Raw genomic sequence first — 54,708 nt, 5'->3', positions numbered from 1 at the left:
AAAACGGCGATGATCTGGTGCTCGGTAAATCGGGCTTTGCGCATAGCGATCTCCTCAACGGGACATAATCAGTATGTCGGAAGATCTCTAAAAGTGAATGGTTCGGTTTAGCGGGATACTTACAGTATCAGTCACCACTATGTATTGATAGTCTCTATCTGAAGTTTCAAGATCAATAGCACTGGCCATAAACGATGTGGATAAAAACAGATCGACTATGAGTATTTTTTTGCTGCATGCATGTAACTCCTTTGGGTATTAGCTCGGTTTCACTTTATACCTGTAATTAACACTTAGCTAATCAGAGAAATCTGTCTCTATTGTTACTTCCATACCACCCGATTACGGCCGGCGTTTTTGGCTTCGTACAGCGCGTCGTCGGCCCGCTTCATATCGCTCTCGAAGCTGTCTTTCAGATTCTGAACATTACGGTGTTTGATAAACGTTGCGCCGATGCTGACGGTAAAATGGAAGGAATAGCCGTCAACCGTGAACAGGGTGTTTTCCACTTCGGTGCGAATCCCGTTCATGATGGCATCGACATTATCGAGATTGGCGTTGTGGACGATCAAACCGAACTCTTCGCCGCCCAGGCGGGCGACGAAGTCGTCGGTACGCAGTTTGCCGGTAATGATCTCCGCCAGACGACAAATCGCCACGTCGCCGACGTGATGGCCGTACTGGTCATTGACCTTTTTGAAGAAGTCGATATCGATGATCGCCAGTGCGGTGTTTTTCTCATGGTTGCGGTAGCACTTTTCCGTTTCCAGAATATAGGCGCGCCGGTTATGGATGCCGGTCAAGGCGTCGGTATTGGCCATTTCCAGCAGTTTTTCTTCCAGCTCTTCTCGGGCTCGCTGGGTTTCCAGCGCGTAGAACAGCGAGCCTAACGTGTCGACGAACGGGTTGAGAAAGCGCAACTGCCGCTCGTTGTAGCCGTCGAAGCGGTTACCGAGTCCGATCATCCCCACCACCTCGTTACGGAAATAGATGGGCAACCCCATGAATTGTCGTAGGATTGGGTGGCCTGACGGCACGCCGCGCGAGGCGGAATGGGAACGCGGCGAGTTGGTGATGACCGGTTTGCCGGTGATCACCACATGCCCGAACAGGTTGTCCAGGCTGGTGAACTGCAGTTTGTTTTGCAGAAAAGTATCGTAAGAGTTCTTGCTGTCGCCGTTCCAGCTGACGTTGGAAATGGCGACGATGTGCAGCACTTTCTTCCCATCGTGTTCTCTGACCTGGCCGATAAAACCGAACTCCGATTCAGAGATGGAAAGCAGGTCGTCAAAGATGGACATGCAGGCTTCCTGGATGTCGGTTTTTTCCAGAAAGATCTTTTGGGCCCGGTTAATCAGCTCCAGCAGGCGTTTATCCGCTTCTTCCTGTAATTCCTTGTTTTTCTTCTCGGTAATATCCCGATGGGTGCCGGCGACCCGAATGGGTTTGCCTTTTTCGTTGTATTCCACCACCTTGCCGTAGGTTTCAATCCACACCCAGTGGCCTTTATTGTGGCGCATCCGGTATTGCTCGTTGATCAAGGTTGCCTGACCGGTGATGCAGGATTCCGCCGCCTGCACCATTCTTTCCCGATCCAGCGGGTGCATCAGCTGTTGCCAGTAATCCATTGAGGAGTCGAATTGGTCCTGCGTGACGCCCATCATTTCGCACCACTGTTTATTGACGCGAATGTTATGCCGCCCCAGATCCCAGTCCCAGGTGCCGAGACTGGACGACTCCAGTACCAGCCGCATTTGGTTGTTGGTATCCACCAGCAGTTTTTGCAGGTATTTCTGGTGGGAGTTATCGATCAGCAGCGCCTGCACGTGGCTGAGTCTGCCGTTGTGATGGTAATTGGCGATGGAAAGCTGGCGAATCCACAGCGTTTTTCCCCTGGGCGACAAAAAGCGGTATTCGCATTCCAGATTCGCCACGCCTTTTTTATGGTTATCCAGTGCAAACAGCAGGTTCTCGTAGTCGTCCGGATGGATATAGTTTTCTATCGCCGCAGTGTTATGTCTGATGTCTTCTTCGGTAATGCCCAGAACATGATGCGCATTGGGGGACATGTAGGAAATGTGCAGCATGTTGTCTTGCTGCCAGTTGATCAGCACCACGGAGGAGTTATTCAGCAGCCGGATTTCCTGTTCCCGATGCAACTGGTCACTGTGCAATTTGAACAGGGCTTCGGTAGTGCTGGCGACGAAGGCGGCGGTTTCTCGCGTCGTGTCATCCAGTGCCCGCGGTTGATAGTCGATGGCGGCCAGGGTGCCGACCACGATCTTGTCGAGCACCAAAGGTATGCCAAAGTAACTACGGATATGCGGAGCGCCGGTAACCAGCGGGTGCTCGCAAAACTGACTGTCTGTCAGCGTATCGGGAATCGATAAGGTCGTCTCGGTGGCAATCACCGAATTGCAAAATGCCAGTTCCCGGGTAGTACATTCAATATCGATACCTTCGCTGAAAATCAGCCATTGCTTGTCCAGATCGATAATCGAGATAAACGCCGCCGGAAAATTCAGTATCCGTGCAAATAATCTGACCTGGTTTTGAAAGGATTGCTGTAAGTGTAAGTCGAGCAAATGATATTCATTGATTTTTGCGACGCGCTGCTCATCGGTATTATGTTTTTTCATTGTCATTTTTCCCTTAAAAAACAAATAAAATCAGTGTATTGCACTCCTGGTAACAAAACAGAAAAATGCGTCTGCTAGGCTCGGTTATAAAAAGTGGAAACATCCTGTAGGGGAGTTGGGTCCTGACGTGAGAGCGCTGTTTTTTCAGCGACATATCTGAGTATAGAACAGGTTTTTTTATCGCTGGGCGGCAAGGGGAGTGAACAGCGGTAAAAATAAAAGACACATTAAATCGCGGCGTTAAAAAGGGATGGCGGGCGTGGCGTTCTGGCTCGTTAAGCACATGCCGCTTTGGGCATTATTGCTATTTTTTCACGTGATACGGGCCGGTATCTGGCAGTAGTCAGACTATGACGAACGAGCGAATCTGACTCGACTGTCACACAACTGTCATATTGCGTACATTTTACTGTCACCGAATTGACCTATTTTCTCCACCAGCAAACTACACTCTGATTAAACAATAGCTCCGGGTCTACACGTCTAAGTATCCCACAGGAGGGATTATGAAACTCATGCGTACCACTGTTGCCAGTATCGTTGCTGCAAGTTTTTCTCTGACGGCGGTTTCTGCTTTTGCCGCGGCAAACCTCACTGGCGCAGGTGCGACGTTCCCCGCTCCGGTTTATGCAAAGTGGGCTGATTCTTACGAAAAAGAAACCGGCAACAAAGTTAACTATCAGGGCATCGGTTCTTCGGGCGGCGTGAAACAGATTACCGCCAAGACCGTAGATTTTGGTGCGTCTGATGCGCCGCTGGCGGATGACAAACTGGCTCAGGACGGTTTGTTCCAGTTCCCGACCGTGATCGGCGGTATCGTGCTGGCTGTCAACGTGCCGGGCGTGAAAGCCGGCGAGCTGACGCTGGACGGCAAAACGCTGGGTGACATCTACCTGGGCAAAATCAAGAAATGGAACGACGAAGCCATCGCCAAACTGAACCCGGGCGTGAAACTGCCGGATCAGGACATCGCTGTGGTGCGTCGTGCCGACGGTTCCGGCACCTCCTACGTGTTCACCAGCTACCTGGCTAAAGTGAACAGCGAGTGGAAAGAGAAGATTGGCGCGGGCAACACCGTAAACTGGCCGACCGGTCTGGGCGGTAAAGGCAACGACGGCATCGCGGCGTTCGTGCAGCGTCTGCCGGGGTCGATCGGTTACGTTGAATACGCGTACGCCAAGCAGAATAACCTGGTTTACACCAAGCTGATTTCTGCCGACGGCAAAGCAGTCAGCCCGACGGAAGGGTCTTTCAGCAATGCCGCCAAAGGCGTTGACTGGAGCAAGTCCTTCGCACAGGACCTGACCAACCAGAAAGGCGCCGATGTATGGCCGATCACCTCTACCACCTTCATTCTTATTCACAAAGAACAGAGCAAGCCTGAGCAGGGCAAAGAAGTGCTGAAGTTCTTTGACTGGGCTTACACCAAAGGCGGCGATCAGGCCAAAGCGCTGGATTATTCTACCCTGCCGAAAGAAGTGATTGCTCAGGTACGCGCAGCATGGAAAACCCAGATCAAAGACAGCAGCGGTAAAGCGCTGTACTGATTGCGGTTAGCAGGATCGGTTGTGTGAGTACCGAGAGGTGGATAAACCGGAAACGGGGTATCCACCTCTGACATTCATTGGGGTTTCCTCCAATGACCTGATTAAAGACGCAGTTATCTGAAAAACGCAGTTATCTGAAAGAAGAGAGACGTATGGCTGAACACAAGCCAACCATTACACCTCCGGGAAAACAGGGCGACATTCTCTTCGGGGCGCTGGTCAGACTGGCGGCCCTATTGACGTTGCTGTTGCTGGGCGGAATTATCGTTTCCCTGATTTTCGCCTCCTGGCCGAGTATCAAAACGTTTGGTTTCTCCTTCCTGTGGACCAAAGAGTGGGATGCGCCCGCCGGGCAATTCGGCGCGCTGGTACCGATTTACGGCACCATCGTGACCTCGCTGATCGCGCTGATCATCGCCATTCCGATTAGTTTCGGTATCGCGCTGTTCCTGACGGAACTGGCGCCGAGCTGGCTGAAACGTCCGCTGGGCGTGGCGATTGAGCTGCTGGCCGCGATCCCGAGTATCGTCTATGGCATGTGGGGGCTGTTTGTGTTCGCCCCGTTGTTCGCCAGGTATTTCCAACAACCGGTGGGCAACGTGCTTTCCAGCATCCCATTGGTCGGCACCCTGTTCTCCGGGCCGGCGTTCGGCATCGGTATTCTGGCGGCCGGCGTGATTCTGGCTATCATGATCATCCCCTACATCGCCGCGGTAATGCGCGATGTGTTCGAACAGACGCCGGTGATGATGAAAGAATCGGCCTACGGCATCGGCTGCACCACCTGGGAAGTTATCTGGCACATCGTGCTGCCGTTCACCAAAAACGGGGTGATTGGCGGCGTTATGCTGGGGCTGGGACGTGCGCTGGGCGAGACGATGGCGGTGACGTTTATCATCGGCAACACCTACCAGCTCGACAGCGTCTCGCTCTATATGCCGGGCAACAGCATCACCTCCGCGCTGGCTAACGAATTCGCCGAAGCCGACACCGGGCTGCATACCGCCGCGCTGATGGAGCTGGGCCTGATCCTGTTTGTGATTACCTTTATCGTGCTGGCCTGTTCGAAGCTGATGATCATGCGTCTGGCTAAAAACGAAGGAGCGCGCTGATGGCGAGCATTGGCATTGAAAACCGTTCTGACTCGCTGGAAACCCGTCGCAAGATGCAGGCCTGGCGCCGTCAGAAAAACCGCATCGCGCTGTGTATGTCGATGCTGACGATGGCGTTCGGTCTGTTCTGGCTGGTATGGATTCTGATGTCCACCGTGACCAAGGGCATCGACGGCATGTCGCTGTCGCTGTTTACCGAAATGACGCCGCCGCCCAATACCGCTGGCGGCGGTCTGGCTAACGCCATCGTCGGCAGCGGCCTGCTGATCCTGTGGGCGACGCTGTTTGGCACGCCGCTGGGGATCCTGGCCGGCGTCTATCTGGCGGAATACGGCCGTAAGTCGCTGATCGCCGAAGTGATTCGCTTTATTAACGACATTCTGCTGTCGGCGCCGTCGATTGTGGTGGGGCTGTTCGTTTACACGCTGGTGGTGGCTAAAATGGAGCACTTTTCCGGCTGGGCGGGGGTGATTGCGCTGGCGCTGTTGCAGGTGCCGATCGTAATTCGCACCACCGAGAACATGCTGAAACTGGTGCCGGACAGCCTGCGTGAAGCGGCCTACGCGCTGGGGACGCCGAAATGGAAGATGATTTCGGCCATCACCCTGAAGGCGTCGGTTTCCGGCATCATCACCGGGGTGTTGCTGGCGGTGGCGCGTATCGCCGGGGAGACGGCGCCGCTGCTGTTTACCTCGCTGTCGAACCAGTTCTGGAGCACGGACCTGATGCATCCGATCGCCAACCTGCCGGTCACCATCTTCAAGTTCGCCATGAGTCCGTTCAAAGAGTGGCAGGGGCTGGCGTGGGCAGGGGTACTGCTGATCACTCTCTGCGTGCTGCTGCTGAATATTGTGGCGCGCGTGCTGTTTGCCAAGAAGACGCATTAGTCAGCAACATTAAAAAAATTACCAGCAACATTAATGAATATCCGGGCGTCGCGCAGGCGGCGTTCGCCAGATTCGCCAGAAGAGAGAAGTCTTGATGAGTATGGTCACAGAGACATCCGCCAGCAAAATCCAGGTGCGCAACCTGAACTTCTATTACGGAAAATTTCATGCGCTGAAAAACATCACGCTGGATATCGCCCAAAACCAGGTGACGGCGTTTATCGGTCCGTCAGGGTGCGGCAAGTCTACCTTGCTGCGCACCCTGAATAAAATGTATCAGCTCTATCCGGAGCAACGCGCCGAAGGCGATATCCTGCTGGATGGCAACAATATCCTGACCGATAACCAGGATATCGCGCTGCTGCGCGCCAAAGTGGGCATGGTGTTCCAGAAGCCGACGCCGTTTCCGATGTCGATTTACGACAACATCGCTTTCGGCGTGCGCCTGTTCGAGAAACTGTCGCGTGCGGAGATGGACGAGCGCGTACAGTGGGCGCTGACCAAGGCGGCGCTGTGGCAGGAAACCAAGGACAAGCTGCACCAGAGCGGTTACAGCCTATCCGGTGGTCAGCAGCAGCGTTTGTGCATTGCCCGCGGTATCGCCATTCGTCCGGACGTGCTGCTGCTGGACGAACCCTGCTCGGCGCTGGACCCGATTTCCACCGGCCGTATCGAAGAGCTGATTTCCGAACTGAAGAAAGACTATACCGTGGTGATCGTGACGCATAACATGCAACAGGCGGCGCGTTGTTCCGACCATACGGCGTTTATGTATCTGGGCGAGCTGATTGAGTTCAGCGATACCGATACCCTGTTTACCGCGCCACGGCAGAAACAGACCGAAGATTACATCACCGGTCGTTACGGTTGATTACGGGAGTATCATGGAAAATCTCAATCTGAACAAACATATTTCCGGTCAGTTTAATGCCGAGCTGGAAAGCATCCGCACCCAGGTGATGACTATGGGCGGGCTGGTGGAACAGCAACTGACCGACGCCATCACCGCCATGCATAACCAGGACGCGGAACTGGCGCAGCGCGTGATCGAAGGCGACGCTAAAGTAAACATGATGGAAGTGAGCATTGACGAGGCGTGCGTGCGCATCATCGCCAAACGCCAGCCTACCGCCAGCGACCTGCGTCTGGTGATGGCGATCATCAAGACCATTTCCGAGCTGGAGCGTATCGGCGATGTGGCGGACAAAATCTGCCGCACCGCGCTGGAGAAATTCTCCCATCAGCATCAGCCGTTGCTGGTTAGCCTGGAGTCGCTGGGCAACCACACCGTACAGATGCTGCACGATGTACTGGACGCGTTCGCCCGTATGGATCTGGATGAAGCCAAGCGCATCTACATGGAAGACAAGAAGGTGGATAAAGAGTACGAAGGCATTGTGCGTCAGCTGATGACCCACATGATGGAAGACTCCCGCACCATTCCCAGCGTGCTGACCGCGCTGTTCTGCGCCCGTTCCATCGAACGTATCGGTGACCGTTGCCAGAACATCTGCGAGTTTATTTTCTACTTCGTCAAAGGCCAGGACTTCCGTCATCTGGGCGGCGACGCGCTGGAAAAAATGCTGGCGCAGAAAGACGCCGAAAAACCGGAATAAGTCTGGCCTGCTGCCGACGATGCTCTCAACGCCCCGCCTGTGCGGGGCGTTTTCATTGGTAACGTCGCATCTGTATCTCTGTATCGCCGCCCTGTCACCCGTGGTTGCCACCAGCCGGATATAACATAAGTTCATATTATGGGAGTTTATGTTATTTCCGGTGCGACAGAGCCGCTGTTAGCCTGCATTCATTGAGTTAACAATCGTTTATGAACAGCGGCTTATAGGCGGATAATAAGATGAAAAAATCTCTTTTGGCATTTTCTCTCCTGGCAGGACTGGTTTCTCTCTCTGGCAACGCGCAGGCCGACAAGCTGGATGACATCCAGAAAGCGGGCGTGGTGAAAGTGGCGGTGTTCGACAGCAATCCGCCGTTTGGTTATGTCGATCCGCAAAGCAAAAAGTTGGTGGGCTACGATGTGGATGTAGCTGAAGCCATCGGCAAGGCGCTGGGCGTCAAAGTAGAACTGCGCGCCACCAACCCGGCCAACCGCATTCCGCTGCTGAGCTCGAAAAAAGTGGATCTGATTTCAGCCAACTTCACCATTACCGACGAGCGCGCCAAACAGGTCAATTTCAGCGTGCCCTATTTCGCCACCGGCCAGAAGTTCATCGCCCGCAAAGGCGTGCTGAAAACGCCGGACGATATCAAAAATCTGCGTATCGGCGCCGACAAGGGCACCGTGCAGGAAATCACCCTGCGGGAACACTACCCGACCGCCAAAGTGATTTCCTACGACGATACCCCGCTGGCGTTCACCGCGCTGCGTAACGGCAACGTGCAGGCCATCACGCAGGACGACGCCAAGCTGGTCGGGCTGCTGGGCAACCTGCCGGCGGCGCAGAAAGCCGACTTTGAAATTTCTCCGTTCAGCATCACCAAAGAGTATCAGGGCATCGGTATTCCGAAGGGTGAAGATCGCCTGACGCAGAAAGTGAATGACATCCTGCTGAATCTGGAAAAACAGGGTGAGGCGGTGAAGATTTATAACCGCTGGTTTGGGCCGGAAACGCCGTCTGCCCAGCCGCGCGGCGACTTCAAAATCGCGCCGCTGGATCAGCAACCCAAGGCTTGAGTACGTTGCTATAGCATTCTCCATCCGATAGTTGTTACCGTAGTTTCTTACTTGATGGTTGTGATTTGCCCCCGGACCCATCCCGGGGGCCTTCTTGTTTATGATGATTGATGAATCTACCCGACAATGGCTGACCGACTGGCTGCTGGCGCCGCAGTATCTGCAATGGCTGTGGCAAGGCTTTCAGGTCACGCTCGGTATAGCCGCCGCCGCCGTGGTGTTGGCGACCGCGCTGGGGCTGGTGCTGGCGGCCGGCCGCGATAGCCGTACGCCGCTGCTGCGCTGGCTGGCGATCGCCTATTGCTCCCTGTTTCGCAACACCCCGCTGCTGGTGCAGTTGTTCTTCTGGTACTTCGGCGCGGCGCAGTTGCTGCCTGCCGGGCTGATGCAGTGGCTCAACAACCCGCACGTGATTCCGCTACTCGGGCTAAACGGGCCGTCGTTTGAGTTTCTGGCCGGGTTGTTTGGCCTGACGCTCTATTCCGCCGCCTTTATCGCTGAAGAGATTCGCGCCGGCATCGCCGGCGTGGCGCACGGTCAGAAATACGCCGCCTGCGCGCTGGGGCTGACCGGCTGGCAGGCGATGCGCTATGTCGTATTGCCGCAGGCGCTGCGCATCGCGCTGCCGCCGTTGCTCGGCCAGTATATGAATGTGATTAAAAACTCATCGCTGACGATGGCGATCGGTGTGGCGGAGCTGTCTTATGCTTCCCGCCAGGTGGAAACCGAAACCCTGCGTACGTTTCAGGCGTTCGGGGTGGCGACGGTCTTTTATATCGCGGTGATCGCCCTGCTGGAAGGCTGGGGACAGTGGCGTCAGCACCGGCAACCGCTAAAGGGGCACTGAGATGGATTTTGCGATCATCCGCGACAATTTTAGCTACCTGATGTGGGGCACCTTTCCGGATGGTCCGCTGGGCGGCGCGGCGCTGACGCTGGCGCTCAGTTTGATGGCCGGGATCGCATCGGCGGTGTTGGGCACGGGGCTGGGGGTGGCGTTGGCGATGTGTCGCGGCTGGGCTGGCGGGCTGCTGGCGATGGTACTGGGCTTTTTCCGCGCGATTCCGGTAATCATGCTGATTTTCTGGACCTACTTCCTGCTGCCGATCCTGTTTGGCGTCGATATCCCCGAAATCACCACCGTGGTGTGTGCGCTGGCGTTAATCGCTTCCGCCTACCTGGCGCACGGCGTGAAAGCCGGCATCGTAGCGATAGGGCGCGGCCAGTGGCAGGCGGGGATGTCGCTGGGGCTGGGACGTTGGCAGACGCTGTGGCACATCGTGTTGCCGCAGGCGCTGCGCATGATGGTGCCGTCGTTCATCAACCAGTGGATCTCCCTGATTAAAGACACCTCGCTGGCTTACATTGTCGGCGTTGGCGAGCTGACTTTTCTGGCGACTCAGGTCAACAACCGCAGTATGGTCTACCCGACCGAAGTGTTCCTGTTTATCGCGCTGGTCTATTTTATCTTTTGCCTGTTGCTGGACCTGCTGGCGCAGGGCGTCAGCAGGCGTTTTCGCGCCGGGCCGAAACCCGCCCGGCGCCGGCTATTCGGCGGACGCAAACCGGCAAGCACGCCGGAATCGCTGTTGCACGAATCCGCCTGAGCCGTCAGGCGGCGGTCAGCGTCCAGCCGCGTGCCTGCCACAGCGCCGGTAACTGCGCCATGTCGTGGAACATCGTCACCAATGGGTGATGGATCGGCGCGTTATGTTCGTCGGCGCAGTAGTAGAACACCGGTATGCCGGCGGCAATGCCGGCCTGCGTGCCGGAGACCGAATCTTCCACCAGAATGCAGTTTTCCACCGTCACCCCCATCTGCTGCGCGGCGTGATGCAGCAACGCCGGGTCCGGTTTCCATTTGCCGATGTCGTAGCCGCTGTACAGGTGCTCGCCAAAGAACGGCAGCAGGCCGGTCAGCCCCAGCGAATGCTGCATTTTGCTGACCGGGCCGTTGGACACCACCGCGGTGGGCGTTTGCAGCGCCGCCAGTACGTCCCGCACTCCCGAAATCGGCTGCAGCGAGAGATCGAACAGTCGCGCGACTTCCTGGCGGAAATGGCGTTCCATCTGCTCGGTTGAAACCGTCAGGCCGAAACGCTCGCTGATGCGATCGATAATGTCGTAGAGCTTCATGCCTTTGAAGGTTTTGATCACTTCATCCAGCGGCAACTGCACGCCGTAAGGAATAAAGATATTGATGTAGGCCTGGCAGCAAATGACTTCGCTGTCCACCAGCGTGCCGTCGCAGTCGAAAAATACGCATTCAATCCGGGACATGGGCATTCCTTGTTGAAGGACGAAAATCCCCACTTTACCTGACTGACAGGATAATGCGATGTTTGTGGAAATACGGGACTTGCTGACGCTTATCTCTGTAGCGGACAAACGTTTTCCCGTCGGGAAGTGAGGCGAAACCGCTGCGAACAGGCTGGAGATATAGAAAATTGTTATCGTCGGGAAAAAAAAGCCCGCCGGCGCGTTAACTGCTCCGCATTTTGGTATAGGATACCGGGCGATTATCTTTCCTTTCTTCTCTTTGGGTCATTTATCATGGATAAATCTCAGTCTGGTTCCGCTGCTGAGCAGGGGCTGCTGGATCGCGTGTTCAAACTGAAGCAGCACGGCACCACCGCTCGTACCGAGACCATTGCCGGGTTCACCACCTTCCTGACGATGGTGTATATCGTTTTCGTCAACCCGCAGATTCTGGGTGCCGCCGGGATGGACACCAAAGCGGTGTTTGTCACCACCTGTCTGATCGCCGCCTTTGGTAGTATTTTCATGGGCCTGCTGGCTAACCTGCCGGTGGCGCTGGCGCCGGCGATGGGCCTGAACGCCTTTTTCGCCTTTGTCGTGGTCGGCACGATGGGTCTGCCGTGGCAGGTCGCGATGGGCGCTATCTTCTGGGGCTCGGTGGGTTTCCTGCTGTTGACGATATTTCAGGTTCGCTACTGGATGATCGCCAATATTCCGCTCAGTTTGCGGTTGGGCATCGCCAGCGGCATCGGCCTGTTTATTGCCATGATCGGGCTGAAAAACGCCGGGATTATCGTACCGAATCCGGAAACGCTGGTGTCGGTCGGCAAGCTGACCTCGCATAGCGTGCTGCTGGGCGCGCTGGGCTTTTTCATTATCGTGGTGCTGGCGTCCCGCAACATCCATGCGGCGGTGCTGATTTCCATCGCGGTGACCACGCTGCTGGGCGCCCTGCTGGGTGATGTGAAATTCTCCGGCGTGTTCTCCATGCCGCCGAGCGTCAGCAATGTGGTCGGTCAGGTGGATCTGGCCGGGTCGCTGAATCTGGGCCTGTCCGGGGTGATTTTCTCTTTCATGCTGGTGAACCTGTTTGACTCCTCCGGCACCCTGATTGGCGTGACCGACAAGGCCGGTCTGGTGGATGCCCGCGGCAAATTCCCGCAGATGAAGCAGGCGCTGTATGTGGACAGCATCAGCTCGGTGGCCGGCTCGTTCATCGGCACGTCGTCCGTGACCGCCTATATCGAAAGCTCTTCCGGCGTATCCATCGGCGGTCGTACCGGTTTGACGGCGGTGGTCGTGGGGATTCTGTTCCTGCTGGTGATGTTCCTGTCTCCGCTGGCGGGCATGGTGCCGGCGTATGCGGCGGCGGGCGCGCTGATTTATGTCGGTGTGCTGATGACCTCCAGCCTGGCGCGCGTTAACTGGGATGACCTGACCGAATCCGTACCGGCGTTCGTGACCGCCGTGATGATGCCGTTCACCTTCTCTATTACCGAAGGCATCGCGTTGGGCTTCATTTCCTATGCGGTAATGAAAGCCGCGACCGGCCGCTGGCGCGACATCAGCCCGTGCGTCATCGCCGTGGCGGTGCTGTTCCTGTTGAAAATCGTGTTTATCGACGCCCATTAATCACTGGCGAGCCGGGATTGCCCCGGCTCGCTTGTTGGCGTCCTTTTCCGTTCTCCTGCCGGCTACATCGCGTACTGCGGCGGGGCGTTTTCCGTCGCGTGGCTGCTCAGTTTGATATAGCGCCGCGACTGACGCTGCTGCTGGACGATTTCGCCGGATTTCCGCATGCCGTAGGCCGAGGTGTAGTTCCACATCACCAACCGGTCGAGGCGAGGCGTATGGGCGCAGGCCCAGGCCAGATAGTCATCAATATCACTGATCACTTCCACATCCGGAATATGCCGCGACCGCAGGCGACCTGAGGCCGGATGCAATTTCAGCGATTCCGGACCGCCGGTATTGAAACCGGGAATTTTCAGTACCGACTGACGAATAGTGCATAACTGGGTGGCGGCTTCCAGCGGATCAAGCTGGGCGTCGATCCAGGCTTTTTCCGCGTGGGTCTGCGTTTGCAGATGCGACGGCGTTTCACGACTCCAGACGCGGACAATTTCCACGTCCATGCCCACTTTCCCTTCCTCGCTGAGCAGGATTGCGATGGTGTTTCCTGCGTAGCCGAGGCTGAAATCAGGCAGATGCGGATCAACAAAACAAGGTCTGCCATTCGGCGAAACCATTAGTGGCGGAAGAACCGGATAACCGAAGAAATAAAACATCATCTCTGCCAGCAGCGCGCGGCTTTTCAGATAGCGCTCGCGGCGCTTCACTGAAAAGCTGTGCGTGGATGAAATCAGGTCATCCGATAACCGCTGCAGATCGGGTAACGCTTCCGTGCTTGCCCACCTGACGAAATGACAGGTCATATTCACTCCATGATGCCAACGAAAAAAACCTGATAATTTTTAGTAGAATGACTGCTCTGTGAAGTTCATTTCCGACGCAAATGGTCAGACAAATATCTGTGCCAAAGAGAAACTGGCGGATAAATCGGCGATAATTATCTATGTCCGAGCAGAATACGTCAAAAAGCACATTTTATTAAAACTGATTTTATTTTATTTGAAACCAAAATCGGGCTTACATCACATCATGTCAATAGGGCGCGGCGACACGGCCTGCGCCGCTTGCCCGTGAACGCATCCTGGCATCACGGGCAAAAAGGCATCAGCGCAAATGGATATCCGCGTGATGCCAGGCGGAACGTTGCTGTTTTTCAAGAACCCGTTCGGCCAGCGCCTGCGTCGTTACCAGCGTCAGCGCCGACGTTGGGCACACGCGCACACAGGACGGGCTGTCGGCGACGCCGATGCAAAGATCGCATTTATGGACTTCACTGCCTGATAGCGATGGGGCAGGCGTCTCGTCATCGGCTGATCGCGACACCACATTGATGGCGCCGAACGGGCAGGCGATGACGCAACTTTTGCAGCCAATACACCGCGACGAGATGACCTGAATGCTGTCTTGATGCTGCACCAGCGCATCGTGCGGGCAGACGCTGGCGCACGGTGCGTTTTCACACTGATGGCACAGCACGGGCGTGCTCACGTTAGCATTTTTAATTACTTTAAGGCGCGGAAAAAAATGCGATTTATGCAATTTTTGTTGGTTCCCGCCCGCGTGGGCGACGGCACAGGCGATTTCACAGGTGCGGCAACCAATGCATTTGGCGGCGTCCGCAATCACAAACTGATTCATGGCCGATTCTCCTGCTGAACTACCGTGTCGACCGGTAGCGACATGTTCTGACTCTCCAGCCCCATCACCCGCAGCATGCCTTGTGCGGCCTTGCGGCCATCGGCGATGGCGGTGACCACCAGATCGGCGCCGCGCACCACATCCCCACCGGCGAATACCTGAGGATGGTTGGTCTGGCAGGGGTGTCGGTTACCGGATTGCGTGGTCGTAATGTGGCCCCAGCGATCCTGCTCGATATGGGCGTCCTGCAGCCACGGCATGCTGTGCGTCTGGAAACCGAACGCGGTGATCACTGCGTCCGCCGGCTGAACGAACTCGGAGCCGGGCACCGGTTTCGGCCGGCGGCGGCCGCTGGCGTCCGGTTCACCCATTTCGGTACGTATCAGGCTGATCCCGCACACTTCCCCGTCATCATTCAGACAGATCTTGAGCGGCTGAACGTTGAACAGAAATTCCACGCCTTCTTCACGGGAGTTTTTCACTTCCTTACGCGAGCCTGGCATGTTGGCTTCATCACGACGATAGGCGCAGGTGACCGACGCCGCGCCCTGACGAATCGAGGTACGCAGGCAGTCCATGGCGGTATCGCCGCCGCCCAGCACCAGCACCCGCTTACCCTGCATCGACACGTAAGGTTCGTCGGGCAGTTCAGGTAATCCCATTACCCGCTTGGTATTGGCGATCAGGAACGGCAGCGCGTCGTACACGCCGGGAGCGTCTTCATTTTCCAGCCCGGCTTTCATCGAACGGTAGGTACCGACGCCGAGGAATACGGTGTCAAACTCCGCCAGCAACTGCGTCATGCTGATATCGGTTCCCACTTCGGTATTAAGCCGAAACTCGATCCCCATGGCGCTGAATATTTCCCGACGCCGGGTCAGCACTGACTTGTCCAGCTTGAAGGCCGGAATGCCGAATGTCAGCAGTCCGCCGATTTCAGGATGCCTGTCAAACACCACCGCCTGTACGCCGTGCCGCGCCAGCACATCGGCGCAGGCCAGCCCGGCCGGTCCGGTGCCGATGATGGCCGCCCGCTTGCCGGTGGGTTTGACCCGGCTCAGGTCGGGCTGCCAGCCCATGCTCATCGCGGTATCGGTGATATAGCGCTCAATGTTGCCCACGGTTACGGCGCCGTGACCTCTACCCAGCGTGCAGGCGCCTTCGCATAACCGATCCTGTGGGCAGACCCGGCCGCAAATTTCCGGCAGGCTGCTGGTGCGGTGCGACAGTTCGACGGCGTCGAGAATGCGCCCTTTCTGCACCAGTTGCAGCAGCTCGGGAATATTATTGTGCAGCGGGCAGGTCCATTCGCAGACGGCGTGCTGGCCGCAGTGCAGGCAACGGCTGGCCTGATCGAGGGTTTGTTCGGCGTTGAAGCCGTGATAAATCTCGTTAAACGTGCTTACCCGTTCTTCCAGCGGTTTTTTTACCGCATCCCGGCGCGGCCAGTTTTTACGCTTGTCCAGCGGGCTACACGCTATCTCGGTAAAGGTAGGAACCGCGCGCGGCGTGCCGGGAATGGCGGTTTGCGCCATCCGCAGTTGCTTCGTGCGGCGCTGTTCTTCTAGTGAGCGTTCACTTACCAGATGAAGCGCCTGAGTGGGGCAGGCTTCCACACAGGCCTGTCCTTGCGGACGCCCAATGCAAAGGTCGCATTTATGGGCGGTAGCGCCCTGTGACTGGCTTTCGACAGTAATGGCGCCGAATGGGCACGCCAGCACGCAGGTTTTACAGCCGATGCACTTTTCGGCGACCAGTTGAATGCCGTCCTGCTTTCTGATCAGCGCCTGCGTGGGGCACACTTTCGCGCAAGGAGAATCTTCACAATGGCGGCAGGTCACCGCGGTATGTTGTTCTCCCTGATGAAACACCCTGATCCGGGGGTGAAAATCGTCCCTGTTTTCCGGATAACGCCCGTGATTATGGGAAATCACGCAGGCAATCTCGCAGGCATTACAGCCGATACAATCCTTCGCATTTGCGATAACAAACTGATTCATATCCTCTCCCGACATGTACAGCATGGGTGTGCGTATGACCCGCCGGTCGTTTTCAGGCATGCCTTCATTAAATTAAGTAAGTGTGTGCTCACTTAATCAATGCGGGATGTCTGTTGCGATTACAGGCTGCGTTACGCCGGAGCTGCCGGCCGGGCAGGCGAAAGGTGACGAAACCAGCCTGAGCGGGTCACTTAGAAAGTGATTCTGGAAGGGGCCTGGTACCTGTCTCGTCAGGAGAAAAAATAACGATCCCCTCAGTTATTGGGGTTTATCCTAGCGACTCGGGTCGGCATGAATCTTGATATAGAACAGATAATGTGGGGTAAAAATAACCAAAATTTTTCATGCAGTTATCAAAAAAGACAAAAATGCAGCCAGATATAGCAATACATGGTGAAAATTTTATTAATCGAAAAAGGATCGTGAGAATCTTTATGTTTTTTCAGGATATTTAATTTAGTTTTGGATGTGAAATATGTGGTTACTTATCTTAACGTTAAGCATAATGGTTCCCGCCGTTGGCTGGATGCTGGCGTTATCAGGCATCTACCTCATTCATGGGAAACGCTGACCGGTATAACAATAAATTGAATAAGGGATTGGTCTATGAATAAAAAGGTCGTTTTTTGTTCTATGGTCATTACCGCCACCCTGCTGGGCGGATGTGCCACAGAATCTTCACGTACCGTGGAAACTCCTAAAGTTGTGTCCTACAGCACGCCTTATCAAGGCGTCCGCAGCCCTATTTCGGTTGGGAAATTTGAAAACCGCTCCAACTATATGAACGGCATTTTCTCCGATGGCGTAGACCGTCTGGGGAATCAGGCTAAAACCATTCTTGTCAGCCATTTACAACAAACCGGCCGCTTTAATGTGTTGGATCGCACCAACATGGACGAGCTGAAAACGGAAGCTGGTATTAAAGGCCAGGCGCAGACATTAAAAGGCGCCAATTACGTTGTGACAGGGGATGTAACTGAGTTTGGTCGCAAGGAAGTCGGCGATCAGCAACTGTGGGGCATTCTGGGTAGAGGCAAATCACAGATCGCCTATGCCAAGACCACACTGAATATCGTGAATGTTCAGACATCCGAGGTGGTGTATTCCGTTCAGGGTGCCGGTGAATATGCGCTATCAAATCGTGAGATTGTCGGGTTCGGTGGCACCGCCAGTTATGATTCGACGCTGAATGGCAAAGTACTGGATTTGGCGATTCGTGAAGCGGTTAACAACCTGGTTGCAGGCATTGAAAGCGGCGCATGGCGTCCATCGAATTAAAGGAATGGGAAAATAATAATGTTATTCAATAAAAAGACAGCGCTGTTGTTGGCCGCAACTTTACTGGCAGGGTGTGCTTCAGCACCTAAGACCATCTATAGCTGGGATAATTATCAGACTACACTTTATCAATATTATCAGCAGGATAAAAACAGCCCTGAAGAGCAGATTGCTTCTTTGCAGAAGTCAGTAGAAGTTGCTAAATCACAAAACAAACCGGTGCCCCCAGGATTGCATGCTCAATTAGGTCTGCTGTATGCCAAAACAGGCCGCGGTGTGGATGCTCGTCAGCAGTTCGAGACGGAAAAATCATTATTCCCCGAATCCGCCCCTTTCATGGACTTTCTGTTGAGCAAGAACAAAGGAAAATAAGCAATGAACCGTTTTTTAGCATTAATCAGTCTGATGGGTGTGCTGGTTCTTACTGGCTGTGCCAAGCCGCAACCTTATGATTATACTGCTTTCAAGCAAAGCAAACCGAGAACTATTCTGGTATTGCCGCCGCTGAACCACTCTCCGGATGTGAAAGCTGGGACCAGCTTTCTTAGCCAGGTGACGTACCCGTTAGCAGAATCAGGGTACTACGTGTTGCCTGTTGCCGTGACTGACGAAACCTTTAAACAGAATGGTCTGACAACTGCTCAGGATATTCATGCAGTTAGCGTAGCGAAGCTGCACCAGATTTTCGGAGCAGATGCGGCTCTGTATCTTGATATTACTGACTATGGATCAAAATACATGGTCATAAATAGTGAAACCCGTGTTACAGCTAGTGCGCGCTTGGTGGATTTGCGCAATGGTAAGGAGCTATGGAAAGGCAGTGCGACCGCCTCCACCAGTGAACAGCAGTCGAATTCTAACAACGGCATTGTCGGTCTGCTGGTTCAGGCTGCCGTTGCACAGATTGCCAATACCATTACCGATAAAGGCCATGATATTGCGGGTATCACCAGTGTACGTCTGTTGACGGCCGGTGGTCCTTCTTCCCTGCTATATGGCCCACGTTCACCGATGTACGGGAAAGAAGCTAAGTAATTATATTATTTTCCCGAACTGATAACTGAGAAAACCGTCCATGGCAGCATGGGCGGTTTTTTTACTTTTTATGCATAACGTTTCCTCTCTTAATTGTACCCCTAAATGGCCGGCAACCCTGTTGCCATATCAGAAAACCTTACTATGCTTTGTTGATGATAATTAAAGAATATGAGAGAAAAGTGGGATGGACGGCGAGCCAGCAGTGGACGAAAAAGCGCTGTTATATCCATGCACTATTTCATAGCAAGATAAGTAGTTTTTATGAATAAGATTTATTTCCGCATTGATAATTTTTAATAACATTGCAAGAAATCGTAATTCTTTTGTTGTTTTGATGTCAGTGTGATTCTCGTCACGAAAAAGATCTTATTTTTCGTGTGTTTATATACGGTTGAGGATGGATGAATGTTTGCAGTTGAACACCATTTTATTGATGATGGGTTTAAACATAGCTTGCTACTCTTCTCGCGGATTGAACATCAGCTAAAAAGAAGCGTCTTAATATTCAGCTAAGAAATCTTCGTTATGCTCGTCTGCCAATGGTCGGATGAACAACATTATTGATGGTCATATTACTGTCATTAATTGCTTTTCTACTTATCCTTCGCAAGGACTAAGGAGCGGTTTTCCCTGACGTACTTATCCCCAGATCCGATTCCGATGGCGGGACGGCGATGTTACCAGAGTGTATATACCCCAAATAATTCGAGTTGCAGCAAGGCGGCAACCGGATGAATCTTCAGGAGCTTACATGAGTAAGTGACTGGTGCGAGTGGCAACGCTGCCGGGAGCAGAGTTGAGCGCGGTTTACCGCGGTTCCGCTGGGCGAGGCCCATGATGGGCTGCGTAATGAAGCCAACGCACCTGCGACTTGAAGGATGACGGGTATGAAGATTTATCTCGCCACACCAATAATCATCGATTTAACCTGAGAGTGAATTTTTACATGGCTGATTTTCTACCTTTCTCACGCCCCGCGTTAGGTGAGGAAGAACTTGCCGCGGTCGGGCAGGTTCTTCGTTCCGGATGGATTACCACTGGCCCCAAAAATCATGAACTGGAGCAACAGTTTGCCGTGCTGACGGGCGCGAAACACGCCATTGCGGTCAGCTCTGCGACCGGTGGTATGCACGTCACCCTGATGGCGCTGGGAATTGGCGCAGGCGATGAAGTGATCACGCCGTCGCTCACCTGGGTTTCCACCCTGAATATGATTGTGCTGCTGGGCGCCGAGCCCGTGATGGTGGATGTGGACCGCGATAATCTGATGGTGACGCCGGAAGCGATTGAAGCGGCCATTACTCCCCGCACCAAAGCCATTATTCCGGTTCACTACGCCGGCGCGCCGGCAGATATCGACGCTATTCGTGACATCGGCCGCCGTCACGGCATTCCGGTGATTGAGGATGCCGCTCACGCCGCTGGCACCTACTACCGCGGTCGCCACGTCGGCGGCGAGGGCACGGCGATTTTCTCCTTCCACGCCATCAAAAACATGACCTGCGCTGAAGGCGGTCTGGTGGTGACGGACGACGACGAGCTGGCCAACCGCATTCGCAGTCTGAAATTCCACGGTCTGGCGGTAGACGCGTTCGACCGCATGGTGCAGGGGCGCGCGCCGCAGGCGGAAGTGGTTTCGCCGGGCTTCAAGTACAACCTGCCGGACATTAGCGCCGCCATTGCGCTGGTGCAACTGGAAAAACTGGCCGCCAACAATGCGCGCCGCGAAGCGCTGGCGCAGCGTTATCTGCAAAAACTGGCCGCTTTGCCGTTCCAGCCGCTGACGCTGCCGTCATGGCCGCACCAGCACGCCTGGCACCTGTTTATCATCCGGGTGGATGAAGCGCGTTGCGGCATCGATCGCGACGGTCTGATGCAGGCGTTAAAAGAACGCAACATCGGCACCGGTCTGCATTTCCGCGCCGCCCATACCCAGAAATACTATCGTGAACGTTTCACCAACCTGCACCTGCCGAATACCGACTGGAACTCGGCCCGAATCTGCTCTCTGCCGTTGTTCCCGGATATGCGCGACGAGGATGTGGACAGAGTGGTGGATGCGTTAACTGAGCTGGCGGGGAAACGCTGATGTCGGACATGGAAGCAATCAATAAAGTCTCGGTGGTGATTCCGGTTTTCAACGAGCAGGAGAGCCTGCCGGAGCTGATTCGTCGTACCACCGCCGCCTGTGATCAAATGAACCGTGATTATGAAATTCTGCTGGTGGACGACGGCAGCAGCGACAACTCGGCCGCGTTGCTGACCGAGGCGGCGCAGGCGCCGGGCAGCCATGTGGTAGCGGTGATTCTTAACCGCAACTACGGGCAGCATTCGGCGATCATGGCCGGGTTCAGCCATGTGTCCGGCGATCTGATCATCACGCTGGATGCCGACCTGCAAAACCCGCCGGAAGAAATTCCCCGGCTGGTGGACACGGCGGATCAAGGGTATGACGTGGTGGGCACCATCCGCGAAAATCGTCAGGACAGTGTGTTTCGTAAAACCGCTTCGCGCATGATCAACCACCTGATTCAGCGCACCACCGGCAAGGCTATGAACGATTACGGCTGTATGCTGCGCGCCTATCGCCGCCATATCATCGACGCCATGCTGCACTGCCACGAGCGCAGCACTTTTATCCCGATCCTCGCCAATACGTTTGCCCGCCGCACCACCGAAATTATGGTGCGCCACTCCGAGCGCGAATTTGGCGATTCCAAATACAGCTTCATGAAGCTTATTAACCTGATGTACGACCTGGTGACCTGCCTGACCACTACGCCGCTGCGTTTGCTGAGCGTGGTGGGCAGCGTGATTGCGCTCTCCGGTTTCACGCTGGCGCTGTTGCTGATCCTGCTGCGTCTGTTTTTCGGCGCGGCCTGGGCGGCGGACGGGGTGTTTACGCTGTTCGCCGTGTTGTTCTCTTTTATCGGCGCCCAGTTCGTCGGTATGGGGTTATTGGGGGAATATATCGGACGAATCTACAACGATGTCCGCGCCCGTCCCCGTTATTTTATTCAACGTATTGTTGGCAATGATCCACGATTTTCTGAACAGGACAATGAAGAATGAAAGCTGTTGTTTTTGCCTATCATGATTTCGGTTGCGTGGGACTCCGCGCGTTGGTGGCAGCGGGCTATACCGTGGAAGCGGTGTTTACCCACGCGGATAACCCGGCGGAAAATCAGTTCTTTGGATCGGTAGCCCGCACCGCGGCGGAGCTGGGCATCCCGGTATTCGCGCCGGAAGACGTTAACCACCCGCTGTGGGTGGAACGCATCGCCGCCATGTCGCCGGACGTCATTTTCTCCTTCTACTACCGTCACCTGCTGAGCGACGCCATTCTGCAGAGCGCGGCGCACGGCGCCTACAACCTGCATGGTTCGCTGCTGCCGCGCTATCGCGGCCGGGCGCCGCTGAACTGGGCGCTGGTCAACGGCGAAACCGAAACCGGCGTGACCCTGCACCGCATGGTGGCGCGCGCCGATGCCGGCAACATCGTGGCGCAGCAGCGTGTGGCGATCGACGAGAGCGATACCGCGCTGAGCCTGCACCGCAAGCTGCGTGATGTCGCCGAGCTGTTGCTGAAAGACAACCTGCCCGCTATCGCTGCCGGTAAAGCGAATGATATTCCGCAGGATGAGAGCCAGGCCACTTACGTGGGTCGTCGTACCCCGGAAGACGGGCGTATCGAATGGCAGAAGCCGGCGCGTACCCTGTATAACCTGGTGCGTGCGGTGACCGAGCCGTGGCCGGGCGCGTTCAGCTTTGTCGGCACGACGAAGTTCATTATCTGGCAGGCGAAGGTGCGTACTGATTTCGCCGCCGCCAGACCGGGCACCGTGCTGAGCACCTCGCCGCTGGTGGTTGCCTGCGGCAGCGACGCGCTGGAGATCGTCACCGGCCAGGGCGACAACGGTATTTATCTGCAAGGCGCACAACTGGCCCAGAGCCTGGGTCTGGTGACCGGCGCCATCCTCAACAACTCGCCGGTGGTGAACGTCAAACGCCGTACCCGCGTGCTGATCCTCGGGGTGAACGGTTTTATCGGTAACCACCTGACTGAGCGCCTGCTGCAGGAAGACAACTACGAAGTGTTCGGTCTGGACATCAGTTCCGATGCTATCGAACGTTTCCTCGGCAACCCGCGTTTCCACTTCGTGGAAGGGGACATCAGTATTCATTCCGAGTGGATCGAGTACCACATCAAGAAATGCGACGTGGTGCTGCCGCTGGTGGCGATCGCCACCCCGATCGAGTACACCCGTAACCCGCTGCGCGTATTCGAGCTGGATTTCGAAGAAAACCTGAAAACCATCCGCGACTGCGTGAAGTACAAAAAACGCATCATTTTCCCGTCCACCTCCGAGGTGTACGGCATGTGTACCGACCCGGTGTTCGACGAAGACAACTCCAACCTGATCGTTGGGCCGATCAACAAACAGCGCTGGATTTACTCGGTATCCAAACAGCTGCTGGACCGCGTGATCTGGGCTTACGGCGAAAAAGAAGGGCTGCGTTTCACCCTGTTCCGTCCGTTCAACTGGATGGGGCCGCGTCTGGATAACCTGAACGCCGCGCGTATCGGCAGCTCCCGCGCCATCACCCAGCTGATTCTGAACCTGGTGGAAGGCTCGCCGATCAAGCTGGTTGACGGCGGTCGTCAGAAACGTTGCTTTACCGACATCAAAGACGGTATCGAAGCGCTGTTCCGCATCATCGAGAATAAAGACGGCGTGTGCGACGGCCAGATCATCAACATCGGCAACCCGGACAACGAAGCCAGCATTCGTCAACTGGCGGAACAGCTGCTGGAGAGCTTTGAGAAGCATCCGCTGCGTAATCAGTTCCCGCCGTTCGCCGGTTTCCGCGAAGTGGAAAGCAGCAGCTACTACGGCAAAGGCTATCAGGATGTGGAGCACCGTAAGCCCAGCATCCGCAACGCCAAACGCCTGTTGCACTGGCAGCCGACCATCGAGATGGAAAAAACCGTGGCGGAAACGCTGGACTTCTTCCTCCAGACCGTTGAAACCGGCCGATTCAGTCAGGACAGCGAATGAGAAAAGTAGGGTTACGGATCGACGTTGATACCTGGCGCGGCACGCGGGTGGGGGTGCCCCGCCTGCTGGAGTTGCTGGACGTCTATGGCGTCCGGGCCAGCTTTTTCTTCAGCGTCGGGCCCGACAACATGGGGCGCCATTTGTGGCGCCTGATTCGACCGGTGTTTTTGTGGAAGATGCTGCGCTCGCGCGCAGCATCGCTGTATGGCTGGGACATCCTGCTGGCGGGCACCGCCTGGCCGGGCCGGGTGATCGGCCGCGGCTTGCCGGAGCCGATCCGCGCGGCGTCCCGGCAGCACGAAGTCGGGCTGCACGCCTGGGATCACTTCGCCTGGCAAACCTGGGCCGGGGTGTGGGATCAGGCCAAAATGGAACAACAGATCCGGCTGGCCTACGAGGCGTTGCAGTCGATTACCGGCGAGCCGGTAGCGTGTTCGGCGGTAGCGGGCTGGCGCGCGGATCAAACCGCGGTGGAAGCCAAACAGCAGTTTGGCTTTCGCTACAACAGCGACTGCCGCGGCACCGCGCCGTTCCGCCCGCTGCTCAACGACGGCAGCACCGGTACGGTACAGATCCCGGTCACGTTGCCCACCTGGGATGAAGCGGTCGGCCGGGAAACCAGCGCCGCTGATTTCAATCGCTATATTTTGGATAAAATCCGTCAGGATCAGGGTACGCCGGTCTATACCATTCATGCCGAAGTGGAAGGCATTGTGATGAGCGATCAGTTCGGCGAACTACTGGCGCTGGCGGAGCAGGAAGGCATTCGCTTTTGTCCGCTGAGCGAATTGCTGCCGGACGATCCGGATACATTGCCGGTCGGGCGCGTGGTGCGGGGTTCCCTCGCCGGACGCGATGGCTGGTTGGGATGTCAGCAGACCGTGGAGGCGGCCTGATGAAATACGCACGTCAGACAACGCTGTGGCTGGTGTTGTTGCTACTCTACTATTTTATTCCTCTCAATGGCCGCCTGTTATGGCAACCGGACGAAACCCGCTACGCGGAAATCAGCCGGGAAATGCTGGCGGGCGGCAACTGGATTACCCCGCATTTTCTGGGGATTCGCTATTTTGAAAAGCCGATCGCCGGTTACTGGGTGAATAACATCGGCCAGTGGCTGCTGGGCGACAACAACGCCGGCGTGCGCGCCGGCTCGGTGTTCTCCATTTTGCTGACGGCGGCGCTGATTTACTGGCTGACGCAGCGGTTGTGGCAACAACGGCGTACTTCGCTGCTGGCGGCGGCCATCTATCTGAGTTGCCTGCTGGTGTACGGTATCGGCACCTATGCGGTGCTCGATCCTATCGTCACCCTGTGGCTGGCGGCGGCGATGTGCAGCTTCTGGGGAGCGGCGCAGGCCACCACCCGCAGCAGTAAAATCGGTGGTTATTTGCTGCTGGGCGTGGTGTGCGGCATGGGCTTCATGACCAAGGGCTTTCTGGCGCTGGCGGTGCCGGTGATTGCGGTGCTGCCGTGGGTCACGCTGGAGCGGCGCTGGAAAGAGGTGCTGCTGTACGGCCCGCTGGCGATTGTCAGCGCGGTGGCGGTGTCGTTGCCGTGGGCGCTGGCGGTGGCGCGTCAGGAGCCGGATTTCTGGCACTATTTCTTCTGGGTCGAACATATTCAACGCTTCGCCGATTCCGCGAATGCTCAGCACAAAGCGCCGTTCTGGTACTACCTGCCGGTGCTGATCGCTGGGGTGCTGCCCTGGCTGGCGCTGCTGCCGTCGTCGCTGATGCAGGGCTGGCGCGAACGCCGCCAGGATAGCAGCCTGTTTTATCTGCTGGGCTGGGTGGTGATGCCGTTCCTGTTTTTCAGCATCGCCAAAGGTAAGTTGCCGACCTACATCCTGCCCTGTTTCGCGCCGCTGGCGATCCTGATGGCCAGACGCGCCACTACCTTGCTGAGCCCGCGTTTGCTGACCCTCAACGGCTGGATCAACCTGGCGTTTGGTCTGCTGTGCGCGCTGATCGTGGTGTTGGTGCTGGCGCCGTGGGGGCTGTCGCATCGTCCGCTCTATCAGCCGCAGGAAACCGTCAAAGTGGCGCTGGGCGTCGTGGCGTTCCTGTTCTGGGGGCTGGTCGGATGGTGGACGTTGCGTCATTCGGCGGCTCGCTGGCACTGGGCGGCGGTCTGTCCGCTGGGCATCGCCCTGTTGATTGGCATGGCGATTCCGCAACGGGTGATGGAGAGCAAGCATCCGCAGTGGTTCCTGCGCACGACCGAGGTTGAATCCCACCTGTCGCAGAGCCGTTACATTCTGGCGAACAGCGTTGGTGTAGCCTCTGCGGTTGCCTGGGAACAAAAACGCGGCGATATTCTGATGTACGATAATCAGGGTGAGCTGGAGTACGGCTTGTCGTACCCGGACAGCGTCAATCGCATAGTACCTGCCAGCGAGTTTGCCGACTGGCTGGCGGCGCATCGCCGTGAAGGCAATGTCTCGCTGGTGCTGATATTCTCTTCGGCGACTGATCCGATCACCGGCGTGCCGCCGGCGGATTACACTGACCGGCGAGGGCGAGTCGCCTTATTGTGGTATCGTCAGCAATGACCAATTATCTGCTGATTCTGCTGGTCAGTTTGTTGACCTGCGCCGGTCAGCTTAGTCAGAAACAGGCCGCCAGCTGGCAGAGCGGCGGCCGTTCACATCGCGCCCATGTTCTGTTGTGGATGGGAATAAGCCTGTTGTTGCTGGGGCTGGCGATGGTGCTATGGCTGGCGGTGTTGCAGCGGGTGGCGGTGAGCGTGGCGTATCCGATGCTGAGCCTGAATTTTATTCTGGTGGCGCTGGCGGCGCGCTGGCTGTGGCGGGAGGCCATTAGTCTGCGTCAGTCGGTGGGTATTGTGCTGATTGTTGTCGGTGTAATCTTGATGGGAGGGATCGCGTGAAAGGCTATGGATGGGCGCTGCTGAGTGTGTTGCTGGTCAGCGCAGCACAATTGTCGATGAAATGGGGGATGTCCCAACTGCCCTCGCTGACGGAACCGCTGCCGTTTATGTTCGCCATGCTGGTGTTGCCGGTCGCCGCCGCCGCGGTATTGGTGGGGCTGGCGGCGTATGCTTTCTCAATGCTGAGCTGGTTTAACGCCCTGCGTTTTTTGCCGTTAAGCCGGGCTTACCCACTGCTGAGCCTCAGTTACGTGCTGGTGTGGGGGCTAGCGGTGGCGCTGCCGATTTTTCCCGATACCTTCAGCACCGGCAAACTGCTGGCGATCGCGCTGATTATTGCCGGCGTATGGCTGGTGTGCAGCCGCCAGGCTTCGCATCTGGACGAAGAGTCCTGATATTCGCGTCCTCCTTCTTGCTTGTGGCGCGCACGTTACCTGCAAATTACGCCGACGCGGCTGGCCGGGAAAGCGGCGCCAGCTGCTTAATCTGCGCCGCCAGCCAGCGATCGGCCGCTCGCCGCTGATGGCGCTGGTGGTAATAGATTTTGACGCGGTAAGGCGGCACCGGGAACGGTAGTTCATGGAGCGCGCAGTCGGTGAGCGCGGCAAGGTGGCCGGCGGCAAAGCGCGGCAGCGTCATCAGCAGGTTGCTTTGCCCGATAATAGCAGGCGCTGCCAGCAACGACGGCATCCGCAGCGCGATGGTGCGCTGTTTGCCCAGTTTATCCAGTTCGTAGTCGATGGCGCCGCGCATTTCATTCCAGGGCGTAATCACCAGATGACGGGCGTTCAGGTACTCTTCCAGCGATAGCGGCGTCAGATTGTCTCTAAACCGGGTTGCCGTGATCGCCACGTAATCATCCTCCATCCAGTCAATGTCATGAATGTCTTCATGCATGTGGTCAGCGAATTCGGTAAAACCGAGGGCGAAATCGACGCGGCCGGCCAGCAGTTCCTCAAAGGCGACTTTCTGATCGCTGTGAATCAATTGAAATTGCAGGTGGGGCGCCAGCGACTGGAGCGCGGCGGTTAATGCTGGAAAAACGCAAAACGCCGTAAAGTCGGTGACCGAAAAAGTAAAGGATTCATGGCTGCTGGCAGGGTCAAAACCAGGGCGCAGGCTGAATCCCTGTTCCAGCAAACGCAGCCCGTCGCCAATGGTGGCGGCCAGCTTTTGCGCGAAGACCGTCGGCCGCATTTCCTGACCGGAACGGTAAAACAGTTCGTCATTCAGCGTCTTGCGTAGCCGGCTCAGTGCATGGCTTAACGCCGAGTTGCTCATGGCGAGCTCAGCGGCGGCGCGGGTGACCGACTGATGCCGGAAGATGGCGTCAAAAACCAGCAACAGATTGAGGTCGAGGCGCCGTAACTGAGGATGCATAATATTCACCATGAATTGATAATATTGCACTTCATGCATTATAACCTGGCGATTAAGCTGGCAGCCTGACGAATCAATCACAGAGATCTTCTTATGACCTTACATATCCGTTGGGCGACGCGGCAGGACTCCGCCACCATCCTGAATTTTATTCGTGAACTGGCTGAGTACGAGAAAGCGTTGCACGAGGTGAAGACCAACCAGCAGGAAATCGAGCAAACGCTGTTCGGCGAAGGTTCCGCCACCGAGGCGCTGATTTGCGAATGGAACGGCGAGCCGGTCGGGTTTGCGGTGTTCTTCACCAGTTACTCCACCTGGCTGGGACGCGACGGCATCTATCTGGAAGATCTGTACGTATCGCCGCATTATCGCGGTCAGGGCGCCGGTAAGGCGCTGCTGAAATACATCGCTCGTCTGGCGGTTGAACGCGGTTGCGGAAGGCTGGAGTGGAGCGTGCTGGACTGGAACCAGCCTGCTATCGATTTCTACGACAGCCTGGGCGCCGCGCCGCAAAACGAGTGGATCCGTTACCGACTGGAAGGCGATAGCCTGCGACAGGCGGCGCAGGAATAGACCGGGTTATTTGTGGCGGTAGAAAAACAGGCGGCGGTAAAAGAACACGTTGCGATAAAAGACAGGCTGCGGAAAACCCGCAGCCTGCAGAGGGAAAAGGGATAGAGCCTGGACACAGGAAACCAATCCCCGTCACATCGGGTGTGACTCAGTAGCCAACGGTGAAACGCTGGCGAATGTGCTGCGGTTTTTCTACTTCATCCACCAGCGCAATGGCGTAATCCGCAAACGAGATACTGCTGCCTTGCTCATTGGTCAGCAGATCGTCTTGGCCGAGGCGGAATGTGCCGGTACGTTCACCGGGAACGAACATCATGGACGGCGACAGGAAGGTCCAGTCCAGATCGGTGACGGTTTTCAGCAGGTCGAGAAAATCGGCGCCCTTGGTGGCTTCTGCCTTGTAAGCCTCCGGGAAGCCCGGCTGATCCACCAGACGCTGGCCCGGCGCGACTAACAGGCTGCCCGCCCCGCCGACCACCAGATAGCGTTTCACACCCGCGGCGCGCACGGCGTCGATCAGAATCTGCGGATCGCTGCTGGTAAAATGAACGGAGCTGATGACCGCATCGTGGCCTGCCAGCAGCGCCGTCAGTCCTGACGCATCAAACACATCCCCTTGTCTGGCGGTGACGCCGGGCAGCGCGGCGATTTTTTCCGGATGACGGGCAATCGCGGTTATCTGATGACCGCGTTCAGACAGCTCTTTTAGAATCTGTGAACCCGCGTTGCCGGACGCGCCGATAAGTGCAATATGAGCCATGTTCCATTCCTTATAGTCTTCATTAATGGAAAGGTCTAATATGTAGACCATTGGAAGGATTATGCGCAAAGCCCGATCGCCGCGCAAGAAGTCACCCGTTTGTTATCTGGTCACTGCAAGCTGACCATTGTGGAGTGTGCGATGCCGAAAACCGTTGCTGAAAAAGATGTTTTTGTTTTTGAACAGGCTTGTCCGATACGCGATGTGCTGGATCGCATTGGCGATCAGTGGAGCCTGTTGGTGCTGGAAACCCTGAGTGATGGCACGTTGCGTTTTAATGAACTGATGCGTCGTATTGGCGATATTTCCAAGCAAATGCTCTCCAAGACATTGAAATTACTGGAGCAGGACGGATTTGTCCGGCGTACGCTTTATGCCGAGGTGCCGCCGCGGGTGGAATACCAGCTCACCGAGCTTGGGCGCTCTTTTCTGCAGCCGATGAAGACGCTGGTGCAGTGGGCGGATGCGCATCACCGTACCATTTGCGAGGCGCGCAAAACCTATGAGCAAAAAAATGGGTAATCACCTGAAGTTAACTCATGACTAGGTGTCAGCCTCGGTAATGCCGTCTGCATTCAATCGGTGAAACGGCCTTGTCCACACAAGGCCGTGCCGATAAGCCGCTATGCGGCCCCTGTGGCCTTGATTTCCCCGCGCGCCAGCTGATCGCGCTCCATGGATTCAAACAGCGCCTTGAAGTTGCCTTCGCCAAAACCGTCGTCGCCATCCCGTTCGATAAATTCAAAAAACAGTGGGCCGATCAGGGTTTCCGAGAAAATTTGCAGCAGCAGTTTTTTCTGCCCGTTACGGGTATTGCCGTCAATCAGAATGCCGCGCGTCTGCAGGGCGGCGATATCACGGCCGTGGCCGGGCAGGCGCTCTTCCACCATCTGGTAGTAGGTCTCGGACGGTGCGGTCATCAGCGGTAAACCCGCCTGACGCAACCGATCGAGCGTGGTCAGAATATCGTCGGTTTGCATCGCAATATGCTGGATCCCTTCGCCATTAAAGCGGCGCAGGAATTCCTGAATCTGTCCGTTGCTGCCTTCCGCCTCTTCGTTCAGCGGAATACGGATTTTACCGTCCGGCGCCATCATGGCTTTGGAGTGCAATCCGGTATATTCGCCGGCAATGTCAAAATAACGAATCTGCTGAAAATTAAATATTCGGCTATAGAATTCAGACCAGTAATTCATTCTGCCCTGATAGACATTATTGGTTAGGTGATCAAGGGTATGCAGCCCGAATCCTTTCGGCTTTCTTTCCACGCCGTGAATAAACGTAAAATCGATATCGAAAATATCTATGTCCGTGTGATATTTCTCGATGAAGTAGATTTTCGAACCGCCAATGCCTTCGATCGCCGGCACCATGATTTCCCCCGGACTGGCGGGCAAGTCTGCCGGTCTGGCGCCGGACAGGATTGCCTGCTCATAAGCCTGAGCGGCATCCCTGACGTAAAACCCGATACCGCAGGCGCCTGCGCCGTGTTCCTGCAGAAAAGTTTGCGGAAAACCGGTAGCGGTATTATTAAGAAGAAAATTGATGTCGTTCTGTCGAAAGAGTGAAATATCGCGGTGGCGATGGTGCGCGACACGTGTAAATCCTAAAGAAATAAATAACGCCGAGAGTGTTTCCGGAGCGTCGGTAACAAATTCGATAAAAGCGAATCCATTCAATTCTAGCGGGTTGGTTAATAACTCATTCATATTAGTTCCTTTGTCCTTAAAGGAGATGAATAAAATAAACCGATGGCGGGTTTCCAATAATGAATATAGCGTGATCGTTCATTTTAGGATAACAAGTTTTTCTTATTATAAATTTAATAGATAAATATAAAGTAATTCCGTTTATTAATATTTATTGATGGCGATATTGGCTGGTCGCCGGCGAACTGCGGTTCGTTGAAGGCGCAATTTGGCCCGAATGTATCGATAAATGACCTTCGGGCCGCTGCCGGGCGTATGGTTTTCCGAGCACAATGACGGCCATCCGCAATATGCTTAAGACCAGGGAACATCATCATGAATATTACCCAGATCAGAAACGCCACGCTGAAAATCAGCTTTGCCGGTAAAATTTTTCTCATCGACCCGATGCTGGCCGAAAAAGGCGCCTATCCCGGTTTCGAAGGCACGCTGAACAGCCACTTGCGTAACCCGTTGGTGGACCTGCCGGTCACGCTGGAGAACCTGTTTGCCGGTGTGGATGCGGTGATTGTCACCCACACCCATCTCGATCACTGGGATGATGCGGCTAAAATCCACCTGCCCAAATCATTACCGATATTTGTCCAGCACGCGCAAGACCGGGAAATGATCCAGGCCGCCGGGTTCGGCGATGTTCGCCTGTTGACCGAACAGAGCGCAATTGGCGATATCACGCTGATCAAAACGCCGGGCCAGCATGGCAGCGACGCGATTATGGACGCGTTGCACGACAGGCTGGGTGACGTGTGCGGCGTGGTGTTCCGTCACCCGCAGGAGAAAACGCTGTATCTGGCGGGCGATACGGTCTGGAATGCATATGTGGCTGAAAACCTGCGTCGTTATGCGCCGGAGGTCATTGTTCTCAATTGCGGCGATGCGCAAATCGTCGGGTTGGGGTCGATCATCATGAACCAGCAGGATGTGCTGGCTGTGGCGCAACACGCGCCTAATGCGACACTCATCGCCAGCCACATGGAAGCGGTTAATCATTCGGCGCTAAGCCGTGCGGCCCTGCGTGATTTTCTGCAGCAAAACGGCGTGGCGCCTCAGGTGTTGATCCCGGCGGATGGTGAGTCCTGTATGCTGTAACGGGTATCTGGAACGGGTGATGACGAAGCGGGAGGAACGAGACGTGAGCATGCGTATTCCGTCGGTCGCGGTGGTGGCCTGCAATCAGTTCAGCCCGTTTCATTTATCGGTGCCCTGCATGATTTTCGGCGATGTGCTGCCGGGGCAGCCGCTGTTCAGGCTGCGAATTTGCGCCGGCGAAGAGGGCGTGCTGCGTTCCGCACAGGGGTTGCAGGTTGATACCCCGTTCGGGCTGGACGCGCTGGCGGAGGCCGATATCGTCGTGGTGCCCTACTGGCGTAACCCGCAGGAGATGCCGAACCCGGCGCTGCTGGCGGCGTTGGCGGCGGCCTATGCGCGCGGCAGCCTGCTGGTCGGATTGTGCCTGGGCACCTATGTGCTGGCGTGGGCCGGGCTGCTCACGCAGCGCAAGGCGGCGACGCACTGGGAACTCGCGCAGGATTTTCAGCAGCGTTTTCCCGATGTCCATCTGGATACTCACGCGCTGTACGTGGAGGATGAGCGGCTGATTACCTCGGCGGGCACGGCAGCCGGGCTGGATTGTTGCCTGCATCTGGTCAGGAAGTACCACGGCAGCGCGATCGCCAACAAAGTCGCCAGAAGAATAGTGATCCCCCCGCATCGGGAAGGCGGCCAGGCGCAGTTCATCGAGCGGCCGGTGCCGGTATCCACGCAGGATGCCAGAATCAACGCGCTGCTGGACTACCTGAGAAGCCGCCTCGACCAGCCCCATCACCTTGATGAACTGGCGCGTCGGACGCTAATGAGCCGCCGCACGTTCACCCGACAGTTTCACAAGGCCACCGGCATGTCAGTCGGCGAGTGGCTGATGGCGGAGCGCCTGCAACAAAGCCAGACGTTGCTGGAGTCCACTACGCTGTCGATCGACGCCATTGCGGAGCAGGTCGGCTTCGGTACCGCCACATCGTTGCGCCAGCACTTCCGCCGCCAGTTCAACGTGACGCCCGGCGAGTGGCGCAAGGCGTTTCAGGACACCCGTACGCCCTCTTCACCGTAGCGACAGCAACGATAACGCGTTTTCCGGTTGTCCTAAAACGTCACCATATGCCTTCCTGCAAAGGAACTCTTTTTCAGCCTTCGCTACTCATCGGCTAGATGAACCAACGGTGCAGGTGAAAAATGAGCACGCTTTTTTAAGTACGCAGCAGTTGCAGTCGTCATCGGTCGATGTCAGAAAGCTACTGGATCACGGTTCTCTGGAAGTGAATGGTAAGACATACCGTATTAGCGCGGCGTAGGGCGCCAAAATCAACGTTGAATTGGCCACCAAAGCCAAGGGCTTCTTCAACGCGGTAGAAAATATGATAGGGTCTTCCGGCGAAAGTAAAGCTATCTCCCAGATACTGGAAAGCAAACCGCGTTTGGTGCGCTCGAATGCCATGCATGTTCTGGAAAAAAACGATCTGGCGGCGGCATCGTCAAGCCAGGCTGGCAAGGCGCAGACCAGCATCAGCCCGATGCCCACAGATCATTCTCGACAGAAACTGCAACAGTGGGCCGGGCAGGCCAGACAGAATAGCCATCCCACCGAACGGGATATTTATTTGATTTATAAATCGGATAAACCGAACCTTCCCAAGGTCGACCCTGAAGAGGGGAAAGCCATGCTACGCCGGTCAATCCGGCTGGACGGCACCGGTGTTTTTCCACAGCACACCGGGCCGATAGGTAAAGACCTGATGAAAGGGTATTTACAGAATAACCCCCAAGCGGCGCATGATTTTATTATGTTCAGGCGGAACGACACCAGTGACGCGGAGCCCTCCAGCAGCAGGATCACGCTTAGCATTCATCAGAAAAATGCGGCGAAACTACCGGAGATATTGCACGCGCTGATCAGGGATAAAGACTACTTACATACGGCAAAAATCGCGCATCCCTCCTTTTTTGGGCAGGATACCGACAGCGTCATTCTTTATCTGAATGGTCATCTTGGTGAAGCGACGATCAATTCAGCGCAGAGTCAGGCCTGATTCACCGGCAAGCATCCGATGGGTGCCGCCGGTTTGGAGCGTGTACAGACTCAGCGTTATTTCCCAATACAAAAACTGGAAAAAATCCGTCCCAGCAGGTCATCGGAGGTGAATTCGCCGGTGATTTCGCTCAACGCCTGCTGGGCCAGCCGCAGTTCTTCGGCCAGTAGTTCGCCGGCGTAGGCGCCGACTAATTGTTCATGCCCTTGTTGCAGGTGCTGCGCCGCTTGCTCCAGTGCCTGTAAGTGGCGGCGGCGGGCCAGAAAGCCCCCTTCGGTGTTGCTGGTAAAACCCATGCTTTGCTTAAGATGGTCGCGTAACAGGTCTACGCCATTGCCGGTGCGGGCGGAGAGGCGGATAAGTGAGTAAGTATTCACATCTTCAATGCCCAGCGGTTCGCCGGTGACATCCGCTTTGTTGCGCACCACGGTAATGGGCAATGTTTTCGGTAATCTCGCCATAAATTCCGGCCAGATAGCCGCCGGTTCCACCGCGTCGGTGGTGGTGCCGTCCACCATGAACAACACCCGGTCCGCCTGTTCGATTTCCTGCCAGGCGCGCTCAATGCCGATGCGTTCCACCTCATCGCTGGCGTCGCGCAGCCCGGCGGTGTCGATGATATGCAGCGGCATGCCGTCGATGTGAATATGCTCGCGCAGCACATCGCGGGTGGTGCCGGCGATATCGGTGACGATGGCGGCGTCGCGCCCGGCCAGTGCATTCAGCAGGCTGGATTTACCGGCATTCGGCCGGCCGGCTATCACCACTTTCATGCCTTCGCGCAGCAGGCTGCCCTGACGCGCTTCGGCGCGTACCGCGCCAAGATCGCCGATCACGTCGTTGAGCATGGCTTCGATTTTGCCGTCGGAGAGGAAGTCGATTTCTTCATCGGGAAAATCAATTGCGGCTTCCACATAGATTCGCAGGTGAGTAAGTGCTTCCACTAATTGGTGGATGCGGGTGGAAAACACGCCCTGCAGCGAGTTGACGGCGGAGCGGGCCGCCTGCTCGGAACTGGCGTCGATCAGGTCGGCAATCGCCTCGGCCTGCGCCAAGTCCAGCTTGTCGTTCAGAAACGCCCGTTCGGAGAATTCGCCGGGGCGGGCGATGCGCACGTCGGGCAGCGCCACTACTCGTCTGAGTAGCAGATCGAGAATCACCGGGCCGCCGTGCCCCTGCAGCTCCAGCACGTCTTCGCCGGTAAAGGAGTTCGGACCGGGAAACCACAGGGCAATCCCCTGGTCGAGCACGCTACCGTCGGCGTCATGGAAAGGCAGATAATCGGCGTAACGCGGTTTGGGCAGCTTGCCCAGCACCGCCTGTGCGACTGCCGAGGATTGCCGGCCGGAGATGCGCAGAATACCTACGCCGCCGCGTCCCGGCGGGGTGGCTTGGGCAACGATGGTGTCGGTATGGCTCATGGTGTTCTCTCTACATTCTCGCCTGCTTTCAGGCGCTGTTATGGGATCGTATTTATATAAAAAATAAGGCGGTCAGTGACCGCCTTATAGTGAGATTGATTGGGCAATCAACCGGTTATTTCTTCTCGCGGCTATGCAGGCCGCGTTTTTCCAGCCCGCGATAAATCAGCTGCTGCTGGGCGATGGTCACCAGGTTGCTGACGATATAGTACAGCACCAGACCCGACGGGAACCACAGGAAGAACACGGTGAAGATCACCGGCATGTAGGTCATGATCTTCTGTTGCATCGGGTCGGTAACGGTAGTCGGCGACATCTTCTGAATGAAGAACATGGTCAGACCCATCAGGATCGGCAGCACGTAGTACGGGTCCTGCGCCGACAGGTCATGAATCCACAGCGCGAACGGCGCGTGACGCAGCTCCACCGAGCCCATCAGCATGTAGTACAACGCCAGGAAGATCGGCATCTGGATCAGCAGCGGGAAGCAGCCGCCCAGCGGATTCACTTTCTCAGCCTTGTACAACGCCATCATTTCCTGACTCATGCGCTGTTTATCGTCGCCGATACGCTCGCGCATCGCCTGCAGTTTCGGCTGCAGCATGCGCATTTTCGCCATCGAGGTGTACTGCGCTTTGGTCAGCGGGTACATGATGCCGCGCACGATAAAGGTGATGGCGATGATCGAGAAGCCCCAGTTGCCGATAAAGCCGTGCAGGAACTTCAGCAGTTTGAACAGCGGCTGGGAGATGAACCACAGCCAGCCGTAATCCACGGTCAGGTCCAGATGCGGCGCGACCGTCGCCATCTTATCCTGAATTTCCGGGCCGACCCACAAGGTGGCGTTCAGGCTCTGCTGGCTGCCCGGCTGTACGATAACCGGCGTGGCCTTAAAGCCGATGGCGGCTAAGCCATTGCCCAGGTTGGCGCTGTAGAACGTGTTATTACCCGCAGCCGCCGGTACCCAGGCGGTAGCGAAGTACTGCTGCAGCATGGCGACCCAACCGCCCTGCGTGTTGATATTCAGGTTCTCTTTCATATCGCTGAAACTGTATTTGCGATATTTGTCGTCGCTGGAAGAGAACGCCGCGCCGCGGTAGGTGTGAAGGGCGAAGTTATTGCTGCCGGTGTCGCGGTGCGACGGCAAATCAATGGACTGTTTCAACTGGCCGAACAGGGTCAGCTCCAGCGGCTGGGCGCTGGCGTTATTGACGCCGTATTCCACGTTCAGCGCGTATTCGCCGCGTTTCAGCACGAAAGTTTTGGTGAAGCTAACGCCGTTGGCGTCGGTGTAGGTCAACGGAATCCGCAGTTCATTTTGGCCGTCGGCCAGTTCAAAGCGATCCGCCGGCGCGGTGTACAGCGGGCGTGAACCGTTGGCCGGGTTGTCCGGGCCGTTTTTGCCGGTCAGGCCGCTCTGCGCCTGATAAGTAAAGGCCGGGGTAGTTTCCAGCAGTTTGAACGGCTGGTTGGAACCCAGCTCTGCCGGGTAGGCCAGCAGGTCGGCTTCTTCAATGTCGCCGCCGCGAGTGTTGATGTTCAGCGACAACACGTCGGTTTTAACGGTGATCAGTTTACCCGTACCGCTGGCAGGTACGCCCTGGTTGGCTGCATCGCCTACAGCGCCATTCGCCTGTTGCGTGGTCTGGGTCGCCGCGGGTGGATTTTTGTCCGTTTCCCACTGCTGCCAGATCATGAACGTTACGAATAGCAGAGCGATGAGAAGAAGATTGCGTTGCGAATCCATCGTTAGTGTTCTCTGTTATTGTCGGGTTTTGGCGGTACGGGATCATCACCACCAGGGTTCAAAGGGTGGCATTTTAATACGCGTTTAAGCGTCAACCAACTGCCTTTTATCATGCCGAACCGGCGTATTGCTTCAATGCCATATTGGGAGCACGACGGCTGAAAGCGGCAGTGCGGTCCAAGTAGCGGACTGATAAAGCGTTGATACCCGCGTATCAGGCCAATCAGCAGGCGTGAGCCAAACGACAGTGACGGCGCCATAATTTTTCCAACGCTTCCGTTAGCGTACGGTTATCCAGTTCAGACACCCCTTTTTTGGCGATGACGACAAAGTCCATCGCGGGCAGTTCGTGCTGGTGCAAACGAAAACTTTCACGCGTCAGGCGCTTGATGCGGTTGCGTTCGTGAGCCCGTCTGACGTGCTTTTTTGCGACGGTAAGACCAATACGAGGGTGCCCCAGCGTATTTGGGCGACCGAGGATGGTGATCTGCGGCGTACCGGCCCGTTGTGGCTGCTGGAAGACGAAAGAGAAATGGCTGGGAGTTAACAGACGTAACTCCCTGGGAAAAGCGAGCGTAACCACTCGAAGGGTTAGCTTTTATTACTTGGAAACAGTCAGACGAGTACGGCCTTTCGCACGACGGCGGGCCAGAACCTGACGACCATTTTTAGTGGCCATACGAGCACGGAAACCGTGGCTACGGTTACGCTTCAATACGGACGGTTGGAAAGTGCGTTTCATGGCGATTTCTACCTAAACTTGATTTAAGACTTCACAGTAAACGCGTTTGGCTACTCGGCGTGAAAAGTGACCGACGCCTCTATCGCATAATAAAGAGGCGGGATTGTAATAATTGTACAGTCCCGAGTCAATTAACATCCGCGTTTTACCCGCCTGAAACTTTCCGGTTGTCCCGGACTTTTCGTCTGCTAAGCACAAAAACTGTCCGCTCAGCACAGAAAACAGGCGCTACGCGCAGGCCGGGAATTATACGGACTCTGCGACAAAGCGCAAGGATCCGCCTGCGATCCTGTCGGCGGGATCATGATCCGCATCACCGCTGATCGTCCCGATTACGTTTATGCTTAAGACCTTTTTGGGATCTACAGGCGGGTTGTGGGTAACCGCACGGACGGCCCGTATGGAAAGCCGGAGTTGGCGCATACTATAAGAAGAGCCTGTGGATAAAAAGGATCAAAACTGTGTGGAAAGGGGAGATCTCTGGCGTGGTTTAGGTTATGATCCGCCGTCCCGCTAGCGATCCCAGGATCGGGATCGTCACGGTAAAGCCGCTTTCCGCGTGGCGCACCCCGGCGCAGCCTTATCCATGCGTAGCCGGGTGCCTGAAAAATCATGAGTTACATAACTAACGTCTGTTCCTTTTCTTGATTGACCTTGTTCGAGTGGAGTCCGCCGTGTCACTTTCGCTTTGGCAGCAGTGTCTTGCCCGTTTGCAGGATGAGTTACCTGCCACAGAATTCAGTATGTGGATACGCCCGTTACAGGCGGAACTGAGTGACAACACTCTGGCGCTTTACGCCCCTAATCGTTTTGTACTGGATTGGGTGCGCGATAAATACATCAATAATATCAATGGACTGTTGAATGATTTCTGCGGCATGGATGCGCCGTTACTGCGTTTTGAAGTCGGCAGCAAGCCGGTGACGCCTGTTGTCGTTCCAGCCGGCCACCACAGCGCTACCGTACCCGCGCCTCAGGCGCGCGCCGCTTCGCCGGTGCGCCCGAGCTGGGAAACCCCGGCGGCGCCGGCCGAGCATACCTACCGCTCCAACGTGAACCCCAAGCACACCTTTGACAATTTCGTGGAAGGTAAGTCCAACCAGCTGGCCCGCGCGGCGGCGCGTCAGGTGGCGGACAACCCCGGCGGCGCTTACAACCCGCTGTTTCTGTACGGCGGCACCGGCCTGGGTAAAACCCACCTGCTGCACGCGGTGGGCAATGGCATTATGGCCCGCAAGCCGAATGCCAAGGTGGTGTACATGCATTCCGAGCGTTTTGTGCAGGATATGGTTAAGGCGTTGCAGAATAACGCTATCGAAGAATTCAAACGCTATTACCGCTCCGTGGACGCGCTGCTGATCGATGACATCCAGTTTTTTGCCAATAAAGAGCGTTCGCAGGAAGAGTTTTTCCACACATTCAACGCCTTGCTGGAAGGCAACCAACAGATCATCCTGACGTCGGATCGTTACCCTAAAGAGATCAACGGGGTGGAAGATCGTCTCAAGTCCCGCTTCGGCTGGGGGCTGACCGTCGCGATCGAGCCGCCGGAGCTGGAAACCCGCGTGGCGATCCTGATGAAGAAGGCGGACGAAAACGATATTCGCCTGCCGGGCGAAGTCGCGTTTTTCATCGCCAAGCGCCTGCGTTCCAACGTGCGTGAGCTGGAAGGCGCGCTGAACCGCGTGATCGCCAACGCCAATTTTACCGGCCGGTCGATCACCATCGATTTTGTGCGCGAAGCGCTGCGCGACCTGCTGGCATTGCAGGAAAAGCTGGTCACCATCGACAATATTCAGAAGACGGTGGCGGAGTACTATAAGATTAAAGTGGCCGACCTGTTGTCCAAACGGCGTTCACGTTCGGTGGCCCGTCCGCGTCAGATGGCGATGGCGCTGGCCAAAGAGCTGACCAACCACAGCCTGCCGGAGATCGGCGACGCGTTCGGTGGCCGTGACCATACCACCGTGCTGCATGCCTGTCGCAAGATCGAGCAGCTGCGCGAGGAAAGTCACGACATCAAAGAAGATTTTTCCAATTTAATCCGAACCTTATCGTCATAACATCATGAAATTTATCGTTGAGCGTGAGCATCTGTTAAAACCGTTGCAACAGGTCAGCAGCCCGCTGGGCGGGCGACCGACGTTGCCGATTCTGGGCAACCTGTTGTTGCAGGTCAGCGAAGGTCGGTTATCGCTGACCGGTACCGATCTGGAAATGGAGATGGTGGCGCATCTGGCGCTGACGCAGCCCCATGAACCGGGCGCGACTACCGTTCCGGCCCGCAAGCTGTTCGATATTTGCCGTGGTCTGCCGGACGGCGCGGAGATTTCCGTCACTCTGGAAGGGGATCGGATGCTGGTGCGCTCCGGGCGTAGCCGCTTCTCTTTGTCCACGCTGCCGGCGGCGGACTTCCCCAATCTGGACGACTGGCAGAGCGAGGTGGAATTCACCTTGCCGCAGGCGACGCTGAAACGCCTGATCGAAGCCACCCAGTTCTCGATGGCGCATCAGGATGTGCGTTACTACCTGAACGGCATGCTGTTTGAAACCGGCGGCGAAGAACTGCGCACCGTGGCGACCGACGGTCACCGTCTGGCGGTGTGCGCCATGCCGGTCGGGCAGTCGCTGCCGTCGCATTCGGTGATCGTGCCGCGTAAAGGGGTGATGGAACTGGTGCGTCTGCTGGATGGCGGCGATACGCCGCTGCAGTTACAGATCGGCAGCAATAATATCCGCGCCCATGTCGGCGATTTTATCTTTACCTCCAAACTGGTGGATGGCCGCTTCCCGGATTACCGCCGCGTGCTGCCGAAAAACCCGGACAAGACGCTGGAAGCGAGCTGCGACCTGCTGCGTCAGGCGTTCTCCCGTGCGGCGATCCTGTCGAACGAGAAATTCCGCGGCGTGCGGCTGTACCTGAACCAGAACCAGTTGCGGATCACCGCCAACAACCCGGAACAGGAAGAGGCGGAAGAGATTTTGGATGTGGAATACGGCGGCACGGAGATGGAAATCGGCTTTAACGTCAGCTACGTGCTGGATGTGCTCAACGCGCTGAAATGCGAAGACGTGCGTCTGCTGCTGACCGATTCGGTGTCCAGCGTCCAGATCGAGGATGCGGCCAGTCAGGCGGCGGCCTACGTGGTCATGCCGATGCGTCTGTAATCCCGCGCGGCGGGCGTCCGCTTTTGCTCGTTTTCACACGCCGCGCCATCAGGTGCGGCGTGTTGTTATCGAGATGTTGTTATCGGGATGGTGGCGTGAGCGTGCGAAAACGTCCGGTATGGGCAAGAAATCAAGCAGAATGGTTGTAACATGGCGCTGACCCGTCTTCTTATCCGCGATTTCCGTAATATCGAATCGGCCGATCTGGCGCTGATTCCCGGCTTCAATTTTCTGGTGGGCGCCAACGGCAGCGGCAAGACCAGCGTGCTGGAAGCCATCTACACGCTGGGGCACGGGCGGGCGTTTCGCAGTATTCAGGCTGCCAGAGTGATTCGCCACGAGCAGGCCGAATTTATTCTGCACGGCCGTATTGAGGGGCAGGAGCGCGAGCGTTCCGTGGGCTTGAGCAAGAACCGCGACGGCGACAGCACTGTGCGCATCGACGGCAGCGACGGCCACAAAGTGGCGGAGCTGGCGCAATTGCTGCCTATCCAACTGATCACCCCGGAAGGCTTTACCCTGCTTAACGGCGGCCCTAAATATCGCCGCGCCTTTCTGGACTGGGGCTGTTTTCACAACGAACCCGGTTTTTTCAGCGCCTGGAGCAACCTCAAGCGGCTGTTGCGCCAGCGTAACGCGGCGTTGCGTCAGGTCAGCCATTACGGGCAACTGCGCGCCTGGGATCGGGAACTGGTGCCGTTAGCCGAGGGCATCAGCCAGTGGCGCGCCGACTACAGTGCCGCCATCGCGGCGGATATCGGTTCCACCTGCGCTCAGTTTTTACCGGAATTTTCCCTGAGTTTTTCCTTCCAGCGCGGCTGGGACAAAGAGAGCGACTACGCTGAACTGCTGGAGCGCCATTTCGAGCGCGACAGGCAGTTGGGCTATACCGCGCTGGGGCCGCACAAGGCCGATTTTCGCATCCGCGCCGGCGGCGTGGCGGTCGAGGACATGCTGTCCCGCGGCCAGCTCAAGTTGCTGATGTGCGCGCTCAGGCTGGCGCAGGGGGAGTTTCTTACCCGGCAAAACGGCCTGAAGTGCCTGTACCTGATCGACGACTTCGCCTCCGAACTGGACAGCACCCGTCGCCGCCTGCTGGCCGAGCGGCTGAAGGCGACGCAGGCGCAGGTGTTCGTCAGCGCCATTACCGCTGAGCAGATTAGCGACATGGTGGGCGAAAATGGCAAGATGTTCCGCGTGGAACAGGGTAAAATAACCGTTCAATCACAGGACTAAATGAGCGAGAAACGTTGATGTCGAATTCTTATGACTCCTCAAGTATCAAGGTATTAAAAGGGCTGGATGCGGTCCGTAAACGCCCGGGGATGTATATCGGTGATACGGATGACGGAACCGGTCTGCACCACATGGTATTCGAGGTGGTGGACAACGCTATCGACGAAGCGCTCGCTGGCTACTGTAAAGATATTGTCGTCACCATTCATGCCGACAACTCGGTATCGGTGCAGGACGACGGCCGTGGTATTCCTACCGGCATCCACGAAGAAGAGGGCGTGTCCGCCGCTGAAGTCATCATGACCGTGCTGCACGCAGGCGGTAAGTTTGACGACAACTCCTACAAGGTGTCCGGCGGTCTGCACGGGGTGGGGGTATCGGTGGTGAACGCCCTGTCCGAGAAGCTGGAACTGGTTATCCGCCGCGAAGGCAAGGTGCATCGTCAGGAATACCGCCACGGTGAACCACAGGCGCCGCTGAGCGTGACGGGCGACGCCGACACCACCGGCACCACGGTGCGTTTCTGGCCGAGTCTGGAAACCTTCACCAATGTGGTCGAGTTTGAATATGACATTCTGGCCAAGCGCCTGCGCGAACTGTCGTTCCTCAACTCCGGCGTGTCCATCCGCCTGCGCGACGAACGCGAAGAGAACAAGGCCGATCATTTCCACTACGAAGGCGGTATCAAAGCTTTCGTCGAGTACCTGAACCGCAACAAGACGCCGATCCACCCGCAGGTGTTCTATTTCAGCGCCGAAAAAGACGACATCGGCGTGGAAATCGCCATGCAGTGGAACGATGGTTTCCAGGAAAATATCTACTGCTTTACCAACAATATTCCGCAGCGTGACGGCGGTACTCATCTGGCCGGCTTCCGCGCTGCCATGACCCGTACGCTCAACAACTACATGGACAAGGAAGGCTACAGCAAGAAAGCCAAAGTCAGCGCCACCGGCGACGACGCGCGCGAAGGGCTGATTGCCGTGGTGTCCGTGAAAGTGCCGGATCCGAAATTCTCGTCCCAGACCAAAGACAAGCTGGTGTCTTCAGAGGTGAAATCGGCGGTGGAATCGCTGATGAACGACCGTCTGGTGGACTACCTGATGGAAAACCCCAACGACGCCAAAATCGTGGTCGGCAAGATCATCGACGCCGCCCGCGCCCGTGAAGCCGCGCGTAAGGCGCGTGAGATGACCCGCCGCAAAGGCGCGCTGGATCTGGCCGGCCTGCCGGGCAAACTGGCGGACTGTCAGGAACGTGACCCGGCGCTGTCCGAACTCTACCTGGTGGAAGGGGACTCCGCGGGCGGCTCCGCCAAACAGGGCCGTAACCGTAAGAATCAGGCCATTCTGCCGCTGAAAGGCAAGATCCTGAACGTGGAGAAAGCGCGTTTCGACAAGATGCTGTCTTCGCAGGAAGTGGCGACGCTGATCACCGCGCTCGGTTGCGGTATCGGCCGCGACGAATACAACCCGGACAAACTGCGTTACCACAACATCATCATCATGACCGATGCGGACGTCGACGGCTCTCATATTCGTACCCTGCTGCTGACCTTCTTCTACCGCCAGATGCCGGAAATCATCGAGCGCGGCCATGTGTTCATTGCTCAACCGCCGTTGTACAAGGTGAAGAAAGGTAAGCAGGAGCAGTACATCAAAGACGATGAGGCGATGGACCAGTACCAGATCATGCTGGCGCTGGACGGCGCCACGTTGCACGCCAACGCTCACGCACCGGCGCTGGCGGGCGAGCCGCTGGAGAAACTGGTGGCGGATCACTACGGCGTGCAGAAGCTGATCGACCGTATGGAGCGCCGCTATCCGCGCGCGCTGCTTAATGCGCTGGTCTATCAGCCGACTCTGACGGAAGCGATGCTGAACGATCAGGCGCAGGCTCAGCAGTGGATTGACTCGCTGATTCACTATCTCAACGAGAAAGAGCAGCACGGCAGTACTTATAGCTTCCTGCTGCGTCAGTCGAACGAGCGTCATGAACCGGTGCTGCGGGTGCGTACCCACGGCGTGGATTCGGATTATGCGCTGGATCTGGCGTTTGTGCAGGGCAATGAGTACCGCAAAATCAATCAGCTGGGCGAAAAACTGCGCGGGTTGATTGAAGATGGCGCCTACGTGGAGCGCGGCGAGCGCAAACAGCCGGTCGCCAGCTTCGAGCAGGCACTGGACTGGCTGGTGAAAGAGTCACGCCGCGGTCTGGCGATTCAGCGCTATAAAGGTCTGGGCGAAATGAACCCGGAACAGCTGTGGGAAACCACGATGGACCCGGAAAGCCGCCGTATGCTGCGTGTGACGGTGAAAGACGCCATCGCTGCCGACGAGCTGTTCACCACCCTGATGGGCGACGCCGTTGAACCGCGCCGCGCCTTTATCGAAGAAAACGCCCTGAAAGCGGCGAATATTGATATCTGATAGAAACTCGTGATGGTAAAAACCCTGTCGTCGCACAGGGTTTTTTTTTCAGATATGAGCTTTGTAAGAGATAGTTGTGCTGGTTTCATTTTTTGAAATAAAGTGGCTGTTTGTACAGCCACTTCTAATTTAATCGAATTTCCTTTCCAGCTTGAGATCTAGCTTTTCCGGGAAAGAAGTACTTAGCCATTTCATTTCTTTCCAGTCAAACGGGCAGCGCTCTCCCAGGCTCTCAATATCTTTATCCTCAATACCTTGAGGATTAACCAGCGGCATGCCGATATTTGAGAGCATCAGTTCTGAAAATAAATGTTCGGTTGGCCATAAAATAGCGGATAACCATCGGTGCGGTGATTCCCAACCAGTCTTATCCGCGCTTCCTCTGCCACCACGGCCTTCTGGCATTTCAAAAATATAGTTACGCCAGTTTTTATCCCGTAATATACCACGGTAGACTTTAATGAGATCAGGTTTAGCGCTGCTTCTATCCAGACGACCCCAGTTTGCGCAATATTCGACGTTGTCGAGAATAATAATGGTATTTAGTGATGAATTTTGAATTTCCTGCAAAACTTCTTTTCGGGATATACCATCATCGATAATAAAATCCCAATTTGTCTTATGAATAATGCCATCAGTTTCAGCTATGCTGGATGCTTTTATCACAATAAGATTGAAGTTAGAGAATTGGCTTTTGTCGAAGTCTTTGGCATCACAGCTTGTTGCCTTGTATCCGATGCTATTGGATACATCAACCAGAAATTTTATGTATGCATCATCGCTTTCGATCGTGACAACGTTTATGCCTTTGCCCAGTAGGTAAAATGTTGAATTGCCACCGCCAAATTCAAGCGCCTGCATCGGGTGATCAATAAGTGCAGGATACCATTTAAAAACATTATTGAGGAAGGTCGAGAGTCCATCCGTCCACCAGGGAACGACACGAAGATTAAAAGTATTCTTGCTTGGTTGATTTTCTACTAACTCTGTCATCGGTACTTCCTCTTTATTTTTTGCCTGTGCGATACGATAGAGTATAAATTGGGGCGCTGGAGGCATAAGTCTTAAAACGTAGACAATATATGCACCATCTTATGGCACATGCGAATAAAATTCTATGTATATGCGTCAAGATACATGTTGCTGGAAAAAATAGGGCTTCCATTCTCCAGTTGGTGAATCAAGTCTCAGTGGACTGGCAAAAAAAAGCCATTTTTTCAAAGTGATGCAATCTTCCGCTATTAGATTGCCGGTATCCGCTGCCGGGTGCTGTACAGTTCCTGCGCCAGCGCCATCACGGCGGTAACCACCATAAAGATTACCGCCGACCAAAAAATGGCGGACGGGTGGCCCTGATCCAGCAGCCAGCCGAACACCACCGGGCCGCCGGCGCCGCCGATATTGAAACCGGTCGTGACCACGCCGAATACCCGACCTTCAGCGCCGGCCGGCGAGGCGTTACGCACCAGCATATCCCGCGACGGCGCGATAATACCGGAAAGAAAACCAGCGACGGCCAGAATCAGGATGGTCGCCAGCGAAGGCAGCGCATACATCGCCACGATGGCGACCAGCACGGCGGTAATGACCAGCGAGCCGGTGGCGACCATGCCGTGGTGACGGGTTTTGTCCGCCAGCGAGCCGCCGGCCAGCACGCCGAAGGCGCTGGTAAACAGAAACGCGGTCAGCGCCAGGTTGGCTTCGGTCAGCGGCATACCGTAGCCGTTCACCAGTGCGGTAACCGAGAAATTCTGAATCGAGTTGGTGCTGAGGTTGAGCAGCATAAACAGCACCAGCAGCGACAGAATCGGCAGGGTGAACACCGCCACCTTGGGCGCCTGGCTGTGCTTATTCTGCGCGGCGGCGGAAGGTGGCGCTTCCCGTTCGCCCAGCAGCATCGGTACGGTCAGCAACCCGAATATCCCGGACAGTACAAACGCGAATTCGATGCTGGTGACGGACGCGACCGCCAGCAGCACAGCGGGGGCGACGGCGGTGCCGAGGAAACCGGAAAAAGTGTGGACCGAGAAGGCGCGCCCCATGCGGTTTTCGACGATGCCACGCGACAGCAGCGCGTAATCGGCCGGGTGATAGACCGCGTTGGCCAGCCCTGCCAGCGCCATGGCTGTCAGCATCCAGCTGTAGCTGGTAAACAGGCCGAGCGACAGGAAGCACAGGCTGCCCAGCGTCAGCCCGGCGATCAGCGTGCGGCGCGGCCCGATGCGGTCGACGGCGAAACCGATCGGCGTCTGCACAATAGCGGAGACAACGTTGAATACGCCGAGTGCAACGCCGATTTCCACGTAACTGATGCCGCGCTGCGCCGAGATCAGCGGCATCAGCGCCGGCAGCACCATCATGTGAAAATGACTAACCCAGTGAGCGGCAGAAACCTGTGTCAGTAGTGGTAACTTATTTATTTTCATCGTTATTTTAATAGATTAAATGCGCGGGCGCGCAAGGATGGATTCAGCAATAAGGTTAACATATCGCCAGAACGGTTAGCCGTCTATCTTTTATGGGTGAGGGTTTTAAAATTAGCGTGGGTGCGGCAGGACGGTCGATTGCGGAAAACAAGGTGTCTGGCTGCGGCGGTTAAAAGGCGCAGCCAGAACCTGGCGTTACTCCGCCAGCGGCAGGTAAAAATCAAACCGATGGCTTTTGGTTTCCAGCGCGGACTGGGCGGGTACGCCGGCCAGCGGCGGCGCGTAGTCCGGGCGTTTGACCACCACCCGCTTTTTCGCCAGACGGCGTGCCGGCGCCAGCAGGGCATCGGCGTCATCGTCGGCACCCACCAGTGTCTGAAATACCCGCATCTCCTTTTTCACCAAGGCGCTTTTCTGCCGATGAGGAAACATCGGGTCGAGGTAGACCACGTCCGGCGGCGGGGTAATCGCGGACAACGCGTCAATGCTGGAGGCATGCACCAGCGTCAGGCGCTCGCACAGCCAGCCGCCGATTTCCGGGTCCTGATAACCGCGTTGCAGACCGTCATCCAGCAGTGCCGCCACTACCGGGTGACGTTCAACCATCCGCACCCGGCAACCGAGCGCCGCCAGCACAAAGGCGTCGCGGCCGAGGCCGGCGGTGGCGTCTACTACGTCGGGCAGATAGTCTTTTTTAATGCCGACTGCTTTGGCGACCGCTTCGCCGCGTCCGCCGCCGAAGCGGCGACGGTGCGCCAGCGCGCCGGAGGCGAAATCCACGCAGATGGCGCCCAGCTTCGGCTCGTCGCATTTACGCAGTTCCAGCCTCTCGGGGGTGAGCACCAGCGCCAGCGATGCGGCGGCGTCGTTCTCCAGCCCCCAGCGCCGGGCCAGTACCGCCAGCGCCTCGGGGTCGGCGCCGGCTTCGGTCAGTAAACCAATCCTCATTCCTGAATGCCGTAGTGCTTCAGCATGGCGTCCAGTTTGGGTTCACGACCGCGGAAGCGTTTGAACAGCTCCATCGGCTCTTCGGAACCGCCGCGGGACAGAATGTTCTCCAGGAACGACAAGCCGGTGTCGCGGTTAAAAATGCCTTCCTCTTCAAAGCGGGAAAAAGCGTCCGCCGCCAGCACGTCGGCCCACAGGTAGCTGTAGTAACCCGCGGCGTAACCGCCGGCGAAGATGTGGCTGAAGGAGTGCGGGAAACGGTTCCATTCCGGGCTTTTCACCACGGAAACCTGCGCTTTCACCTCCGCCAGCGTCTCCAGCACGCGCGCGCCTTTAGCCGGGTCATAACCGGCGTGCAGACGGAAATCAAACAGGCCGAACTCCAACTGACGCAGGATGAACAACGCCGCCTGATAATTCTTGGCGGCCAGCATCTTGTCCAGCATCGCCTGCGGCAGCGGCTCGCCGGTTTCATAGTGACCGGAAATGAACGCCAGCGCGTCCGGCTCCCAGCACCAGTTCTCCATAAACTGGCTCGGCAGCTCGACGGCGTCCCACGGCACGCCGTTGATGCCTGATACGCCGGCGGTATCGATGCGGGTCAGCATATGGTGCAACCCGTGACCGAATTCGTGGAACAGGGTGGTGACTTCATCGTGGGTAAACAGCGCCGGTTTGCCGTTGACCGGGCGGTTGAAGTTACAGGTCAGGTACGCCACCGGTTTTTGCAGTTCGCCGTCGGCTTTGCGCAGGCGGCCTACGCAGTCATCCATCCAGGCGCCGCCGCGTTTGTGCTCGCGGGCGTACAGGTCAAGGTAGAAGCTGCCCAGCAATTCGCCGCTATCGTTAAACAGATCGAAGAAGCGCACTTCCGGATGCCAGACGTCGACGCCCTGACGCTCTTTGGCGGTGATGCCGTAAATGCGTTTCACCACCTCGAACAGCCCTTCCAGCACGCATGGTTCCGGGAAGTAAGGGCGTAGCAGTTCATCGCTGATGGAATACAGGTGCTGTTTCTGCTGCTCGGCGTAGTAGGTGATGTCCCACGGGTTCAGTTCATCGACGCCGAAGTGTTCTTTGGCGAACGCGCGCAGTTGCGCCAGTTCCTGCTCCCCTTGCGGGCGGGCGCGTTTGGCCAGGTCGGTCAGGAAATCCAGTACCTGCTGCGGGTTTTCCGCCATCTTGGTGGCCAGCGATTTGTCTGCGAAGCTCGCGAAGCCCAGTAACTGCGCCAGTTCATGACGCAGCGCCAGCGTTTGTGCCATTACCTCGCTGTTGTCCCACTTACCGGCGTTCGGGCCTTGCTCGGACGCGCGGGTCACGTAGGCGCGGTACATCTCTTCGCGCAGCGCCTGATTGGAACAGTAGGTCATTACCGGCAGATAACTCGGGATATCCAGCGTCAGCAGCCAGCCTTGTTGCTCTTTGGCTTCCGCCAGCGCGTTGGCCGCCGCCAGCGCGCTTTCCGGCATACCGCTCAGCTCGTTGACGTCGGTAATCAGTTTGGTCCAGCCCATGGTGGCGTCCAGCACGTTGTTGCTGAACTGCGAGCCCAGCTCGGACAAGCGGGAGGCGATATCGCCGTAGCGTTTCTGTTGTTCCGGCGGCAGCGCAATCCCGGACAGTTCGAAGTCGCGCAGGGCGTTATCCACCGCTTTTTTCTGCGCCACGCTCAGGCCGGCGTAATGCTCGCCGTCGTGCAGGTCGCGGTAGGCGCGGTACAACCCGGCGTGCTGACCCACCCAAGTGCTGTATTCGGACAGCAGCGGCAGGCACTGTTCGTAGGCGCTGCGCAGTTCCGGGCTGTTTTTGACCGAATTCAGGTGGCTGACCGGCGAGAAAATCCGCCCCAGCCGATCATCACTTTCCGCCAGCGGCTGACACAGGTTATCCCAGGTGAACGGACCCGGCTGCGCCACCACGCGCTCGACAGTCTGACGGCAGTCGTCCAGCGCGGCCTGCACGGCAGGGAGGATGTGTTCAATCTGAATCTGGGAGAACGGCGGCAGGGTAAAGGAGGAAAGCAATGGATTGGTCATGGCACAGTCCTGAAATGTGTTGATGATGATTTAACATGGGGGGTAATGAAGGGAAAATCAATGGCCGAGGGCACAATCACGAGTACCACCAGTGCGCAACGCCGGCCGGAAAAAAGCGTCACTCATCGCATCGCGGACGAAGAGATTCAGGATGACTGGTTATAACCGGCGTAAAACCATGCCACCAGCGACGGGTTGCTGACGTCGGTAAAGAACTCCGCCACGATATCGCGCATCAGCCCGTAACGGCGGCACAGCTGCCCGGCTTCGAACGCGGCCTGTTGTCTGCCCCGTTGCGAGGCCCGTTGATGCGCGTAGCCGCAGACGTAGCCGCGGCGGTAATCGTCGCAGTAATGACGGATGTCGCTCATCGATTGCGGCGTGGAGGCTTGCAACCCTGCCAGAATACCGTCGCCAAAGTGGTTTTTCATGAAGGTCGTTTCCGGGTAGTCGATATATAAACGATTATATATCGAAAAAGCTCCGTTATTGCAGTACCGGATGACGGATCGCAGTGATTGTCGGGTTATTTTGCGACGCTAACCGTTTATATACCCGTCAGACTTCAAGTTGCAGGTGTGTTGGCTTTATTACTCGGCCCATCCCTGGGCCTCGCCCTACGGGCCGCAGCGAGCCGCGTTCAAATCTGCTCCCGGCAGAGTTGTCGCTCACCCCAGTCGCTTACTTGTGTAAGCTCCTGGGGATTCGCTGCGTCGCCGCCTGCCTGCAACTCGAATTATTTAGGGTATACTATGGCGATTAGCGGCAAACGCGCCCTCATTGACCGGAAATCCACACTTTATGCTGAGTTATCGCCACAGTTTTCATGCCGGCAATCATGCCGACGTGCTGAAACACACTGTCCAGAGCCTGATCATTACCGCGCTGAAAGAGAAGGACAAACCGTTCCTGTATCTGGATACGCACTCCGGCGCAGGCCGTTATCAGTTGCAGAGCGAACACGCCGAGCGCACCGGCGAATACCTCGACGGCATTGGCCGCATCTGGCAGCGGGACGATATTCCGGCGGAACTGGAGCCGTACATGCAGGTGGTGCGTTCCTATAATTCCGGCGATAAGCTGCGCTATTATCCCGGCTCGCCGCTGATTGCCCGTCAGTTGCTGCGCGAGCAGGACAAAATTCATCTGACCGAGCTGCACCCCACCGACTTTCCGCTGTTGCGTCAGGAATTTCTGCGTGACGATCGGGCGCGGGTGGTGCGCGAGGACGGCTACCAGCAGTTGAAAGCTCAGTTGCCGCCGCTGTCGCGCCGCGGGCTGATTCTGATCGACCCGCCTTATGAACTGAAAACCGATTATCAGGCGGTGGTGAAAGGCATTCAGGAAGGCTATCGCCGTTTTGCCACCGGCGTATTCGCGCTGTGGTATCCGGTGGTGCTGCGTCAGCATATCAAGCGCCTGCTCAAAGACCTGGAAGGCACTGGTATCCGTAATATCCTGCAAATCGAGCTGGCGGTGCTGCCGGACAGCGACCGTCACGGCATGACCGCCTCCGGCATGATTGTCATCAATCCGCCGTGGAAACTGGAATCCCAGATGAAAAGCGTGCTGCCGTGGCTGCATCAGGCGCTGGTGCCCGGCGGTACCGGCCACACGCGCGTCGAGTGGGTGGTGCCGGAGTAAGCTCTTTCCTATTGGTGCTTAGAATCTATATTGGCGCTTAGAACCTATATTGGCACTTAGAACCTATGGCGATAGGTTCTAAGTGCCGCCCGGCGCTATACCCGAAAGGTGGCGAGATCGGTCGCGACCTCGGTAGCCGGGAACAGCGTCTGACATTCCTGACGCAGCCGTTCCAGATCTTCCTGGCCGTAGCGGGCGCTGAAGTGAGTGATAATTAACCGTCTGGCGCCGGCGTCTCGCGCGGCGGCGGCGGTTTGCAAAGTGGTGGAATGCCCGCGTTCGTTGGCGCGTTCCGCCATCGCCCCTTCCAGCGTGGCTTCGTGCACCATCACATCGACACCGGCGGCCAGTTTGAGCGCTTCCGGCGTCGGGCGGGTATCGCCGAAGACAGCCAGCGACTTGCCCGGCAGACCGGGGCCGACGTAATCCCAGCCGTTCAGCACCCGTCCGTCGTCCAGCGTCACCGTTTCCCCGCGTTTCAGTTGCTGGAAATAGGCGCCGGGTTTGACGCCCTCCGCCGCCAGTTTATTCACGTCCAGCGGGCCCGGTTTGGGACGTTCCTCAATACGGTATCCCACGCAATACAGGGTGTGCGACAGCTCATGCGCCGTCACCCGCAACTGATGGTCCTCGAACACCGTACCGGGAACGACCTCCACCACCTCCAGCGGATAGGTGAGCCAGGAACCGCTCAACGTCAGCGCGGTTTCAACGAAGGTTTTCAGCCCGGCCGGGCCGTAAAGCGTCAGCGGCGTCTCGATGCCCGCCATGGAACGCGAGCAGAGCAGGCCGGGCAGCCCGAACAGATGATCGCCGTGCAGATGGGTGATGAAAATCTTCTCCAGTTTGCCAGGTTTGACCGGGGTGCGCAGAATCTGTTGCTGGGTGCCCTCGCCGCAGTCAAACAGCCAGAACGCCGGGCGAATGCCGTGCAGATCGAGCGCGATGCTGGTGACATTACGCTCTTTGGTTGGCACGCCCGCGTTGGTGCCGAGAAAAATCAGTTCCATGCAAAATCCTTTATAACGGCGATGTGTCTTTCAGGCTGTCCCAATTCAGTCCGAAACGAGCCAGATACTTGCGCAGCCTGTCGGCATCATTAGGCTGTTTTTTCTGCTGGCGCGAGACGGCAAACAGCGTACGTCCCGCTTCTGACAGGCTGTGGGTATTTCGGCATACCTCCAGAACCTGTTCAAGTTGACATTGTTCGAAGATATCCAGTTCGCCGATTTCGGTAGGCAACGTGTTGCTGGCGGATTTACCACGCCATTGCTGCCTGAGACGTTGGATTTCCTCGTCCACCAGTGCGATGTTAATGCGACCCTGAGTAGCGAATGTGGCCATGCGGTGCACACTGGCACCGAGTTCGCGAAAGTTGCCTCGCCAACTGGCTTGCTCCGAGCAGGCGAAGGTCAGGAAACGCTGGCGTGCCTCTTTATCAAACCGGACCTGGATTTGCTGCTGCTGAGCAAAACGGTGTAACTCAAAATCCAGATTAGGTTCGATATCTTCACGCCGTTGGGCCAGCCCTGGTAACGGGAACGTCCACATATTGATGCGTGCATAAAGGTCTTCACGAAAATGTCCATTCTCCACCCAATGTGGCATGTCCCGGTGGGTGCCCGCAATCAATTGAAAATCACTGTTTACTTCCTTATCAGAACCGAATGGCAGAAAGCGTTTTTCTTCTATCGCTTTAAGCAGCATGGCTTGTTCATCTAATCCCAGCTCGCCGATTTCATCCAGAAACAGCACTCCGCCATCGGCTTCGCGCAACAGCCCAGCACGGGCTTGTTGCGCGCCGGTAAAGGCGCCGCGCACATGACCAAATAGTGTAGACATCGCATTATCGCCACGCAGCGTGGCGCAATTGACAGCGACAAATTTTCCATTGACCTGATGGCGTGATGCTTTGAGATGGTAGATACGCTCAGCCAAAAAGGATTTGCCCGCACCTGTGGGGCCGGTCAGCAGAATCGGGGCGGAAGAACGTAGCGCAACCTGTTCAATATGGTCGATGATTCGGTTGAACGTGGCATTACGAGTGGCGATGCCGGCTTTCAGAAATGAGACGGATGCCTGCTGTTCCCGCAGAAAGCGGCTGGTAATCGCAGTATAGCGGCTGAGATCGAGGTCAATGACGGTGTACTGTCCGGCTGGAGAAGGCGTTTCGTCGTCGTGGTCTGATGGACTGGTTTGTAGTAAACGGGCTGGGAGATAGCGTGCTTCCGTCAGCAGAAACCAGCAAATCTGTACCACATGAGTACCGGTAGTGATATGTATCAGGTACTCCTCGTGTTCCGTATCAAACGGATAGTGAGCGGCGAAGTCAAGAAATGTGGTGTACACCTCCTCAAAGTCCCAGGGATCTTTTAGCTCAACCTCATGCAGGTTGACGGTGGTGGAGGGCGATATCTGGTTTATATCCTCCTGAACCTGCTGCGCCAGTCCAAGACTGCGTGGTTGATATAACAACTCCAGTCGATCAATCGGTAAATCCGGCTGCTGACAAGCCGCGATGGTCGGTCGCCATCTATTCCAGCGGTTTTGCCTTTTCCCCCGTTTATCCAGTGCAGTGCCTAGTACACCAATCATGACTCTACGCTTCATGCTTATCTCTTTTTATAAGTCCTTATCTTTTAAGATATTACTTTATCAGGTTAATAATTGGCATGGTAAAAAATATGAAAATAAAAATATTATAAATCAGTTAATTAAATGAATTTATC

50 protein-coding genes are annotated in these 54,708 nt (G+C 56.4%); 30 read left to right on the top strand and 20 right to left on the bottom strand.

What is annotated here, in order from left to right; translation table 11 throughout:
- Positions 1 to 323: 323 nt before the first annotated feature.
- Positions 324 to 2,639 (bottom strand): diguanylate cyclase, encoded by a 2,316-nt coding sequence (locus DXXMK7_RS21215; protein ID WP_038920729.1) that lies wholly within the window; start codon positions 2,637 to 2,639, stop codon positions 324 to 326.
- A 506-nt stretch (positions 2,640 to 3,145) separates the two neighbouring features.
- On the opposite strand from DXXMK7_RS21215, the gene pstS reads away from it, so the two are divergent.
- The 8 genes from pstS (at position 3,146) to DXXMK7_RS21175 (ending at position 10,484) form a co-directional block, all read left to right on the top strand.
- Complete coding sequence (gene pstS / locus DXXMK7_RS21210; protein ID WP_038920728.1) at positions 3,146 to 4,186, top strand: phosphate ABC transporter substrate-binding protein PstS; 1,041 nt, start codon at positions 3,146 to 3,148, stop codon at positions 4,184 to 4,186.
- Positions 4,187 to 4,338: 152 nt separating this feature from the next.
- Positions 4,339 to 5,298 (top strand): phosphate ABC transporter permease PstC, encoded by a 960-nt coding sequence (pstC, locus tag DXXMK7_RS21205; RefSeq protein ID WP_038920727.1) that lies wholly within the window; start codon positions 4,339 to 4,341, stop codon positions 5,296 to 5,298.
- Positions 5,298 to 6,185 (top strand): phosphate ABC transporter permease PstA, encoded by an 888-nt coding sequence (pstA, locus tag DXXMK7_RS21200; RefSeq protein WP_038663989.1) that lies wholly within the window; start codon positions 5,298 to 5,300, stop codon positions 6,183 to 6,185. Before pstC ends, pstA begins: the two co-directional genes overlap by 1 nt.
- Before the next feature lie 94 nt (positions 6,186 to 6,279).
- The gene (gene pstB, locus DXXMK7_RS21195) at positions 6,280 to 7,056 is read left to right on the top strand and encodes a phosphate ABC transporter ATP-binding protein PstB (RefSeq protein WP_038920726.1); all 777 of its coding nucleotides are present in this window, start codon (positions 6,280 to 6,282) and stop codon (positions 7,054 to 7,056) included.
- Between the two features lie 13 nt (positions 7,057 to 7,069).
- The gene (phoU, locus tag DXXMK7_RS21190; protein ID WP_033568181.1) at positions 7,070 to 7,801 is read left to right on the top strand and encodes a phosphate signaling complex protein PhoU; all 732 of its coding nucleotides are present in this window, start codon (positions 7,070 to 7,072) and stop codon (positions 7,799 to 7,801) included.
- A 239-nt stretch (positions 7,802 to 8,040) separates the two neighbouring features.
- A complete protein-coding gene (locus tag DXXMK7_RS21185; RefSeq protein WP_038663987.1) occupies positions 8,041 to 8,877 on the top strand; it encodes an ABC transporter substrate-binding protein in 837 nt (278 codons plus the stop codon).
- Between the two features lie 103 nt (positions 8,878 to 8,980).
- The gene (locus tag DXXMK7_RS21180; protein ID WP_038921174.1) at positions 8,981 to 9,724 is read left to right on the top strand and encodes an ABC transporter permease subunit; all 744 of its coding nucleotides are present in this window, start codon (positions 8,981 to 8,983) and stop codon (positions 9,722 to 9,724) included.
- Between the two features lies 1 nt (position 9,725).
- The gene (locus DXXMK7_RS21175) at positions 9,726 to 10,484 is read left to right on the top strand and encodes an amino acid ABC transporter permease (RefSeq protein ID WP_038663985.1); all 759 of its coding nucleotides are present in this window, start codon (positions 9,726 to 9,728) and stop codon (positions 10,482 to 10,484) included.
- 4 nt (positions 10,485 to 10,488) lie between these two features.
- Here DXXMK7_RS21175 and yieH read toward each other — a convergent pair whose 3' ends face one another.
- On the bottom strand, positions 10,489 to 11,157 hold the full coding sequence (gene yieH / locus DXXMK7_RS21170; RefSeq protein ID WP_038920724.1) for a 6-phosphogluconate phosphatase: 669 nt from the start codon (positions 11,155 to 11,157) through the stop codon (positions 10,489 to 10,491).
- A 273-nt stretch (positions 11,158 to 11,430) separates the two neighbouring features.
- Here yieH and DXXMK7_RS21165 point away from each other — a divergent pair, with 273 nt between their 5' ends.
- On the top strand, positions 11,431 to 12,768 hold the full coding sequence (locus DXXMK7_RS21165) for an NCS2 family permease (RefSeq protein WP_038920723.1): 1,338 nt from the start codon (positions 11,431 to 11,433) through the stop codon (positions 12,766 to 12,768).
- Positions 12,769 to 12,830: 62 nt separating this feature from the next.
- Here DXXMK7_RS21165 and DXXMK7_RS21160 read toward each other — a convergent pair whose 3' ends face one another.
- Positions 12,831 to 13,571 carry a 4'-phosphopantetheinyl transferase superfamily protein gene (locus DXXMK7_RS21160; protein WP_038663974.1) on the bottom strand — a complete coding sequence of 247 codons (741 nt, stop codon included), beginning with the start codon at positions 13,569 to 13,571 and terminating at the stop codon, positions 12,831 to 12,833.
- 58 nt (positions 13,572 to 13,629) lie between these two features.
- Here DXXMK7_RS21160 and DXXMK7_RS22760 point away from each other — a divergent pair, with 58 nt between their 5' ends.
- Positions 13,630 to 13,842, top strand: coding sequence for a hypothetical protein (locus DXXMK7_RS22760; RefSeq protein ID WP_127350766.1), 213 nt, complete (start codon positions 13,630 to 13,632; stop codon positions 13,840 to 13,842).
- 30 nt (positions 13,843 to 13,872) lie between these two features.
- Here the strand turns inward: DXXMK7_RS22760 and DXXMK7_RS21155 are convergent, their stop codons facing one another.
- On the bottom strand, positions 13,873 to 14,406 hold the full coding sequence (locus tag DXXMK7_RS21155; protein WP_038920722.1) for a 4Fe-4S dicluster domain-containing protein: 534 nt from the start codon (positions 14,404 to 14,406) through the stop codon (positions 13,873 to 13,875).
- A complete protein-coding gene (gene aegA, locus DXXMK7_RS21150; protein ID WP_038920720.1) occupies positions 14,403 to 16,406 on the bottom strand; it encodes a formate-dependent uric acid utilization protein AegA in 2,004 nt (667 codons plus the stop codon). The genes DXXMK7_RS21155 and aegA overlap by 4 nt, the downstream gene beginning before the upstream one ends.
- 606 nt (positions 16,407 to 17,012) lie before the next feature.
- Between aegA and DXXMK7_RS21145 the strand changes: the two genes are divergently transcribed.
- The 10 genes from DXXMK7_RS21145 to arnF all read left to right on the top strand — a co-directional run bounded on the left by DXXMK7_RS21145 (position 17,013) and on the right by arnF (position 27,069).
- Positions 17,013 to 17,684 carry a CsgG/HfaB family protein gene (locus DXXMK7_RS21145; protein WP_038920719.1) on the top strand — a complete coding sequence of 224 codons (672 nt, stop codon included), beginning with the start codon at positions 17,013 to 17,015 and terminating at the stop codon, positions 17,682 to 17,684.
- Positions 17,685 to 17,702: 18 nt separating this feature from the next.
- Positions 17,703 to 18,056 carry a DUF4810 domain-containing protein gene (locus DXXMK7_RS21140; RefSeq protein ID WP_038920717.1) on the top strand — a complete coding sequence of 118 codons (354 nt, stop codon included), beginning with the start codon at positions 17,703 to 17,705 and terminating at the stop codon, positions 18,054 to 18,056.
- 3 nt (positions 18,057 to 18,059) lie between these two features.
- A complete protein-coding gene (locus tag DXXMK7_RS21135; RefSeq protein ID WP_038920716.1) occupies positions 18,060 to 18,719 on the top strand; it encodes a DUF799 domain-containing protein in 660 nt (219 codons plus the stop codon).
- A 949-nt stretch (positions 18,720 to 19,668) separates the two neighbouring features.
- Positions 19,669 to 20,811, top strand: coding sequence for a UDP-4-amino-4-deoxy-L-arabinose aminotransferase (gene arnB, locus DXXMK7_RS21130; RefSeq protein ID WP_038663965.1), 1,143 nt, complete (start codon positions 19,669 to 19,671; stop codon positions 20,809 to 20,811).
- The gene (gene arnC / locus DXXMK7_RS21125) at positions 20,811 to 21,794 is read left to right on the top strand and encodes an undecaprenyl-phosphate 4-deoxy-4-formamido-L-arabinose transferase (protein ID WP_033568171.1); all 984 of its coding nucleotides are present in this window, start codon (positions 20,811 to 20,813) and stop codon (positions 21,792 to 21,794) included. Before arnB ends, arnC begins: the two co-directional genes overlap by 1 nt.
- Positions 21,791 to 23,782, top strand: a complete 1,992-nt coding sequence (gene arnA, locus DXXMK7_RS21120; RefSeq protein WP_038920715.1) for a bifunctional UDP-4-amino-4-deoxy-L-arabinose formyltransferase/UDP-glucuronic acid oxidase ArnA — start codon at positions 21,791 to 21,793, stop codon at positions 23,780 to 23,782. Before arnC ends, arnA begins: the two co-directional genes overlap by 4 nt.
- Positions 23,779 to 24,678, top strand: a complete 900-nt coding sequence (gene arnD, locus DXXMK7_RS21115; protein WP_038920714.1) for a 4-deoxy-4-formamido-L-arabinose-phosphoundecaprenol deformylase — start codon at positions 23,779 to 23,781, stop codon at positions 24,676 to 24,678. The genes arnA and arnD overlap by 4 nt, the downstream gene beginning before the upstream one ends.
- Positions 24,678 to 26,336, top strand: a complete 1,659-nt coding sequence (gene arnT / locus DXXMK7_RS21110; RefSeq protein ID WP_038920713.1) for a lipid IV(A) 4-amino-4-deoxy-L-arabinosyltransferase — start codon at positions 24,678 to 24,680, stop codon at positions 26,334 to 26,336. Before arnD ends, arnT begins: the two co-directional genes overlap by 1 nt.
- Positions 26,333 to 26,674: a 4-amino-4-deoxy-L-arabinose-phosphoundecaprenol flippase subunit ArnE gene (arnE, locus tag DXXMK7_RS21105; RefSeq protein ID WP_038920711.1), complete on the top strand. Its 342-nt coding sequence runs from the start codon at positions 26,333 to 26,335 to the stop codon at positions 26,672 to 26,674. Before arnT ends, arnE begins: the two co-directional genes overlap by 4 nt.
- A complete protein-coding gene (arnF, locus tag DXXMK7_RS21100; protein ID WP_038663947.1) occupies positions 26,671 to 27,069 on the top strand; it encodes a 4-amino-4-deoxy-L-arabinose-phosphoundecaprenol flippase subunit ArnF in 399 nt (132 codons plus the stop codon). Before arnE ends, arnF begins: the two co-directional genes overlap by 4 nt.
- A 46-nt stretch (positions 27,070 to 27,115) precedes the next feature.
- On the opposite strand, the gene DXXMK7_RS21095 is transcribed toward arnF, so the two are convergent.
- Complete coding sequence (locus DXXMK7_RS21095) at positions 27,116 to 28,054, bottom strand: LysR family transcriptional regulator (protein ID WP_231348826.1); 939 nt, start codon at positions 28,052 to 28,054, stop codon at positions 27,116 to 27,118.
- Between the two features lie 93 nt (positions 28,055 to 28,147).
- Here DXXMK7_RS21095 and DXXMK7_RS21090 point away from each other — a divergent pair, with 93 nt between their 5' ends.
- Complete coding sequence (locus DXXMK7_RS21090; protein WP_038920709.1) at positions 28,148 to 28,627, top strand: GNAT family N-acetyltransferase; 480 nt, start codon at positions 28,148 to 28,150, stop codon at positions 28,625 to 28,627.
- 148 nt (positions 28,628 to 28,775) lie between these two features.
- Here DXXMK7_RS21090 and DXXMK7_RS21085 read toward each other — a convergent pair whose 3' ends face one another.
- Positions 28,776 to 29,387 carry an NAD(P)-dependent oxidoreductase gene (locus tag DXXMK7_RS21085; protein WP_038920708.1) on the bottom strand — a complete coding sequence of 204 codons (612 nt, stop codon included), beginning with the start codon at positions 29,385 to 29,387 and terminating at the stop codon, positions 28,776 to 28,778.
- Between the two features lie 141 nt (positions 29,388 to 29,528).
- Between DXXMK7_RS21085 and DXXMK7_RS21080 the strand changes: the two genes are divergently transcribed.
- Positions 29,529 to 29,909 carry a helix-turn-helix domain-containing protein gene (locus DXXMK7_RS21080; protein WP_033112454.1) on the top strand — a complete coding sequence of 127 codons (381 nt, stop codon included), beginning with the start codon at positions 29,529 to 29,531 and terminating at the stop codon, positions 29,907 to 29,909.
- Positions 29,910 to 30,010: 101 nt separating this feature from the next.
- Here DXXMK7_RS21080 and hppD read toward each other — a convergent pair whose 3' ends face one another.
- Positions 30,011 to 31,096, bottom strand: a complete 1,086-nt coding sequence (gene hppD / locus DXXMK7_RS21075) for a 4-hydroxyphenylpyruvate dioxygenase (RefSeq protein WP_038920707.1) — start codon at positions 31,094 to 31,096, stop codon at positions 30,011 to 30,013.
- A 315-nt stretch (positions 31,097 to 31,411) separates the two neighbouring features.
- Here hppD and DXXMK7_RS21070 point away from each other — a divergent pair, with 315 nt between their 5' ends.
- The 3 genes from DXXMK7_RS21070 to DXXMK7_RS21060 all read left to right on the top strand — a co-directional run bounded on the left by DXXMK7_RS21070 (position 31,412) and on the right by DXXMK7_RS21060 (position 34,179).
- A complete protein-coding gene (locus tag DXXMK7_RS21070; protein ID WP_038920706.1) occupies positions 31,412 to 32,185 on the top strand; it encodes an MBL fold metallo-hydrolase in 774 nt (257 codons plus the stop codon).
- A gap of 43 nt (positions 32,186 to 32,228) precedes the next feature.
- Positions 32,229 to 33,203 carry a GlxA family transcriptional regulator gene (locus DXXMK7_RS21065; RefSeq protein ID WP_082202636.1) on the top strand — a complete coding sequence of 325 codons (975 nt, stop codon included), beginning with the start codon at positions 32,229 to 32,231 and terminating at the stop codon, positions 33,201 to 33,203.
- Between the two features lie 262 nt (positions 33,204 to 33,465).
- Positions 33,466 to 34,179, top strand: a complete 714-nt coding sequence (locus DXXMK7_RS21060; protein ID WP_038920704.1) for a T3SS effector HopA1 family protein — start codon at positions 33,466 to 33,468, stop codon at positions 34,177 to 34,179.
- Positions 34,180 to 34,235: 56 nt separating this feature from the next.
- Here DXXMK7_RS21060 and mnmE read toward each other — a convergent pair whose 3' ends face one another.
- From mnmE to rpmH, 5 genes are all read right to left on the bottom strand, one after another.
- Positions 34,236 to 35,600: a tRNA uridine-5-carboxymethylaminomethyl(34) synthesis GTPase MnmE gene (gene mnmE / locus DXXMK7_RS21055; RefSeq protein WP_038920703.1), complete on the bottom strand. Its 1,365-nt coding sequence runs from the start codon at positions 35,598 to 35,600 to the stop codon at positions 34,236 to 34,238.
- Between the two features lie 115 nt (positions 35,601 to 35,715).
- Positions 35,716 to 37,347, bottom strand: a complete 1,632-nt coding sequence (gene yidC, locus DXXMK7_RS21050) for a membrane protein insertase YidC (RefSeq protein WP_038920702.1) — start codon at positions 37,345 to 37,347, stop codon at positions 35,716 to 35,718.
- Between the two features lie 2 nt (positions 37,348 to 37,349).
- Positions 37,350 to 37,607 (bottom strand): membrane protein insertion efficiency factor YidD, encoded by a 258-nt coding sequence (yidD, locus tag DXXMK7_RS22210; protein ID WP_013320102.1) that lies wholly within the window; start codon positions 37,605 to 37,607, stop codon positions 37,350 to 37,352.
- Positions 37,571 to 37,930, bottom strand: coding sequence for a ribonuclease P protein component (rnpA, locus tag DXXMK7_RS21045; protein WP_013320101.1), 360 nt, complete (start codon positions 37,928 to 37,930; stop codon positions 37,571 to 37,573). The genes yidD and rnpA overlap by 37 nt, the downstream gene beginning before the upstream one ends.
- 18 nt (positions 37,931 to 37,948) lie before the next feature.
- Positions 37,949 to 38,089, bottom strand: coding sequence for a 50S ribosomal protein L34 (gene rpmH / locus DXXMK7_RS22205; protein WP_004093983.1), 141 nt, complete (start codon positions 38,087 to 38,089; stop codon positions 37,949 to 37,951).
- Between the two features lie 674 nt (positions 38,090 to 38,763).
- On the opposite strand from rpmH, the gene dnaA reads away from it, so the two are divergent.
- The 4 genes from dnaA (at position 38,764) to gyrB (ending at position 44,922) form a co-directional block, all read left to right on the top strand.
- The gene (gene dnaA / locus DXXMK7_RS21040; RefSeq protein ID WP_174213722.1) at positions 38,764 to 40,152 is read left to right on the top strand and encodes a chromosomal replication initiator protein DnaA; all 1,389 of its coding nucleotides are present in this window, start codon (positions 38,764 to 38,766) and stop codon (positions 40,150 to 40,152) included.
- Positions 40,153 to 40,156: 4 nt separating this feature from the next.
- Positions 40,157 to 41,257: a DNA polymerase III subunit beta gene (dnaN, locus tag DXXMK7_RS21035; protein WP_033568156.1), complete on the top strand. Its 1,101-nt coding sequence runs from the start codon at positions 40,157 to 40,159 to the stop codon at positions 41,255 to 41,257.
- 150 nt (positions 41,258 to 41,407) lie between these two features.
- Positions 41,408 to 42,493 carry a DNA replication/repair protein RecF gene (gene recF / locus DXXMK7_RS21030; protein ID WP_013320098.1) on the top strand — a complete coding sequence of 362 codons (1,086 nt, stop codon included), beginning with the start codon at positions 41,408 to 41,410 and terminating at the stop codon, positions 42,491 to 42,493.
- A gap of 17 nt (positions 42,494 to 42,510) precedes the next feature.
- A complete protein-coding gene (gene gyrB, locus DXXMK7_RS21025; RefSeq protein WP_038920700.1) occupies positions 42,511 to 44,922 on the top strand; it encodes a DNA topoisomerase (ATP-hydrolyzing) subunit B in 2,412 nt (803 codons plus the stop codon).
- 129 nt (positions 44,923 to 45,051) lie between these two features.
- Here gyrB and DXXMK7_RS21020 read toward each other — a convergent pair whose 3' ends face one another.
- The 5 genes from DXXMK7_RS21020 to DXXMK7_RS21000 all read right to left on the bottom strand — a co-directional run bounded on the left by DXXMK7_RS21020 (position 45,052) and on the right by DXXMK7_RS21000 (position 50,766).
- On the bottom strand, positions 45,052 to 45,915 hold the full coding sequence (locus DXXMK7_RS21020) for a hypothetical protein (protein WP_038920699.1): 864 nt from the start codon (positions 45,913 to 45,915) through the stop codon (positions 45,052 to 45,054).
- A gap of 248 nt (positions 45,916 to 46,163) precedes the next feature.
- Positions 46,164 to 47,348 carry an MFS transporter gene (locus DXXMK7_RS21015; protein ID WP_038920698.1) on the bottom strand — a complete coding sequence of 395 codons (1,185 nt, stop codon included), beginning with the start codon at positions 47,346 to 47,348 and terminating at the stop codon, positions 46,164 to 46,166.
- A 195-nt stretch (positions 47,349 to 47,543) separates the two neighbouring features.
- Positions 47,544 to 48,296 (bottom strand): 16S rRNA (guanine(1516)-N(2))-methyltransferase RsmJ, encoded by a 753-nt coding sequence (rsmJ, locus tag DXXMK7_RS21010; RefSeq protein ID WP_038920697.1) that lies wholly within the window; start codon positions 48,294 to 48,296, stop codon positions 47,544 to 47,546.
- Positions 48,293 to 50,335 carry an oligopeptidase A gene (gene prlC, locus DXXMK7_RS21005; RefSeq protein WP_038920696.1) on the bottom strand — a complete coding sequence of 681 codons (2,043 nt, stop codon included), beginning with the start codon at positions 50,333 to 50,335 and terminating at the stop codon, positions 48,293 to 48,295. The genes rsmJ and prlC overlap by 4 nt, the downstream gene beginning before the upstream one ends.
- Positions 50,336 to 50,481: 146 nt before the next feature.
- Positions 50,482 to 50,766: a DUF2623 family protein gene (locus DXXMK7_RS21000; protein WP_038920695.1), complete on the bottom strand. Its 285-nt coding sequence runs from the start codon at positions 50,764 to 50,766 to the stop codon at positions 50,482 to 50,484.
- Positions 50,767 to 51,136: 370 nt separating this feature from the next.
- Between DXXMK7_RS21000 and DXXMK7_RS20995 the strand changes: the two genes are divergently transcribed.
- Positions 51,137 to 51,979: a 23S rRNA (adenine(2030)-N(6))-methyltransferase RlmJ gene (locus DXXMK7_RS20995; RefSeq protein ID WP_038920694.1), complete on the top strand. Its 843-nt coding sequence runs from the start codon at positions 51,137 to 51,139 to the stop codon at positions 51,977 to 51,979.
- A 95-nt stretch (positions 51,980 to 52,074) separates the two neighbouring features.
- On the opposite strand, the gene rnz is transcribed toward DXXMK7_RS20995, so the two are convergent.
- Together rnz and rtcR are read right to left on the bottom strand one after the other, a co-directional pair.
- Entirely contained in the window at positions 52,075 to 52,989 is a 915-nt protein-coding gene (rnz, locus tag DXXMK7_RS20990; protein ID WP_038920693.1) for a ribonuclease Z, read from the bottom strand.
- A 10-nt stretch (positions 52,990 to 52,999) separates the two neighbouring features.
- A complete protein-coding gene (rtcR, locus tag DXXMK7_RS20985; RefSeq protein WP_038920692.1) occupies positions 53,000 to 54,589 on the bottom strand; it encodes an RNA repair transcriptional activator RtcR in 1,590 nt (529 codons plus the stop codon).
- Positions 54,590 to 54,708 lie beyond the last annotated feature (119 nt).

This window comes from Dickeya sp. MK7 (assembly GCF_000406305.1).
GTDB lineage: Bacteria > Pseudomonadota > Gammaproteobacteria > Enterobacterales > Enterobacteriaceae > Dickeya > Dickeya fangzhongdai.
This window is presented reverse-complemented; position numbering and strand designations above follow the sequence as displayed.

What these genes read in the sequence shown, in the direction of transcription:
- arnE (WP_038920711.1), top strand. Translation starts at nt 26,333, where the DNA reads ATGACCAATTATCTGCTGATTCTGCTGGTCAGTTTGTTGACCTGCGCC.
- arnB (WP_038663965.1), top strand. Translation starts at nt 19,669, where the DNA reads ATGGCTGATTTTCTACCTTTCTCACGCCCCGCGTTAGGTGAGGAAGAA.
- DXXMK7_RS20995 (WP_038920694.1), top strand. Translation starts at nt 51,137, where the DNA reads ATGCTGAGTTATCGCCACAGTTTTCATGCCGGCAATCATGCCGACGTG.
- mnmE (WP_038920703.1), bottom strand. Translation starts at nt 35,600, where the DNA reads ATGAGCCATACCGACACCATCGTTGCCCAAGCCACCCCGCCGGGACGC.
- arnC (WP_033568171.1), top strand. Translation starts at nt 20,811, where the DNA reads ATGTCGGACATGGAAGCAATCAATAAAGTCTCGGTGGTGATTCCGGTT.
- arnD (WP_038920714.1), top strand. Translation starts at nt 23,779, where the DNA reads ATGAGAAAAGTAGGGTTACGGATCGACGTTGATACCTGGCGCGGCACG.
- DXXMK7_RS21095 (WP_231348826.1), bottom strand. Translation starts at nt 28,054, where the DNA reads ATGCATCCTCAGTTACGGCGCCTCGACCTCAATCTGTTGCTGGTTTTT.
- DXXMK7_RS21160 (WP_038663974.1), bottom strand. Translation starts at nt 13,571, where the DNA reads ATGACCTGTCATTTCGTCAGGTGGGCAAGCACGGAAGCGTTACCCGAT.
- gyrB (WP_038920700.1), top strand. Translation starts at nt 42,511, where the DNA reads ATGTCGAATTCTTATGACTCCTCAAGTATCAAGGTATTAAAAGGGCTG.
- DXXMK7_RS21215 (WP_038920729.1), bottom strand. Translation starts at nt 2,639, where the DNA reads ATGAAAAAACATAATACCGATGAGCAGCGCGTCGCAAAAATCAATGAA.
- rtcR (WP_038920692.1), bottom strand. Translation starts at nt 54,589, where the DNA reads ATGAAGCGTAGAGTCATGATTGGTGTACTAGGCACTGCACTGGATAAA.
- DXXMK7_RS21180 (WP_038921174.1), top strand. Translation starts at nt 8,981, where the DNA reads ATGATTGATGAATCTACCCGACAATGGCTGACCGACTGGCTGCTGGCG.
- rnz (WP_038920693.1), bottom strand. Translation starts at nt 52,989, where the DNA reads ATGGAACTGATTTTTCTCGGCACCAACGCGGGCGTGCCAACCAAAGAG.
- yidC (WP_038920702.1), bottom strand. Translation starts at nt 37,347, where the DNA reads ATGGATTCGCAACGCAATCTTCTTCTCATCGCTCTGCTATTCGTAACG.
- phoU (WP_033568181.1), top strand. Translation starts at nt 7,070, where the DNA reads ATGGAAAATCTCAATCTGAACAAACATATTTCCGGTCAGTTTAATGCC.
- DXXMK7_RS21145 (WP_038920719.1), top strand. Translation starts at nt 17,013, where the DNA reads ATGAATAAAAAGGTCGTTTTTTGTTCTATGGTCATTACCGCCACCCTG.
- DXXMK7_RS21135 (WP_038920716.1), top strand. Translation starts at nt 18,060, where the DNA reads ATGAACCGTTTTTTAGCATTAATCAGTCTGATGGGTGTGCTGGTTCTT.
- yieH (WP_038920724.1), bottom strand. Translation starts at nt 11,157, where the DNA reads ATGTCCCGGATTGAATGCGTATTTTTCGACTGCGACGGCACGCTGGTG.
- recF (WP_013320098.1), top strand. Translation starts at nt 41,408, where the DNA reads ATGGCGCTGACCCGTCTTCTTATCCGCGATTTCCGTAATATCGAATCG.
- pstB (WP_038920726.1), top strand. Translation starts at nt 6,280, where the DNA reads ATGAGTATGGTCACAGAGACATCCGCCAGCAAAATCCAGGTGCGCAAC.
- DXXMK7_RS21155 (WP_038920722.1), bottom strand. Translation starts at nt 14,406, where the DNA reads ATGAATCAGTTTGTGATTGCGGACGCCGCCAAATGCATTGGTTGCCGC.
- pstA (WP_038663989.1), top strand. Translation starts at nt 5,298, where the DNA reads ATGGCGAGCATTGGCATTGAAAACCGTTCTGACTCGCTGGAAACCCGT.
- dnaN (WP_033568156.1), top strand. Translation starts at nt 40,157, where the DNA reads ATGAAATTTATCGTTGAGCGTGAGCATCTGTTAAAACCGTTGCAACAG.
- arnT (WP_038920713.1), top strand. Translation starts at nt 24,678, where the DNA reads ATGAAATACGCACGTCAGACAACGCTGTGGCTGGTGTTGTTGCTACTC.
- DXXMK7_RS21015 (WP_038920698.1), bottom strand. Translation starts at nt 47,348, where the DNA reads ATGAAAATAAATAAGTTACCACTACTGACACAGGTTTCTGCCGCTCAC.
- pstC (WP_038920727.1), top strand. Translation starts at nt 4,339, where the DNA reads ATGGCTGAACACAAGCCAACCATTACACCTCCGGGAAAACAGGGCGAC.
- DXXMK7_RS21185 (WP_038663987.1), top strand. Translation starts at nt 8,041, where the DNA reads ATGAAAAAATCTCTTTTGGCATTTTCTCTCCTGGCAGGACTGGTTTCT.
- arnA (WP_038920715.1), top strand. Translation starts at nt 21,791, where the DNA reads ATGAAAGCTGTTGTTTTTGCCTATCATGATTTCGGTTGCGTGGGACTC.
- rsmJ (WP_038920697.1), bottom strand. Translation starts at nt 48,296, where the DNA reads ATGAGGATTGGTTTACTGACCGAAGCCGGCGCCGACCCCGAGGCGCTG.
- aegA (WP_038920720.1), bottom strand. Translation starts at nt 16,406, where the DNA reads ATGAATCAGTTTGTTATCGCAAATGCGAAGGATTGTATCGGCTGTAAT.
- hppD (WP_038920707.1), bottom strand. Translation starts at nt 31,096, where the DNA reads ATGAATGAGTTATTAACCAACCCGCTAGAATTGAATGGATTCGCTTTT.
- rpmH (WP_004093983.1), bottom strand. Translation starts at nt 38,089, where the DNA reads ATGAAACGCACTTTCCAACCGTCCGTATTGAAGCGTAACCGTAGCCAC.
- DXXMK7_RS21175 (WP_038663985.1), top strand. Translation starts at nt 9,726, where the DNA reads ATGGATTTTGCGATCATCCGCGACAATTTTAGCTACCTGATGTGGGGC.
- yidD (WP_013320102.1), bottom strand. Translation starts at nt 37,607, where the DNA reads ATGGCGCCGTCACTGTCGTTTGGCTCACGCCTGCTGATTGGCCTGATA.
- DXXMK7_RS21090 (WP_038920709.1), top strand. Translation starts at nt 28,148, where the DNA reads ATGACCTTACATATCCGTTGGGCGACGCGGCAGGACTCCGCCACCATC.
- pstS (WP_038920728.1), top strand. Translation starts at nt 3,146, where the DNA reads ATGAAACTCATGCGTACCACTGTTGCCAGTATCGTTGCTGCAAGTTTT.
- DXXMK7_RS21000 (WP_038920695.1), bottom strand. Translation starts at nt 50,766, where the DNA reads ATGAAAAACCACTTTGGCGACGGTATTCTGGCAGGGTTGCAAGCCTCC.
- prlC (WP_038920696.1), bottom strand. Translation starts at nt 50,335, where the DNA reads ATGACCAATCCATTGCTTTCCTCCTTTACCCTGCCGCCGTTCTCCCAG.
- DXXMK7_RS21070 (WP_038920706.1), top strand. Translation starts at nt 31,412, where the DNA reads ATGAATATTACCCAGATCAGAAACGCCACGCTGAAAATCAGCTTTGCC.
- DXXMK7_RS21140 (WP_038920717.1), top strand. Translation starts at nt 17,703, where the DNA reads ATGTTATTCAATAAAAAGACAGCGCTGTTGTTGGCCGCAACTTTACTG.
- DXXMK7_RS21080 (WP_033112454.1), top strand. Translation starts at nt 29,529, where the DNA reads ATGCCGAAAACCGTTGCTGAAAAAGATGTTTTTGTTTTTGAACAGGCT.
- DXXMK7_RS21020 (WP_038920699.1), bottom strand. Translation starts at nt 45,915, where the DNA reads ATGACAGAGTTAGTAGAAAATCAACCAAGCAAGAATACTTTTAATCTT.
- DXXMK7_RS21165 (WP_038920723.1), top strand. Translation starts at nt 11,431, where the DNA reads ATGGATAAATCTCAGTCTGGTTCCGCTGCTGAGCAGGGGCTGCTGGAT.
- DXXMK7_RS21085 (WP_038920708.1), bottom strand. Translation starts at nt 29,387, where the DNA reads ATGGCTCATATTGCACTTATCGGCGCGTCCGGCAACGCGGGTTCACAG.